This is a genomic window from Microvirga sp. jy35, from assembly GCF_056148915.1.
Genome location: NZ_JBWBEW010000035.1, coordinates 1 through 55624, shown reverse-complemented (window position 1 = coordinate 55624; position 55624 = coordinate 1). Strand labels below are relative to the sequence as shown.

Below are 55624 nucleotides of genomic sequence, written 5' to 3'. Positions count from 1 at the left end.
CCATCGGAGAACTGCTCGACAGCTTCCCGGCGGACGAATGCCAGAACTATCTCAGCAACTGCGGATACGAGTTCACCAAAATCGAATCCGCTCTAGCTGCTCTGGAGCCTGAGGATCTGGCGTACCTTGAGCCGCACCTTGAGGTCATGATCCTGTCAAAGGGTATGGTGCTCTACGAGGCCGGCGATCGGATCCGGTACACCTACTTCCCGCATGATGCCATTGTGTGCCTGATGAACGTGATGGAGGAGGGCCAGTTCGTCGAGGTAGCGTCCTTCGGGCGCGAGGGGCTGTTCGGCCTGATCAGCGCCATCGTCTCCCGTGAGGCCTTCGGGCGCTCCAAGGTGCAGGTTCCCGGCTCCGCCTCCCGCATTCCCCTCGACCGGATGCAGAAGGCGATGCAGGCCCGTCCCAAGCTGCGGCGGCTGGTTCTCGGCTACTCTGAGGCGCTGCTGGCCCAGACCTTCCAGACGGTCTCCTGCAATGCGGTCCACACGGTGGAGGCCCGCTGCTGCAACTGGCTCCTCAGCACACGGGACCGGATCGACCAGGATGTCCTGCCCCTGACCCATGCCGATCTGGCCGAGTTGCTGGGGGTGCAGCGCTCCACGGTCAGCACGACCCTGCGCACGTTTCAGACGCAGGGCCTGATCACCCAGCAGCGCGGGGGCATCATCATCGCCGACCGTGTAGGCCTCGAGGAGATCGCCTGCGAGTGCTACGGTAAGATCCGCCAGAGCTTCGCACGTTTGCTGCCCGTGCCGTCATCCTGCGCTTGATCAGTTAGGATGCCCGCGCCAATCTTGCCGTGAGCCTCAAGCCTCGATCATCTTGGAAATAGCGGCTGCTGCATAAGGCTTGCCATTGCCTGTGACGAAACCAGCTTTGGCCAATTCGCTGGCGATCTCCCGCAGGGTGCGCTTGCGGCCCTGCACCTTGTACCGCCGCAGCTTCTTGGCTCGGGCGACCATCTCCGGATTGATCTCGGCGTAGTTCTTGCGGCCTTCGACCTTTACACCCGTGGCTCGTTTTCGGTCCCGCGCCCCTTTCAGCTTGGAGACCACCATGGCCTTCTCGAACTCGCTCACGGCCCCGAGGACTTGCCGGATCAGTTTGGCGGTTGGGGTATCATCGAGGAAGGCGTCCGGCTTGTCGGCCGCGATCAGCTCGATGCCGCGCTCCTTGAGCATCGCATAACCGGTCTCTTGCACGATTAGGTCACGGGCAAAGCGGTTCGCCGTTTCGACAACGATGGTCCGGACGCCATTGGCAGCAATGCGCTCCATCATGGCCGCGAAGCCCGGACGTGCCGTGATGTGATCAGCCCCGCTCACCGCCTCGTCGTAGAAGCTGTCCGTGATCTCGTAGCCCGCTGTCCTGGCGAAGGCCTCAATGGCCGCCTGCTGGCGTTTGCCGCTGTCCTTGTCGGCTCCTGTGTTCGCTGCAGACGAGGTCCGCAGATAGGCTACAGCTTTGATCAACCCCTTACGTGCTATGGCTTTGTGCTCTGCCCTTGTTGCGATTTCTTGAGAAATAGTAACAAAGACGGCTGCTAATGCAATCAGTCCTCGTGTCCTGAGTTACCCAGTAAGTTAAAAGCATTCACAATACAATTTGGAGACTAAATCATGAATTTAGAACCAATAATCAATTTTTCTAAATTAACTACTGGCTGTATAATGTAATAATTGAAACCACTAGTGCAAATTTTAAGGATTTTCGTGAAAAGTACTTGAAAGTCATCCTTTGAACATCAAAATTGCAGTCGTTGCACGCAGAGAAAGCGGCAACACCTCTCGGGCAGTGGTGGTGAAAGGCGGCGGAAGCTGTGGTGGTCTTCCGCCGCCCGACCTTCAAAGGAGTTCTTATGAACGACCAAGTTCGACAAGAGGCCAAAAGCCTTGATGGAGTTGCTGCAGACCTGAAACGTCTTGCAACTCAGTTGACCAGCCTTGACGACCCGAAATGCAAACTTCTGGCGCTCGTCCTCTCCGACCAGGCGCAGCGGGTATCGGTGGCCGCGAACAACCTCATGAAGGCTTCCTAGCGTTTCAATGGAGAACACCATGAAGCATTCCCGTACCCAGAGCGCTCGGAGTAATACTCTGAGACGAGCGGATCAGGTCATCGAGGATCTCCGCGTCTATCTCCGGAATGGAGGGATCAAGGCTTTCCTTGATGGGACGGATACACAGATAGCTGATGCGCAGCGTGAAATTATCGATCTGCGATACTCACCCAAGCATTACGGTTCAGGATTGACTGACCGAGAAAGGGAAAAATACTCCACTACGATCTTAAATGAGATCGATCTAGCCTTTACCCAGTTCCGCCGACTAACGTTTCGACCTGCAGCAACCCTCGCAACTTCTGTCGAAGCAGCAGACCGCAGAACTCGTCTTCGACTGTAAGTCTAAGTCAGGCTGAGAGGCTGGTGGCACGTGTGGTGTGTGCCGCCGGCCACTTCAGCTCTCAGGTCCGAGAACTCTGATCACGCTAGGGAGATCGGGTGGGAAATGTCAGGTCATAGGGATGGTAGGGGCTTCGGAGAATCCGAACGATCCGGTTAAGTGGCTTGGGCTTGCAAGGCGGCTCCTGATTGTCGGCAGGCTTCCGTTTAATCTTGAGGATCATCTCTTTGATGTGCTTGGCAACCTGATCGTCCATGTGCGTCATCGGGCACCCTCCCAAGGACACATCAGGCTCTGAGCCAACCGCGGCAACAATGCGCCCTGCTCAAGGCCATTTTGGTTCGGTCAGATCCTGCAGTCTCCTGCGGATGCAGAAAACTGAGTGATGCCGTAAACAACATGACTTTCAGTGAACCGGTTCAGGGGACTTCTGCTCCTCGACCTGCTCTTCAAGGACTCGCACGCCATAGATAAAGGCGTCCACAAACCGTCTCGCCATGTTGACAACATGACTATCGATAACGCCGTCTCTATACGAAATATAGTACGTTCCAAAAAGTCTTCGATCCTCTGCCTCTTCGACATAGAATGACGCTATGATAACTGCCTCGTTTAGATGGTTGCTATCGCGCTCCGTATACGCTGGCTTTCCCCCGTCGCTGGGATCTCTACTAGTCCAAGTCATGAACTTGATCATACGACGTTCAGCATCAACATTCACCCATATAGGGAAATCTACCCCATCTCTAACATAGATATCTCCATCCGCCTCAATTTCAGTTTTGAAGAACGCCTGATCAAAAAGACTCTTGATTTTCTCGGCAGAGACTTCTTCTTCAGCAATCAATTTTGCCATCATTCACATCCCGTAGATTGAAGCTCTATTTTGAATTGTTTTACGGCACGGGAAAATTAGCAAAGTGGGGTAATCAATTGCGCAGGCTGACTGCTCCACAGCAACTCTGGGCTACCCGATCTTATGCTTATCGGGCATTTCAAGATTAACCCTCTAACTCAAGCCACTTTCTCGGCGAACTGCGCCAGAGCCTTGATCCACTCCGACAGCTCTTGCCTTTGGGCGATAGCCTCGCACGTGAACTGACCATGGCGATAGTTGCCGTTGCGTGACCCCTTCGGAGCACCGCCGCCAGCTCCATGACATCGGCACACCGTCCAGCCCGTTACTGCCGGCCCTTTGCAGGGCTCGCCAGTGCGCTTCGGCTTGGCGGAGCATCGAGGGCTCAAATGCATGGCCGGTGTCATCGGATGCCGCCCTTACCCTTGCATCCAATGAGCTTCCATGCGTCTCCAGGTAAAAGATCAGCATACTCCTCCCGATCTCGGAAGCCTTCAGAATAGTATAGGCCTACAGCAATCTCGGGGATCACCAAGTATGGAGCCTCACCCTTTCCCTGATGAGGAGAGAAATTTGAGCTCATGTGCACGACTACACTGGATGCCGTACTTTTATTGCCTTGCGCTTGTTGAATTGTCGGCCCAATCCCGATGTGCACCCGTGAAAAACCGTTCGAGATCCATTGGGCTACCTTGAACGTAAGCTTTGTCTGCCCTGCCTTCAGCGTGATTGAGCCGCTATCCCGGTTATCGAACGCAATCTCATGTTGAGGGTTCAGGACATTCTTGTAGATCCCCGTCCCAAAGGGGCACTGGGTTTCGGCCATAACAGGGCTTGGGAGCATAGTGATGCCTATGGTCACGAGCAGGCCGTTTAGCTTCCTCTGCATTAATTGACTGTTCATAAGATCGATTCCGAGATTCTTCGAAGGCCTCCCCCTCCGGGAGCACCTGATACATTGCCGAGCACCCCTCACTTAGGGATAGGCTTCATCTCCATCTCATCGTTGTTGTCCCATTGAGCAGCCCCGGTCTTCAGGTCGATTTCTATGGTGAAGCGACGCGGGGCGGTTTCCGGAGCGCCGCCACACTTGGCACCGTGCTTTTCCCGAACAGTGACCGTTGCCACCGTCTTTGTGGCTTCATCTAGCACCAGGCTTGAACATGCCAGCTCTGCCCGCGAAAGAAGGCGGTGCTGAGTGATGATGCGGAAGGCCTTCTGCACGATGGCGTCTTCTTCTGCTGCGTAAGCCGAGAGAGGGATGAGGCAAGCGAGGGCAGAGACGAACGCTTTCATTCAGGCGGTCCCAGCCAATGGCGACATGCATACACTCCGCCCAGGATAAACCGGAACGGGGTTCTGTTGTGAGCTTGATACTTTGTATATCAGCCGAAGAGCTGATGGCTGATTAGGGCCACAATCCCAAAAGACGCCAGCGATAACGTCAGCCATACGGGGCAATGATGTGTGCAATCCTCTGCGTCAAGGCGCGGATCGATCCATAGTTTCTCTTGCTTGCTCATGTCTGCTTTCTGTGCTGGCCGAGAGAAAGAGCGGTTAACGCACCTTAATCATTTCCGACCCCGGACATGATGTCAAAGCTGAGAAACTAAGACTTAGGGCTAGAGTGTCGTGATCCTCTAGACAAGGAGGAAACGAGACCTCGACTTCCTTCCGAGTACTGTCTAGCTTGGCGCTAATCTGGGGGGCTGAAATGGCAAGGTTTAAGGCTGGGGGCGCATTCTCTATTAGATTCGACAACATTGGCGCCGGATCGTCCCTGGAAGGGCGGGTGGTCACTCAAACTAGCACCACCCTTCAGGTTGAAATGCCAAATACCGCCTATGTCACCTTGTCTGGATATAATTTCAGCTATGGCCCGCCCGGACCCGTCCTGAGTGGCACCATCACTGGGCTGTCGGCGGGCATCCACGGTTATAAACGGGTATACACTTACCGGGTTGAAGGTTAGCGGCTCCCTTGCTGCTGGCAGGCTTGTTGCAAACGACAGCGAGGGCTTCTTCGCGCTCCTTCTCTCCAAGAACGATACAATCACAGGCTCAAGGTACAAGGATTACCTCAAGGGCTATGCGGGTAAGGACATTCTTAAGGCGGGAGGCGGCAACGATACCCTAGTTGGAGGCGATGGCAGCGATACTCTTTATGGCGGAGCCGGAGAGGACACCTTCATCTTCAAGGTAAAGGATGCAGGATCCGATCGTATCGCTGACTTTTCGGCTAGGGCTGACAAGATCCACATTGATTGGGCTGGCGGCAGGTCCAGTGTAGGACTTGGTAACTTCGTCTATGGGTCCCAGGCCTTGGACTCCGATGACAGGATTATCTACGAACAATCCAGCGGCAGGGTCTACTTCGACCCTGACGGAACGGGCTATAAACCCCAGATCCTTCTTGCAAAGGTCAAACCAAGTCTTGGGCTGACTGACGACAATTTCCTCCTCATTTGACCCTTCCTCTGACTACCTGCGGACGTGGCGAAACTGGTAGACGCAAGGGACTTAAAATCCCTCGGGCTTGCCCGTACGGGTTCAATTCCCGTCGTCCGCACCATCACACCCTGCCAGTGGCAACTGGCTTCAGCGCATTTACGTTGTCCGTGATGTGTGACGGCTGGAGGGTTTGATGACCCGCAAGGATCGAGTTGCGCTCTATGGCAGGATCGGGCTTGTCCTGGCCGCCTTCGCCATCATCGGCGGGGTTGTTGCCGAGCCTCTACTCCGACCGCTGTGGTCCCCGCGGCTGACTGTTGCCCAGCGGTAAAGACAATTCCACAAAGACCGCCTCACCACACTCCGCCTTCTGTTGGCGCGGATGAGAGGACAAGGATCCAACTTGGCCTTTGACTCTTATCTTAGCATGAGTTCTGCACCTACAGTTCTGCTTGTTGAACCCGATAGTGCTGTACGAGATACGCTTTGTGCCGTGTTGGAAGGAGCTGGATACGCGGTTGTTGCATATGGCGGCGGCGAGGAGGCTCTGGCTGACCTGAAAAATACATGTGCCGTCAATCTTCTTGTGACTGAGGTTCGCCTTCCGAACCTCAATGGCTGGCAGCTAGCGAGGAACGCCCGCAGCCTGTGCCCAAGATTACCCGTTGTCTTCATACCCGCCCACGACTGGAGCCGATCAAAGCGGGGGAGGCGAAGCTTCGTACTCCCGAAGCCGTTTGGCGTACGAGCCTTTCTCATTGCGGTTCAGCTCATGGCTTCCCCTCTTGTGACCTACCATTGATGAATGCGCCACTCACCCTCTCCGCTGACGCCGGCGGGGGTGAGGCTACGCTCTTCCATGACATTCAAGTTGAACAGGAGATCCGCCTATGCACGTATTCGGAGCCTTTGAACTGGACATCAGGCCGGGAACGCCAGACACCCCGGCATCCGTCAGGATTGCCCTCCTGCGCTATACGAGGGGCGAAGACGGGCGCCTGCTCATCACTCCGGAGTGCGCCTCCTTCAAAGAGGTAGAAGGACAGATCAATTCCTTGCAGGACGAGCTGGACGAGATCCGGGAACGAGCCCGTCGAGCCTTCCAGGTCGCCTGAAACTGCTGTGTGTTTGAACACATCGTTCCTATCAGATAGGTGGATAGTCTTGGCCATGCCTTCGGGGAGGCCAAGTCATGAAACCCGTCCTGTCTTACTGCACGGCAAGAGTGTTCTCGATGGGCTTGCTGCCCATGGTTGCCATAAGCCCGCCCAAAGTCGTTGCTGAGAACGACAACGACAAGCCGCTTCCGTTCCCGTTCCCAGGCGTGTGGGGCTAGAAGCCAAGAGCGCATTAGGAGGCCACAGGCGGCTGCTCCCGCCCCGGAGCATCATTTCTCATCCCGCATGGGCAATGCCTGCCAGCGGCCACTGCAGCAGGCTTCTAAAACGATGAATCATTTGCACTTGGCTTTGTAACGAGTGCGTAGATGTTTGAATCGAATATTGAGGGTGCCCTGAGCGCCTTCCCCGCACTCCGGGCAAACGATCCAAAGCCACGTGCACTCGTTACTCAAACCCGTAGTAATGGGGGGAGAAGGCTCGGGTTGCCTGTACCTCGTCAGATGTGCTGCTAACGCGAACCGGAGGTGTTAAACTTGGTGGCAGACCCACGGAGGAGCCGCCAGCATGGAACGCTTTGTGGTGACACACACAAAAGATGATCTCTGGTCGGTATCCCACCAGGAGCACACTCTTTCCATCTACCCGACTGAGGAACAGGCGCTCTCAGCCACGTTCAAACTGGCATCGCAATTCAGCCAGCTGGGACACAGGGCGGTGGTATCGATTACTCGCGCAGGCACTGGATCTGAGGTACGGCGGTCAACACGGATCCACAGATGATATTCCACACAGTTCCGGGGTAAGGAGCCATTAAGCTGGCAGGCCTAAACCAGCCTCCTTCTCAAAGGGATCTGTCTGCCATGAAGCGCCTCAAGCTGGACGCCGAAGTCCGTGTTGCTGCCGCCATCTACGCCGGGCAGGTCGTCATCTTCGCACTCGGGGCGTGGCATTTCGCTCTCTGAGCCAGAGATGGAAAGAGGCCGAACTGAATGACCGAGGGAAGGGGTCCACAGTGCTGTGAACCCCTAGCCGATGGCCTCAGAGTTTCAGGATCTTTTTGGCTTGGTCGAGGGCCTTCTCGGACTCAGGATGGTTGCCGGCCTTGTGCAACTCCTCGCCCTGCTTGCGCAGATCCATGACCTTCTGTTTGTCTGAAGCCGAGAGTTGAGCCGTCTGCATGGCCTTGTCGATGGCGGCCATGTCCTGAGGGCAGCGGCGGGCAAAGGCCGGCCCGGCGACAGCAAGGGTCAGGACTGTGGCTATGCTGATGCTTCGAAGCATGATTGTTCCTCCCAAGGGAAGCCGCCGATAGAGCGGCACGGATTAGATAGATCCTGGGCCGATAGGTTCCCAACATCCTTCACCTTCGCCTGTACGACTCCCGCATCAACCTGACACTTCCTTGGATGGGGGCCTATTGCTATTCGGAGCAGGTGCCTCGGGCTCTCCATCAGCCCGAGGCTTGCCACGAGAGGCGAGTGCTTTTCAGGTCTGAAGGATGCCCTCCGCGACTGCACGCATCTCGGCAATCAGGGCGCGGATCGCCCGGCGCTGTTCGATGGCCTCGCAGGTGAACATGCCATGCTCATAGCGGCCATTCTTCTTGCCCTTCGGGGCCCCACTGCCCTTGGCGCCGCCATGCATCCTACAGCGCCCCTTCCCTTTCACCCGGGGCGACTGGCACGGCCTCCCGCTTCGGGTCTTGGCACAGCACCGGGGAACCAGCCGCAAGGACAAGGGCTCCTGCGTCTCCCGTTGCATGGGGTTGATTTTGATTTCCGAGAGCGACCCCACCCCCTCCGGGATGGCTGACGGCTCCGACGATGGCTTGGCCTCCGTTGTGGACATGGACATGTTCAACTCTCACTGTCTGTTCGCCGCCTCGGCGTAACTTGCTCAAGGCTTCCATCTGCATCGTGAAGGTGCGGGATAGCTTGATCGCCAGATTGCCCGCTACTTGGTACTCAGGCTGATACTCAGCCCAGTGGGCCCGCATCATTGCCTGCATGGTGAGGGCGTGTGTCATCGCCATCTGGCTGGCCAGCATCGCCTCCACCTCATTTTCCGGCTGAATTCCGTCCACGACGGCCAGGGCTGCATTGAGCACTTCGATACCAGCCGGAGCATTGTTGCTTGTGCCGAGTCCCTTTGATAGGCGTCTGGCCTCCGTTTCTGCGAAGTCGATGGACGAGGTGCCAAAGGCATCCAAGAGGCGCTTGCCGTAGCCCTCTAGATCCGAATGCTGTGGCCCGAGGGACAGCTTGCCTTCCTTGCGTTCCTCATGGAGAGCAAAGCGGTTCTTACGTGCTTTGACCCTTGTGCGGGCATGCTCGATGGCAGCCGCCTCCTGCGAACCAGGAGCAGGCAGCGGCTTAGGAGCAGAGACTTTCTTGCCCTGCCTCGACTGTGAAGAGCTCCCTTGTTTCTCCTCTGCTGTTTCTGAAGCGGATGCTGAGCCCATGACGGGATGTTCCTTGCCTGGCTTGCTCATCATACACCCCTTCTTTTTTCTTTCCTGCCAAGCCAAAGGCGGTCACGGAAAGCACCGCTAGCGGCCATGTCTCTCCTACTCGTTGCCAAGATGTTCGACACCTGTCCGGCCTCTGATCCTTCCGCGGCACAGGGAGAGATAAGATCGATAAGAAAGTAAGAAGCGCTAGGCATTGGTCTCACCCTCTGCCTCGTCTTCCTGGTGATTTCTTATCTTCTTATCGTTCTTACCGGGAGTAGAGGTGTAGCCCTCGATAAGATCAGCCCTAGCGGGATGAACGTACTGACCCCGCTTTGCCTTCATCACTTCGCCAGTCTTTGCCATCTTGTAGAGAAGCTGATCGACGTTGTTCCGGGGTGCCCCGGTAGCAAGGGAGATCTCTCGTGGCCCCATAGGATCATCGGCATCGCGGAGAGTTTCGAGGATGACTGACCGCTCGTCCGTCCGGCGCACCTCCTCGGCTCTGCCCATCACCACCCAGCGGCAGTCGCCCTTATTGAACTCAACCGCGCTCTCGATCTCCTCGATGTCGCGCCCTCGCCCATAGAGCGTGGCTCCGTTGCTATCCCGGTCGAGAACAATGGTTGTATCTGCAGCACCCGAAAGACCCAGAGTGCCGCTCACCTTCTCAAAAGGATCGACATCGCTGCCGCCCTTCCTGGTGTGATGAACCACCACGATAGCCACACCAAACTCAGAGGCGAGTCCCTGCAAACCTTTGATGGCGTGGTAATCGGTCTCGTACATGTTGTCTTTCCCGCCACTTGCAGGGCGGAACATGGCCAACACGTCCACGATGATCAGACGCGGATTGGGAACTGACACGATCCACTCACGGATCTCGTCCAGACCCCCTTCATTGGCCCGAGGCCATTCTGTTGTGTACTGAAAGCCCTGGGGCCACTCGTGCAGAGGGCCAAGCACCTTATCGATGCGCTTCTGCAAGCGGCGCTCGTTGTCCTCAAGAGCGAGGTAGAGAACATATCCCTGCTCGCACAGGATTCCACCAAGGCAAGATTCGCCCATGGCCACAGCTAGGCCCATCTCAAGCACAAGCCAGCTCTTCCCGAGCTTGGGTCTGCCCGCCAGCAAGGTGCAGCCTTCAGCGATATAGCCGGGAACTACGTAGCCGATTGGAGCAAACTCCCTTCGGCGCAGCTCATGAGCTGACCGGACGATTGGTTTCTTACTCCCATTTTTACTGTTCTTATCGGGGTTGATGGGAGACGGACTGATCAACGGCTGCAGGTGTTCAATGGTGTATAGGTTCGACTTGGGATTAAGCATGGCGCAGCCCCGCAAAGAAGAGGTCATTCAGATCCGCACGGGGCGCGGATGGGGTGATCAGGAAGGCTTCGGCGCCAGCGGTGCGCCAGCGCTGTGCGGTGGACCGGGCAACTCGAAGGCCCGTCTCGTCATGGTCGACCGCAAGCCACAGGCTCTCGACGCCAGGCAGGATCGGGAAGCTCGCGATGCCGCCGGCTGAAATGAGAGACCAGACCGGCGAAGGGCCAAACTCCGCCATGTTGCGCAGGCTCAGTGCGCTCTCGATGCCCTCGCCGATGCCCAAGCAGGTGGTCACGTCCTCGTCAGGCGTGAGCTTGATGGCTCCGCCACCAATCGGGCCGAGGGCCAGCCTGTCCTTGCCGTCGATCTTCGCCTTGTGCCCGTCTTGGGTCAGAGCCGTGCGGTGGATGGCCTTAGGCTCGTTCGTCACCACGTCCCGCACAAGGCAGACCATGGAGGGAGTCCTCTGGCCCGCGAAAGGGCACTCGGAGTGGTAGCGGATTGCCTCGCTGGCAGCCTCCTTGGGCAGATCGAGCCCACGATGACGGAGATAGGCCTGTACGGGCGTTCCACGAGGGTCACCGGCCTCACGCCAGATCGAAAGAGCGTGTGCCCTGCGCTCAGCTTCAGCTGAATCTGGGGAGGGGACAACTAGAGGAGGACTGATATAGGTCTCCCTACAAGGGATCAGTCCGAGCCGCTCCTTCACGTAATCACGGATAGGCAAGGGATCGTCACCCGCGAAGGAGTGGACGACGAACCCGCTGGGAGCTTTAGGATCGAATCGGAGTGAAGCCGAGCGATCCTGCCTAGAGTGGCCGGGAGGCGCGAACAGGATCTGCTGCCCAACGACATCACCACCAAGAAGATTGGCGTAGGATCGAAGGCACGTCATCGCGCACCTCCGATATGGAGCTCGAGAGCGATGGCTGTGGCAGCCGAGAGCTTGATCCAGTTCGAGCCGATGTCAGGCTTGATCCAACTGCCAAGAACGCGATATGTGTTTTGAGTAGAGGATTTACCTACACCAATTTCGCCGCCGTTCCGGGGTCCAGCCGGTGCGGCGGTTTCTGTTTGAGTATCCCTAGACCGACTATCGGCAGGGTTTGACAAAGACGCGCTAAGTCTTTGTTTTCCTGTCGTCAGGTTGACAGGTTCCAAAGGGCTAAGTTCTTGATCTTGGCTCCCTAACCGCTGCTTCCTAAACCGAAGGTCGGAAGTTCGAGTCTTCCCGGGATCGCCAGTTTTTCCGCGACAACCAGCTCACCGCCCCACCCGGGCGACCGCCGCCTTGGCGTCGTCGAGATCAGGCGCGTCGATGTGGCGGTAGCGGGCCTGGATGAGGCCGAAGAGGCCGAAGGCGAAGAGGCCGAGGGCCGTCAGCGCGAGAAGCACCCGGCCGTAGGGCTGCCCCTGCAGAGCGTCCAGCGCTCCACCGAGGCCGTGCACCTGCGAGGAGGAGGCGTGCCAAGCGGCGAGGCCTAGGAAACCGCCGATGATCAGGAACACGACGCCGCGGGCGGCAAAGCCCATGCGGCCGAGGGTGACGAACCAATCCCGCTTGTCGGACGGCAGGGACAGGCGGTCCGCCACCCGGCCGCGCCACGCCTTTGCGATGAAGGCGAGGCCCGTTCCGGCAACCACGAGGCCGACAAGGCCCACAAGCCACTGGCCGAAGGGCTGGCTCATGAGCCAGGCCGTCCAGTCCTGGGCGGCCTGATCCTCGCCGCCTCCAGAACTGCGCCCAAGGGCAAGGTTCAGGGCGGAGAGGGCAAGACCCGCATAGATGATGCCGCTGACCAGATGCGCGCCCCGGATCCCTAAGCCCTTCATGTCGGAGCCGCGACGGTCCGCATCGGTGAGCGCCTCGAGGATCCGCCAGGCGCAGAAGCCGAACAGGCCGAGCGCGATCAGGACGAGCCAGACCTTGCCGAAGGGCTGGGAGACGAGCGTCTGGAGGGCGGAGCGGCTGCCCCCGGTCTGACCGCCGGAGCCGATGGCGGCAAGCAGCGCCAGGACGCCGACGAGGCCGTAGACCACGCCCCTTGCGCCATAGCCGAACCGGGCCAGGGTCTCGACGGGGTTGCGGCTGAGATCGGGCATGGGTGACGACTCCACTCTGTCAGGAGTGAACCGCCAAGCCTTTGTAGATGTTCCGTTCGATGAGGGAGTGTCCAGGGCAAACGTTACGGCGTCGAAAGGCTGCCCGAAAGCCATGTTCGGGCAGCCTTGCGGTTCCGGCTACTGGGCGACGCTGGTCGAGGCGGAGGCCCGGCGCTCCATGGGCGGGATGCGGAAGGTCTTGACGATCTCGGCTCCGCCGACCGGCTCGGCAAGCGACGAGCCGCCGACGAACGCCTCGATGGCGCCGGCCTCGACCAGATAGGTGCCGTCGTCGAGATGGAAGCCGAGCGACTCCACGGGCACCCGCAGGGTCACGCGCTTCGTCTCGCCGGGCTTGAGGGCAATCTTCTCGAAGGCCTTCAGCTCGCGCAAGGGGCGGCTGCGGCTCGCCACCGGATCGCGGGTGTAGAGCTGCACGACCTCCTGGCCTTCCCGCGCGCCGGTGTTCTTCACGCTCACCGAGACTTCGAGCATCTGGCCCTGGTCGAGCTGCTTTCGCGCCATCGCGGCATCGGAATAGGAAAACTGCGTGTAGCTCAGGCCCCAGCCGAACGGGTAGAGGGGCGCGACGGCCTCGTCGATGTATTGCAGGGTGAAGCGGTTGTCCGGCTTCGTCGGGCGGCCGGTGGGCAGCCGGTTGTAGTAGAGCGGCAGCTGTCCGGTGGCGCGGGGCCAGGTCACAGGGAGCTTGCCGCTCGGGCTCACGTCGCCGAACAGCACGTCGGCCACGGCGGGACCCGCCTCCGTGCCCGGATACCAGGCCATCAGGATCGCGGGAATGCGCTCGGCCACCGGTCCCAGCACCTGCGGGCGTCCCCCTAGGAGGACGAGGGCGACCGGCTTGCCGGTCTTGGCGAGCTCTTCCAGCACCGCGATCTGCCGGCCGTTGAGTTCGAGGTGGGCCCGGGAGGCGGCCTCGCCGGAGAGCTCCTGCGGCTCGCCGAAGACGGCGATCACGAAATCGGATTGTTTCGCGGTATCGAGGGCAACCTGGAGCCCGCTGGTGTCGCGGCAGAAGAGATCGCAGGCCGGGGCATGGCGCACCGTAATGCCGGCGCCCTGCGCCCGGCGGCGGATGCCTTCCAGGATCGTGACGCTGTCCTCCTTGTGACCGCGGGCGGCATGCGGCCCCATCTGGTCGTGAGGCGCATCGGCGAGCGGGCCGACCACCGCGATGGAGCGGGCGCTGGCCGGCACCGGCAGAACATCGCCGCGGTTCTGCAGCAGCACGAAGGTCTCGCGCGCCACCTCGCGGGCTACTTGGCGCGATTCCGGCGACGGGAAGGCCGAGTCGGAGCGTGATGGGTCCATGTCCGGCTTATCGAAGAGCCCCATGCGGAACTTGGTGCGCAGCACCCGGCGCACCGACTCGTCGATCACGCTCTCCGGCACCCGGCCGGCGCGCACCTCGTCGGGCAGGTGCTTGATGTAGAGCAGGCCCATCATGTCCATGTCGACGCCGGCGAGGATCGCCTTGCGGGCGGCCTCCGCGCCGTCCGCCGCGATGCCGTGGTTGATCAATTCGCCGATGCCGACCCAGTCGGAGGTGACGAAGCCGTCGAAGCCCCACTGCTTGCGCAGCACGTCCGTCAGCAGCCAGGGATTGGCCGTCGAGGGCTCGCCGTTGAGCGCATTGAAGGCGGCCATGAAGCTGGCCGAACCCGCCTCCACGGCGGCCCGGAACGGCGGAAGATAGGTGTCGTACATCTCCGCGCGCGGGATGTAGGTGGTATCGTAGTCGCGCCCGCCCTGCGGTGCGCCGTAACCCGCAAAATGCTTGGTCGCGGCGGCAAGGCCCCCGTTGCGGAAGCCCTCCACGCGGGCCGCCGTCAGCACGGAGCCGAGATGCGGATCCTCGCCGAACCCTTCGACGATGCGGCCCCAGCGGCTGTCTCGGGAAAGGTCGGCCATGGGGGCGAAGGTCCAGTTCACGCCGATATAAGCCGCTTCCTTCGCGGCCCACTCGGAAGCCGCACGCGAGACACGGGGGCTGAAAGCCGCGGCCTCGCCCAAGGGCAGCGGAAACTGGGTGCGAAAGCCATGCAGCACGTCGAGGCCGAAGAGCGGCGGGATCCTGAGGCGGCTCTGGCGCGCGAGCGCCTGGGCGCGGGCGACGTCCTGGGCGCTGTTGAAGTTGAGCAGGGCTCCGGCCTTGCCTTCCGAGATGTCCTCCCAGCGCAGGGGCGGTCCATGGGAGACGAGATTCAGCTGGCCGACCTTCTCCTCCAGGGTCATCTGTCCGAGAAGTTCATTGACGCGGCGCTCAATGGTCTGCCCGGCGGTCTCCTGCGCTTCGGCCTGCAGGGAGAACGGGGTCGCCAGAACCAGCGCAAGCGCCAGCCGTGCCAAGCCATGGACATCAGAAAGCCGCACAATCATCTCCTTTGTCGGGCAGTAACACTTTATCGCGGGGGAGCCTCGCTTGCCCCGCTACGTGCTACACAAGATAGTCGTTGCAAGTGGCGTCTGAGGGGCGCCGGGTCAATTCATATTTTCGGGAAGCTTAAGTGCCCTTGCTGCCTGCCCAGTTGAAGCTGTCTCTGCTGGCCCTGTCCGGCGCCCTGATCCTGTCGGGGTTCGCGCTGGCCGGCGCTGCCTTCTTCAGGGATTCCGCCCTGATCGCAGCATCGGCGGGACTCTTCCTGCTGCTGGCCATCGGGGCTCCGCTGCTGATCGGCCGGCAGATCGGGCAGGCTGTCCATGAGGACGCGGCCGGCGGATCCGACGAAGTTGCCGTGTTCGAGGACGTCACGGCCGGTCAGATCGAACAGGCCGCTGCCCCGTTCACCTTCCTTGAGGACGCTTTTCCGGAGGTATCCTCCGCGTCGGACGAGGACGAAGCCCTGCGCCGCCTCCAGAAGGCCCAGGCCGTCGACCGGCTGCGGGACGGCATCACCCACGACCTCAACAACCGGCTGATGGTGATCAGCGCCAATATCGATGCTGCGGCACGCCAGCTGAAGGAGCAGCCGATCCTGCAGCGCAAGCTGCTCTCGGCCCTGGTGGCCGCCGATCAGGCCGCCAAGCTCATCGCCCGCTCGACGGCGTTCTCCCGTCAGGGCGAGGCGAGGGTCCAGTACGTCGACATCGCAGACCAGGTCAGTTCGGTTGCCGACCTGATGAGCCGTTCGCTGCTGCGCGATACGGTTGAAATGCAGCTGTCCCTTGCGGAGGATCTCTGGTCCGTGGAGGCTGATCCGGACGATATTCAGACGGCCATCGTGACCCTGAGCGGGCATGTCCGGGATGCGCTGCCTCAGGGAGGCACCATTGCGCTCGAGGCCCGTAACGTGCGGGTCGAGAAGGGGTCGCTGCCCGACCTGACACGCGAGGGCGATTTCGTGCAGCTGACGATCCGCAGCTCAGGGCCCGGCGATGCGCGCCAAGCGCCGGAAGCCGATCCCGAACAGGCTTTCGCCCTGCGGGATCTCGACCTCTCGTCCTGGTTCTCTCTCAGGCAGAGCCTGCATTTCCTGGACGGCCTCGGTGGGACCTCCGAGGTGCGCCGGGACGGAACGGGCACCTCGATCATCCTCTATCTGCCGCGGGCCGATGCGGCGACCCTGCTGCTGCCAAGCCAGCCGAGCGAGGACTATGCGCCCGATGAGCGCGCGCCGAACCATACGGAAATCCTGGTGGTGGACGACGAGCTCGAGGTGGCGCTGGCGCTTCAGTCCAGCCTGGAGGAGTTCGGCTACGTGACCAGCATCGCCACCGATGCCGCGCAGGCGATCAGATCCCTGAATGCCCGCAGGCCCACGCTCGTGCTGGCGGATATCGCAATGCCGGGCACCATGAACGGCGTCATGCTGGCCCGTGAGGTGCGGCAGATCGCGCCCGCCATCCCCGTGCTGCTGATCACGGGCAATCCCGTTGCGGCCGATGAGACCAGCGAGTTCCCGCTGCTGCAGAAGCCGATTGTCAGCCGGGACCTGCATGCGGCGATCCAGCGGCATGTGAGTCCGCCGAGAGACGGCAAGGTCATTCCGCTCTTCCCGCGCACGTCCAGGCGCGCTCTCTGATCCAGCGATCGTGCGGGCCCGGTTGTCCGCTCACGCCGAAGCTCCCATCCATGATGGAGCATCGTGCGGAAAAGTGGACCCGGTTTTCCGCGCCGAACGATGCGCCAGCCAAGAGAAGGAGCATCGGATGAATCCCAAAAGTGCATTCCACTTTTGGGTCCGATGCTCTAGAGCGCCAGTGCCGCGGCCGAGAGCGGCACCACCGCCTCGCGGGCGGCTTCAGTGAGCGCCGCGAACAGCCGCTGCTGCGGATTTTTCCAGACCAGCAGCTCCGGATGCCATTGGACCCCCAGCAGGAAGGGCGCGCTCCGGCTCTCGATCGCCTGCACGATGCCGCTCTCGTCGAGGGCCGCAATGGCGAGACCCTGTCCGAGGCGGTCCACGGACTGATGATGCAGGGCGTTTACCGAGCACGGATTGCAGCGCAGGATGCGGTCGAGCCGCGATCCGTGCTCGATGGATACGGTCTTGCGCGGCAGCACGGTGCGCATCTTGGGAGCCTGCACATAGACCTCGTAGATGTCCGTATGCAGGGTGCCGCCCAGCGCCACGTTGATCATCTGCGATCCGCGGCAGATGCCGAGCACCGGCAAACCCGCCGGAAGAGCTGCCTTGAGCAGGCCGAGTTCCAGCTTGTCGCGCTCGGGATCGATGCGCACGTCGGGCAGAACCTTCCCACCGTAGATCTCCGCCCCGATATCGTCGCCGCCACCGATGATGAGGCCGTGGAGCGGCTCCGTGGGTAGAGGGTTTCCCGGCCCGAGGCGGATGGAGCGCGCCCCCGCGCGATAGAGTGCCAGCCGGTGCATGAGGTAGCTGCGCCATCCGCCGCGGCGAGACGTGGTGACGCCGATCAGAGGCCTGGTCATGAGCGTACGACCTGCTCCACCACATTGGCCCAGCTCTTGTCCTCCCCGCGGAAGGCGAGGAAGGCTGAGCCGACAGCAGCGAGCTTCTCGCGGTCGGCGGCCAGGCGCTCGACGCAGACCCAGCGGTTCCAGTCCGGCGCGATACTCCAGCCGGGGTCGCTCACCCGCGCATCGGGCAAGCGGTAGTGAAAGGTGGGGCGTCCGTTGATCTTCTCGTTCGGCAGCACGGCCCTCACGCGCTTGGCATCGAAGTGGTGCAGGAGCGGCAGGAGGTCGAGGTCCCGATTCCGCGTCGGGTTGTAGCGAAGATAGTCATCGATGAAGGTCGCGATGTCCGGGTTGTAATCCGGTGATGCGATTTTCCGCACGTACTCGGCCGGGAAGGGATCCGCGAAGCCGAGGAGGTTGCGGGTCGCGTCCGGCGAAGCCTCGCGCCGGAGCCACGGGTTGAGCAGCGCGAAGCTTTTCATGAAGGCCGTAGCGGTTGCCGCATCCTGTCGCGGGATCTCCGGATTGAAGTGCAGGCCGAAGGCATAGAAAGGCGCGTCCTGCGTGCCCTTGGCGCCGAGCCTGCGCAGGATTGTCAGGATTCGGTTGAGCTCTTCCAGGCGGTCGATGGGTGTCGGTGCCGTGACGAGTTCACAGGGCACGAGGTAGCTTGCCGCAAAGCCGAAGAGCGCGGCGATCTTGGGCAGCACGCCGCGCTGGGAGCCCGCCTGCTTGCCCGGGTGCAGGATCCGGCTGTCGAGCTCCACCGTCAGGTCGCCGATGGCCGATTCCTTCAGCGCGAAGGCATGGGGGTCCTCCTCGATCAGTCGGCCTCCGAGCGCCTCCTGCAGGGCCTGCACGGTCTTTTCGGCCGAGGGGCCGACGAATTCGATCTCGACCCCGACCGTACGCACCTCGCCCCGCTCGTTGTGCAGGACCGGCGGCAGGGCGAAGTCGATGGCAGTGGAGAGCGCCGGCTGCGCCATGGAGAACTCCGGGAAACCAACACGAGAACGTGAGCAAGGAGGTGAACGGACGCGGTTGAGCTCAGGTTCCTTGCCGCGGCGGGAGTTCCGGCAGTGGCTTTCCGGCGGCAGGTTGGCTACAAGCCCGGCATCATGATTCATCGCACCGCACTGACCGAGCGCGCCGCCTGGCTGGCGGAACTCCGCGCCACCCTGGCTCTCGGCTGGCCTCTCGTTCTCGCCACCCTGGCGCAGAACGCCCTGATGACGACCGACGTCATTCTGATGGGCTGGATGGGCTCGGAATCCCTCGCGGCGGGTGCGCTCGGCACCAACCTCTATTTCGCCTTCCTCATCTTCGGCATCGGTCTCGTGAACGCCACCTCGCCGATCATCGCCGAGGAGCTTGGCCGCAAGCGCCATTCCGTTCGCGAGGTGCGGCGCACGGTTCGCCAGGGCCTGTGGGCCTCCGTGACGGTGGCGATCCCGATCTGGATCGTGGCCTGGAACGGAGAGGCGATCCTCCTCGCCATCGGCCAGGAGCCGAGGCTGGCCCACAATGCCGGCGAGTACATGCGCGCGCTCCAATGGAGCCTGCTGCCGTTCCTGTTCTTTCTGGTGCTGCGTTCCTTCCTGGCAGCGCTGGAGCGGCCCGGATGGGCCCTGTTCATCGGCCTGCTGGCCATTCCGGTGAATTTCGGCGCGGCCTATGCCCTCATGGTCGGCTCGTTCGGCCTGCCGGCCCTGGGGCTGGTGGGCGTGGGTCTGGGTACGGTGCTGTCGAGCACGTTCATGTTCTTCGGGCTTGCCTTGGTGATCGTCCTCGACCCGAAGCTGAGGCGCTATCACGTCTTCGGACGCTTCTGGCGATCCGACTGGCCGCGCTATCGCACCCTGTGGCGGCTCGGCGTCCCCATCGGCCTGACCCTGATGTTCGAGGTGACGATCTTCAATGCGGCCGCCATGCTGATGGGCCGGATCGGCGAGAGCGAACTGGCCGCCCATGCGGTGGCCCTCCAGATCGCCTCCTTCTGCTTCTCCGTTCCCCTCGGCATCGGGCAGGCGGTCACGGTGCGCGTGGGCCGGGCCTACGGGGCGCAGGATGCGCCAGGGGTCGCCCGCGCCGGCTGGACGTCGTTTGCGCTGGGCACCGGCTTCATGGTCATCACGGCCTCGCTGATGATGTTCGCGCCGCACCTGCTGCTGGGCGCCTTCCTCGACCTGAGTGACCCCAAGAATGCGCTCGTGGTCGATCTGGCGCGCTCGTTCCTGGTGGTGGCGGCCATCTTCCAGCTGGTGGACGGCGCGCAGGCGGTGGGCGCCGGCATGCTGCGCGGCCTCCAGGACACGCGGGTGCCGATGGTCTATGCGGCCCTGGGCTATTGGGGCGTCGGCTTGCCGCTCGGCATCATCCTGGCCTTCAACACGCCGCTGCGCGGCATCGGCATCTGGATCGGGCTTGCCAGCGGGCTCGCCGTGGTGGCCGGGCTGATGCTGTGGCGATGGCTGCGCCGCGACCGGCTCGGGCTGGTCACGGCCACTCCCCGGGACGTTCAGGAAGCATTCGCCAGCTGAGAGACCAGGCGTGAGAGATCGACGGGCGCGAACTGCGCATCCTCACGGGTGACGCTGACCTCCTCCACCGTGAGACGCCGCCACTGCGCAAGCCGCGCCAGAGCCTCCTGCACCAGGTCCTCGGGCGCGGAGGCTCCGGCCGTGAGGCCGATCACGGCGGCCCCGTCGATGAAGGAGAGCGTCAGATCCTTCGGATCCTGCAGGAGAAGCGCCTGGCGGCCCTCGTTGACGGCCACCTCGCACAGGCGGTTGGTGTTGGACGAGTTGCGCGCGCCGCACACGATGATCCGCTCCGCCCGCCGGGCGATGACGCGCACGGCCATCTGCCGGTTCTGCGTCGCGTAGCAGATCGTCTTGACGTCGGGCCCCTGGATCGCCGGAAAGCGTGATTTCAGGACGGCGATGATCTCGCGCGTGTCGTCCACGGAGAGCGTAGTCTGGGTGATATAGGCGATGCGCTCCGGGTTCAGGACGGGAGCGGTGAGCGCCTCCTCGATGCTTTCGATCACGTGCACGGTGCCGTCGATCTGCCCCGTCGTACCCTCGATCTCCACATGGCTCCGGTGGCCGATGACGATGACCTCGCGGCCCGCCTTGGCATGGCGCTGCCCTTCGAGATGAACGCGGCGCACGAGCGGGCAGGTGGCGTCGAGCACGGAAAGCCCGCGGCCTGCCGCCTCGCGCTCCACCGCGCGCGACACCCCATGGGCGCTGAAGATCGCCACCGCTCCGTCGGGGATCTGCGCAATGTCGTCGACGAAGATTGCCCCCTTGCGCTTGAGCTCGTCCACCACGCGGTTGTTGTGCACGATCTCGTGGCGCACATAGACTGGCTTTCCCGTTCGCTCCAGGGCGTCCTCGACGGCCCGGATGGCGCGCTCGACGCCGGCACAGAAGCCCCGCGGCGCGGCGAGCAGAACGGTGAGCGGCGGATGGTCCTGGATCATGCCGCGTTCTCCGTCTTCAGGGCTCGGTCTCTGGAGAGCGTAGCCCGGGTGCCGCGGGCATGGTGCAGAATGGAGGCCGCGTGTTCGCCGGCCATCACGGCGCTCTCGATGGTGGCGGGAAGGGACCCGATCCAGTCGCCGGCCAGAGCGAGATTTGCGAGCGGCCGCAGGGGCGGCTGGGGCAGCGTCTCGGCAGCCTGGCGGATCGTGGCGCGCTTTTCCTTCACGACGCGCGTTTCGGGCTGACGGTCAGGATGCGCATCGAGGCCGAGGGAGCGCAGAGCGGGCACGATCTCACACCAGATCCGTGCCGCCACGTCGGATGCGTTCTGATCGACCACCGCGTCGGCGGCTGAAACCGTGACGCTCACATGGCTCGTTCGGATCAGCGCCCATTGCGCCAGAATGCCGGTGAAGCCGATGAAGCGCGGATGGGCCAGGCCCTTCATGCGGTAATGCACGTTGAGGATCGGCTCGAACTGTGTCGGCACGGGAAGGTCAGGCAGAAGCCGCTCGATTTCGTAGGGCGGGAGCGCCAGGATCACGCGGTCGTCGGGGCCGAGCATGATGGTGCGATCGGTCAGCGACAGCCCGATGACGCGCCCATTGGCCGTAAGGAGGGTGCGCAGGCGCTGTCCTGTGAAAACGGGCACGCCCCTGGCCTGCAGCGTCGCGACGGCGGGCTCGATGAGGTCCTGGCTCAGGCCGTTCTTCGCCACCAGGAGACGACCCGCGCCAGGGCGGATGAGCTGGCGCAGGGCACCGGCAAGGCGCTGCGCGGAGGCCTGCTCGGGCGGCGTGTTGAGGACTGCGACCGTCAGCGGCTCGATCAGGCTGTCCATGATCGGGCGCTTCCCGATGATCGAGGCGACGGGGCATTCCTTGGAGGCGAAGACCAGGCGCAGGATGCGCAAGAGATCGGGCAGGGTCAGCCCATGCGGGCGGCGCGACGGCAGCAGCCAGGACCAGGGCGAGAGCCCGACCCGGCGCATCTCGCCGGTGCGGCCGTCATAGAGGGGAATGCCCTCGGGTTCGGGCTCGCACCAGCGCTCGCGCGCGCCTACGGTCCTCAGGAGATCGAGCGCACGCCCGTTGGCCGTGAACAGCACATGGGTGCCGTTGTCATGGGTGAAGCCATCGGCGGGGTGCAGCGTGCGGCAGCGCCCGCCCGGATGGGGGGCTGCTTCGTAGAGCACGGCCTGGCCGCCGTCGACTGTCACGGCCAGCGCCGCGCTCAGGCCCGCGATCCCTGCTCCGACGATATGGGTGCGCCGTGCGGTCATGCGGGCCTCATGGCGCGGGTGATCAGGTGCAGGCGGTCGGCGGTGCTCAGGCGCAGCCGGCCCTGTCGGGTGCCCCAGCCGCGCGCCTGCAGCCGGACAAGCACGCGGCGGTAGTTCTCCATCATCAGGATCGCAGGCTTCAAGGCCGCGCGGTCGAGGCGCGTCAGGGCAGCATCCGCAACGGCAAATCCCGTCCGTGCCTCCTCGGCCAGGCCCTCGCAGACGCGGGCGAAGCGCGGATCGGCCACGAGGGTGAGGGCTGGCGCATCCTGCAATCCGAGCTGCGCCAGCCGCGAGAGGGGAACATAGACGCGCTCGCAGGCCGCATCCTCGTCCACGTCGCGCAGGATGTTCACAAGCTGCAGGGTGCGTCCGAGATTGAGCGCGAAATCGTGGGCTGACGGAACGCCGAAGATGCGGATCGACAGGGCTCCGACCGAACCCGCTACGCGGCGTCCGTAAAGACTGAGCTCGTAATCGTTCGAAATCCGCACCCGTTCCGCGCTGTCCATCTCCATGCCGTCGAGGAGCGCGTGGCATTCTTCCACCGGCAGCTTGAAGAGCGTCGACGCGCGGGCGAGCTCCCGTCCGATGGGCGTTTCCGGGGCGCGGTGCAGCCGGTCGAGCTCGCGCCGCCACTCGCGCAGGAAAGCGCGCTTCTCGGAGGGGGGCGCGGCCCCGTCGGCGATGTCGTCGACGGCCCGGCAGAAGGCATAGACCGCATGCATGGCGCGCCGGCGCTCGCTCTGCAGGCTCTGCATGCCGAGGCGGAAGGACGATCCGGAACGCCGCACCATGGCGGCCGTGATGCGATGGTCGCTATTCGTCGGCCGGCGCAGCGTGCCGCTTAAGCCCCGCAGGAAGGCCATGGAGGCATCGGCCTTGCTCACCTGCACCCGTTCCAGAACCGGATCGCTGCGGCGCAGGCGATCGCTCAAACGCCGGGCAAGAGCGATCGTGGCGATGCTCTGGGCGCGCAGGCGCCTGTTCCGCAGATGCTCCGGCAGGGATTGCGCCTGATCGATCAGCGCATCGACCCGGTCGAGCATGGCATCGACCACGCGGCGGCGCAGAGCGGTCTGGGATGGGTCGAAGAAGGCCTTCTCGGAGCCTGCTCCCATCATCCAGCGCAAGGGAATGTAGATGCGGCCGAGATCCCGATGATCCCTGCCGCAATCCTGCAGGTGGTTGAGGATCTGCAGCGCCGTGCACAGAGCATCCGCCGGAGCCTGGGCGGCGGCGCGCTCCTTGTGCAGCGCCAGGAGAAAGCGGCCGACTGGATTGGCCGAGAAGCGGCAGTACTCGATGAGCTCCGCCCACTCGTTGTAGCGGGCCTTCACCACGTCCTGCCGAAACGCGCGCAGGAGATCGCGGGCCTGGACGATCCCGCTCCCGTGCCGCTTGTCGGCCGCGTGCAGGCGCGCGGCCTCAGGGATCGCGGAATCTCCCACGATGAGCGCCTGCTCGAGCTCGTCGAGCCGCTGCAGCTTCTCGGCCGCTTTGAGTTCAGGTGCATCGGCGATGTCGTCGGCCATGCGGGCGAAGGCATAGAAGGCGAGAGCCGCATCCCGGTGCTCGGGCGAGAGCACCAGCGAGGCCACCGGAAAGTTCTCGTCCCGCGGACGCTTCGTGGCCTGGGTCATGCTTGGGCTCATGGCTTCACCCCCACGGGATAGAGCCTTCCCTTCCACCCAGTACGGCGGGTCGTGCCGATCCGCAGGAGCACGCTCCACTGGATCGCGAGCCCCACCAGCATCGTGAAGGGATGCAGGGGGATCGACCAGGGATTCTCCCGCGTCGCCACCGTCACGAGCGTCCGAGTCGCCAGGGACAGGAGCGCCGCAGCCACGATGGGGAGATTCGGTGCGACAGGGAGCAATGCGAAGGGCAGCACGTGCCCGCCGAGAAGAAGCGCCGTCCAGATCGGCAGCGCGACCGGCGTCGCCATCCCCTCATGGGCGTTCTTGGCAAAGCCGTTCCAGGCATCATTGAAGCGCGCATACATCCGGCAGGAGGCAAGACGGTCGCCCGGCACGAGATCGGTCATGAAGCCCTTGCGGCGGAAGAGCCGTGCCAGCTGAATGCCGTCATGGATGCGCGTGCGGATGGCGGCATGACCCCCGCTGGCGCCATAGGCCTCCCGCTCGACGAGCATGAGCTGACCGCAGGCCGCGCCGAGGCCCGGATCGCGCGACAGGCGCATGAAGCCCATGGGCAGATAGCCCAACAGCAGCAGGTTGATCGTCGGCACGGTGAGCAGTTCGCCGAGCGAGCGCATGATCTGGCGCGGCACGGCGCTCACCAGGCCGGCGTTGATTTCCTGCGCATGGCCTGCCAGACGAGCGGCCGCATGCGGCGTCACGCGCACATCGGCATCCACGAACAGGAAGTGCGTGCCCCTGGCGGCCACGGCGAGATGATGGCAGGCATGGACCTTGCCGGTCCACCCCTCCGCGAGCGGAGGAGCTGTGAGAAGGCGCACGCGCCCATCGCGCGCAGCGTAGGTTCCGACGATCTCCGGCGTGGCATCCGTGGAGCCGTCGTCCATGACCAGGATCTCGACCGGCACGCCGACGCTGGCAAGAGCGGCATCGAGGGCGGGGCCGATGTTCTTCGCCTCATTACGCGCAGGGATCAGAATCGAGACGAGCATGTCCCCCTTCGGCCCATGGGGCGGGGTCGCGCGCAGGATGCTCAGGTTCACGAGAGCCAGGGCAAAGGGAAGCACCGCAAAGCCCAGGAGGATGAGGCCGAGGACGATCATGAGGCGCGTCCCTCATGCGACGGATCGAAGGCGCGGCCCCGCAGCGCTGCGGTCATCCGGCGCCATCCGTCATAGATGCCGCCCACGCCGGCGCGGCCTTCCAGCATGGCGCGGAAGCGCGCCGGGTCGCGGCTCTGCACGTCGGCGCTCAACCGGTCGAGGGTGGTGGCGAGCTCCGTCTCGAGATGCTCCAGGCGAGCGCGGCGTGTGAGATCCAGGAGATCCCTGCCATGCATGGGTTTGCCGAAGGCGATGAACGCTTCGGCCCCGCGCTCGAGCCAGAAGCCGTATTCCATGGCGAGCGGGATCACCGTGCAGTCGGGTGCGAGCTCCGGAAGCCGCGCCACACCGGGCTTAAGCCCGAGAGGACGCTCGCGCACGTCTCCGAAGCGACCCTGAGCGGTGACCCAGAGGGAGCGGTTCGGCGATGACAGGATCTCGGCGCTGGTTCTCAGGAAATCCGCCGCGCCGCGTGGGCTCTCGAGATCGACTCCGAAAGCACCGATGCGGCCGAAGACGCCGTATTGCTTGAGCATCGCGGCGTCGATGGGCGCGTAGCTTTCATAAGTGGGGAGGAAGTGGTCCGCGGCGAGGATATAGACCGCCGCGTCCCACCAGGCCGGATGGTTCGAGTAGACGATCACGGGACCGTTCACAGGGGCCGCCGGCATGCCCCAGGACGCGACCCGCAGAGCATTCATGTGGCGCGTGAAGTAGCGGCGGAACGTCGAGACCATGAAGCGGTGGAGCAGGGGAGAGCGGCGCGCGACGGGCGACGGCTCCGCGCCATGGGGCGGGGAGCGTTCTCTGGCGGCTTTGCTCGTTTCCTGCCTCAAGACACGTTCCGTAGATTGGCGGCCTTGCTGTCCGCATCGAGGGCGTCGGCGGCGATCCAGCCCGACATCATCACCATCGGCATGCCGGGGCCGGGATGGGCCGCGCCGCCGGCGAGATAGAGGCCGCGCACCTGCCGGCTGCGATTGCCCGGCTTGAACGCGCCCATGAACTTGCCGTGGCTCGCCAGTCCGTAGATGGCGCCGTTGAGCACCTTGTAGCGCTCATGGATGTCCTGCGGCGTGAGATGGCGCTCGACGACGATGCGCTCCTCGATGTCGCTCATGCCGGCCGTGCGCTTCAGCTTGTCGAGGATCACTTGGCGATAGGCTGGGAACATCTGCGACCAGTCGTGATGCGGGCGGAGATACGGCGTATGGACGAGCACGTAGAGCGCCTCGCCGCCCTCGGGCGCGACGCTCGGATCCGTGGCAGCCGGTGCCGCGAGATAGCAGGTCGGATCGGGAGCGGGTTCGCCCCGGCGATAGATGTAGTCGAACTCCTCCTCCGGATCGCGCGAGAACACGAAGTCGTGGTGGAGCACGTGATCGTAGCGCTTGTTGAGGCCGAGATAGAGCACGACGCCGGAGCAGGCCGGTTCGAAATCCTTCCTCGCGTAATGCTCGCCCACCTCGCCGCCGACGAGCTCGCGATAGGTGCGGATCGAATCCATGTTGGAGATCACGCTGTCGTAGGCCAATGCTTCGCCATCGGCGAGGACGACCCCTTCTACAGCGCCGTTCACGATGTTGAGGGACGCCACGTCGCTGTCGGTCTTGATGGTTGCGCCGAGTTCCGTTGCGAGCTTTGCCAGCGCTTCTGCCACGGCGCGGGTGCCGCCCATCGGATACCACACGCCGTCCGCCGCCTGCATATGGGCGATGGCGCAGAGCACGGCGGGAGAACCATAAGGGGAAGAGCCGACATACTGCGTGAAGTGATCGAGCATCTGCGCCAGGCGCTCGTCCTTGACTTTGGACCGGATGGTACCGGCCACCGACGAACCCATGCGCAGGGACAGCACGTCCCTCAAGGTTCCCGGATTCATGTTGGCCCGGATGTTGATGGTATCGAACAGATCCTCCACCGGCTTCCAGAAGAAGAACTTGTTCGAGATATCGTGAAGATGGGCGGAGATTTCCTGGAAGCGCTTGTAGCCTTCGCCGGTGTTCTTGCCCGGAGCAAAACGGTCCATGGCCTGAGCCATGGCCTCGATGTTCTCCTGCAGGTCGATCCGCGTGCCGTCGTCGAAGAAGCAGCGCCATTGTGGATCGAGCCGCACGAGGTCGAGATAGTCGGACATGTTGCGTCCGGCTTCAGTGAAGATGCGCTCGAGAACCCGCGGCACGGTGAGGATCGTCGGGCCCATGTCGAACCGGAAGCCGTCCTCGTGCAGCACCGCGGCCTTGCCGCCGATCCAGGCGTTCTTGTCGTAAAGCGTGACCTTATGGCCGCGGGCGGCCGTGACGCAGGCAGCAGCCAATCCGCCCAGTCCTCCGCCGATGACTGCAACCGAAGTTCCTTGAGCGCTCACGATGTCCTCCCGCAGGGCACAAGCCTATTCGTTCCAAGGCCGGTGTCCAGTTGTGTTGGTTCTAGGTATGGCATGACCCACTTCAAGGCAGATCACGCAGGTTTGGGCGACGGGCGCAGATCATGCGCAGCGACTGCCGGCCGGGCGCCCGGATCACCGGATCGAAGCCAGCCGCTTCCAGAAGCGGCTTGATATGGGCCACGTCACGGGCGCTGCCGCCCCAGAGCAGGTTCTTCAGCCGGTTGACCGCGGAGGTCGTGTCGGGACCCTCCTGGGAGAGCACGGCGACCAGAAGCCAGCCGCCCGGCTTCAGAGCGTGGAAGATGCGGTACAGGGCCTCCTCGATGACCGCGTCGGGCAGGAACATCTGGGGCAGGAAGGCGAGGTCGAAGGCTCTGTCGTCCTGCAGTTCCTCCACCCGCTGGCGGCGGATCGCGACACGGCTCGCCAGACCCGCCTGCCGCACACGGCTCTCGCCAAGCTCCGCCGGATGCGGCGCCGGCTCGAGGGCCACGGCGCTTAGGAGAGGGAACTGCCGGCAGAGGGCGATGGAGAGCCCCGCAGCTCCCGCCCCTACATCGAGAAGCGATGCTCCGGGTGCCTCAAGCCGCACAACGAGCCCGGGCAGGAATCTCAGCTTCGGCAGCGCCCGCGTGGTCCAATGCCGGGTCAGGGTGCCCTGCGCCTCGATGATGGCGTCATCGGTATGGGACCAGCCGTCGAGGCTCAAGGTTCCCGTCTTCAGCCTGCGCCGGAAATCTTCGGTCTGCAGCAGGGGTGCCCGTAGGGCCGCCCTGAAGGTCTCCGTTCCTTCGGAGGACGTGAACGGCATCAGGGCAGGCGAGGCCCGCACCCTGTCGCCGTCCCACGTGACGAAGCCGAAGGCCGCGAGGGCATCGAGCAGGCCTTTCACGAGAGCCGGCGGAAGCGACAGGGCCGATGCCAGCTCGCCGATGCTGGCCGGCTGCCCGAGCCGCGTGAGCAGGCCGCTCTCGGCGCAGGCGGACAAGGCGCTCGCGGACCAGATGGCGGTATCGGCCTCCTCGAGCACCTTCAGGACATCGTCGGCTTTTCGGGAGGCCGGCGGATGAGCGGGAATGCGCCACGAGCCGAGGCCGACCGAGCCGAGGCCGAAGCGGTCTCCTCCGTGGGACAGAAGGGCATAGGCGCGCCACAGCATGGAAATCTAGAGCGTTGCCGGTGGAGCCGTCATCGAGGTTTCCTCGACGAAGGACTCGGCCGATTGGATGGTTTTGGCGCAGACGAGGGAGCGAGAAACAGAAATGCGAGCAGTCCGATCCGGCTCATGACATGGTCCCTCACAAAGCGGCCTCGCCCACCGGTGCGACGGCAGGCTCCAACGCGCTGTTCCCGACCTTGCGACGCTCCCGGTCTTCCAGCAGAAGTCGCGCCGTGATCCGTGCACCTTCGTAGATGACGGGCAGACCGCTGCCGGGATGCGTGCCGCCGCCCACCAGATAGACGTTGCGGCCGAAGCGGTTGTGCGGCCGGAAATAGAGCATCTGGGTGAGATTGTGCGCGAGATTGAAGGTGGCGCCCTCAAAAACCGCAAACTCGTCCTCCCAGCCGCGCGGCGTCACCACGCGCTCATAGCGGATCCGGCTTTCGATGTCGGCAAGGCCGAGCAGCTTCAGCCGTTCCAGCGCGATCCTGCGGTAGCGCGGTGCCTCTCGCGCCCAGTCGATGCCGCAACGCAGGTTCGGCACGGGCACCAGCACGTAGAGGCTCGCATGCCCCTTCGGGGCCAGGGACGGGTCGGTCACGCCCGCATGATGGATGTAGATCGACGGCTCCTCCGGCAGGATGCCGTTGGTGATCTCATGGATGTTGCGCTCGTATTCCTTGGACAGCAGGATCGTGTGATGGGCGAGATTCCCTAAGTCTCCTTCGATGCCGAGATAGAGCATGAAGGTGGAGCAGGAGATCTTGGCGCGATCGAGCTTCTTATCTTTCCAGCGCGGGCGCATGGCCTCCGGCACGAGGCGGCGCATGGCGTGGCCGAAATCCCCGTTCACCACAACGGAGCCTGTGGCAAACCGCTCACCGCCCGCCTCGATGCCGACGGCCTCTCCGTTCTCGTAAAGGATGCGGTCCACGGGAGTGTTCAGGCGAATGTCGACGCCCATCTTGCGGGCGACATTCGCCATGGCCTCGGACACCGCGCCGCAGCCGCCCATGGGATGGAACACGCCGTGCTCGTATTCGAGGAACGAGAGAATCGTGAACAGGCTCGGGCACTGGAACGGCGACATGCCGAGATACTTCGTCTGGAACGAAAAGGCGAGGCGCACGCGCGGGTCGGCGAAATAGCGCTTCAGATCGCTGTCGACGCTCGAGAACGGCCTGAGCTTCGGCAAGGCCGCCAGCATGGCGGGCGAGAAGAGGTCCGCCGGGCTCGAAAAGGCCTGTTCCAGCACCGGCCGGAAGGCCTCGAGCTTCTCGCGGTTGTCGTCGAGAAAGCGCCGCACGTTGCGCGCATCCGCGGGAGCAAGCCGGGCGATCTCCTGCTCCAGGCGTTCAAGGTCATAGGTCGCGCGAATGGAGCCGCCGCCTTCGAAGACGAGGTGGTACTGCGGGTCGAGGCGCTTGAGTTCGACGTGGTCTTCCAGACGCTCGCCGCAGGCCTCGAAGATGTCCTTCAGGATGCGCGGATACAGGAAGAAGGTGGGGCCGATGTCGAATTTGTAGCCGCCCGGAGCATGGATCGTGCGGGTGCGGCCACCGACGGCCGGCTCGCGCTCGAAGATCGTGACCGGAACTCCCTCGCGGGCCAGCAGCATGGCCGACGCCAGGCCGCCCGGGCCGGCCCCGACGATGGCAACATGCGGGGATGGAGAGGTTTTCAGCATCGAACGGGTGCCCTCGGCTGTCTTGGGGACAGTGGAGACTTACCTATGGCGGCTCGGGTACCCGGCCAGAGTCACGATCCGGCGATCACGCAACGGTGAATTCTGTTCGAGGGACAAAAAGAAACGTTGTTCCACATATAGTGCGATATCAGAAAAAATCTTCAGGCTAGTTTTGCCAATAATTCCATATCTCTGAAGTATGAGAGGAGCCTGAAAAAAATTAGGCGCCTTATTCTTGCCTTTTTAAAGATCAGCTTCACTTCCAATCACAACGGAAGGGGAGACTGTCCTTGAAGAATATCCTCACCCGAGCATCTGCAATGGTGCCACTTCTTTTCATGGCGGCCTGCAATACAACCGCCTCCAACGACCCTTCGGTCACGGGATCCATCTCAACCGCCAATATCGAGACAAGCAGAGCTTTTCAGCGCGGCACCGCCTCCTGGTACGGACCGGGCTTCCACGGCCGCAAGACTGCCAGCGGCGAGCGCTTCAATTCCTACGACATGACGGCCGCCCACCGGTCCCTGCCGTTCGGCACGCGCCTCAAGGTCGTCAACGAGACCAACGGCCGCTCCGTGGTCGTGCGGGTGAACGACCGCGGTCCTTTCGCCCACCGGCGCATCATCGACCTGGCCAAGGGCCCCGCACAGGCTCTGGGGCTGACCTCGTCCGGGGTCGGATACGTGTCCCTTCATCGTCTCGATTAGGCGCTTCTTAATCCCTTGCGGCGATTCTTGGCCCGATTCGGGACCAAGGGTTGCTTACATGGAATCGAGATCGTCTCAGCCGACGAACGTCATCCGTTTTCCGGGCGCGCGCTCGTCGGCCAATCCCCGCCGTGACCAGAAAAGCCTCATGGATGCCGTGTATTCCGCGGGTTCGCTGACGATCGGGGCTGATGACCGCGTGACGAAGGTCATGGCGACGCGACTCACCATCTTCGGCTTCGTCGTCATCGATGAAGTCCAAGCCGACGGCATGGCCCGACGGCTTCGCCCCTCCGAGGCCTTCCATGCCTCCACGGCGTTGCCCTGGCGCGTTTCGAAGCCCTCGGGCCGCTACCGCATCGACGACGACCTCCCCGAAACCGACGAGGACCTGTTCGCGGCCCTGCAGGCCTGACAGCCTATGGGACTCGCCTTTCCTGCCCTGCGATCTATGTCCTGCTCCGGCCATAGCGTTCCAGGAGAGGGCGATGCACCTGATTCAAATTCTTCTGCCGCTCGCCGACAACGCGGGTCGCCGCTTCGACGGCGCAGCCTATGGGCGGGTGCGGTCGGAATTGTCCGACCGTTTCGGCGGCATCACGAGTTTCACGCGCGCGCCGGCCGAAGGTGTTTGGAAAGAGGGCGGCCACACGGCTCATGACGATATCGTCGTGTTCGAGGTCATGACACGCGAGATCGATCATTCCTGGTGGGAGCGCTACCGCGCCGAACTGGAGCGCCGCTTCGACCAGGAAGCCATGGTGATCCGGGCGATTCGCGTGGAAATGCTCTAGCGCATCGTGCGGACCCGAAGGGCCGCGTCAGCCAAAAGTGGCCCCGGTTTTCCGCCCGGACGATGCGCCAGCCTGGAGAGGGAGCATCGGACGGATCCCAAAAGTGCATTCCGCTTGAGTGTCCGATGCTCTGGCGACGGAACCGATACGGCACGGCTTCGCTTGTTGAGTAAAAAGCGGAGCACCTTCATGTCGAAGCCCCTGGTCGTTTCCATTCCCCATAATCTGGGCCAAGCCGAAGCCATTCGGCGGCTTCAGGGCGGCATGGCGGGCGTGAAATCGCAGTTCGGGGACAAGGTCGCGTCCATCGATGAAAAGTGGCGCGGCAACAGGATGGATTTCCGCGTCGGCGCCATGGGCCAGAACGTCAGCGGCCATCTTGAAGTCATGCAGGATCAGGTGCGCGTCGAAGTTCAGTTGCCGTGGATCCTTGCAATGGTTGCCGAGAAGGCAAAGACCTTCATTCAAAAGCAAGGAACGCTCCTGCTCGAGAAGAAGTGACGCCAGCTATTCCCATGAATAGTCGTTCACGAACATGAACGCAGATGGAACCAAACTGCTCCGTCTGCGTTGTTTAATCGATTGCGACCGCGACCCTTCGCTGGTGCGCTTCACTTAAGACATCACTTTATTCGCCCCGGGCCGTGTTCTTCTGTCCGACCGTGACAACACACCTTTATCTGAGGTTCGCGCTATGCATGAGCGTTTGATGACGCAGTCCTACGCCCTTCGTTCGCCTGTCAAAGCCGGTTCGGAAAAGCCTCTCCTTGTCTGTTTCTCGCACCTCCGCTGGGACTTCGTCTGGCAGCGCCCTCAGCATCTGCTCAGCCGTGCCGCCAAGCACTACGACGTGCTGATCATCGAGGAGCCCATCTTCAAAGCCGGCGCGACCCCGCATATGGACCTGAGCGACCGTCCGCAGGGCGTCACAGTGGCGGTGCCGATGCTCCCCGAGGGATTGTCCCACGAGGACATCATTTCCGAGCAGCACGACCTGATCGAGGATCTGATCGGTCGTGAGGCGGCAAGCCCGCGAGTGTTCTGGTACTACACGCCCATGGCGATGGCCTTCACCAGCGATTTCGAGTGCGACCTGTGCGTCTACGACAACATGGATGAGCTCTCGCTCTTCCGCGGCGCCTCGCAGGAGCTCCTCGACATGGAGAATGCGCTCTTCTCGCGGTGCGATCTCGTGTTCACCGGCGGCATGAGCCTCTACGAGGCCAAGAAGCATCGCCATCGCAGCGTCCACGGCTTCCCGTCGTCCATCGACTTCAACCATTTCTCGCAGGCTCGCTCCATCCGTCAGGATCCCGAGGATCAGGCGAAGATTCCGCATATCCGTCTTGGCTTCTTCGGCGTCGTCGACGAGCGCATGGATATCGATCTCCTGGCCGAGGTCGCCGAACTGCGGCCCGACTGGAGCTTCGTGATGATCGGCCCCGTGGTGAAGATCGATCCGGCGAGCCTGCCGCAGCGGTCCAACATCCATTGGCTCGGCGGCAAGTCCTACAACGAGCTGCCGCATTACCTGGCCGGCTGGGACGTGGGCTTCATGAACTTCGCCCTCAACGAGGCGACGAAATTCATCAGCCCCACCAAGACGCCCGAGTTCCTGGCGGCCGGCGTGCCCGTCGTCTCGACCGCCATCACCGATGTGGTGCGCCCCTACGGGGAGAAGGGTCTGGTCGAGATCGCAAAGAACGCCAAGGAGGTGGTCGCCAAGGTCGAGACCATCCTCGCCCGACCGAAGGATTCCTGGCTCGCCAAGGTGGATCGCCACCTGGCCGCCGGTTCCTGGGACAAGACCTGGGGCGCCATGCACAAGCTGATGCTGGACTCCATGGGCGACGCCGCTACGGATCGCCCCGCCTCGTCCCTTCCCGTTTATGCCACCACGCCTGCGGAGTGATCTGGAATGTATGACTGGCTGATTGTCGGCGCCGGCTTTGCGGGCAGCGTTCTGGCCGAACGACTTGCGAACGAGCGCAACGAGCGCGTCCTCCTCATCGACCGTCGTCCCCATATCGGCGGCAACGCCTATGATCGCTACGACGATGACGGGCTGTTGATCCACCAGTATGGACCGCACATCTTCCACACCAATTCCAAGCAGATCTTCGATCATCTCTCCCGCTTCACCGAATGGCGCTTCTACGAGCACCGGGTGCTGGCCGAGGTGGACGGCATGCAGGTGCCGATCCCGATCAACCTCGACACGGTGAACAAGCTCTATGGCCTGAACCTCACCTCCGAGCAGCTGCAGGACTGGTTCGCGGAGCGGGCCGAAAAGACCGGCGAGATCAAGACATCCGAGGACGTGGTGGTCTCCGTCGTCGGGCGAGAGCTCTACGAGAAGTTCTTCCGCGGCTACACCCGCAAGCAATGGGGCCTCGACCCGTCCGAGCTCGACAAGTCCGTGACCTCGCGCGTGCCGACCCGCACGAACCGGGACGACCGCTACTTTACGGACGAGTTCCAGTTCATGCCGAAGCACGGCTATACCCGGATGTTCGAGAAGATGGTGAGCCATCCGAATATCGACATCATGACGCAGACCGAGTATGACGACGTCAAGAATGTCATCCCGCATCGTCGCGTCATTTATTGCGGACCGATCGACGAGTACTTCAATTTCCAGTTCGGCAAGCTGCCCTACCGCTCGCTGCGCTTCGAGCACGTGACGCTCGACAAGCCCTGGCACCAGTCGGTCGGCGTGGTGAACTTCCCGCAGACCAACGATTACACCCGCGTGACGGAATACAAGCACCTGACCGGCCAGGAGCATTCCAAGACGGCGCTCACCTACGAGTACCCGTCGGCCGAAGGCGACCCGTACTATCCGATCCCGAAGGCGGAGAACCAGGAGCTCTTCAAGAAGTACGAGCGGCTGGCGCTCGCCACCCCGGACGTCTGGTTCGTGGGTCGTCTCGCCACCTACCGCTACTACAACATGGACCAGATCGTCGGCCAGGCGCTCGCCACCTTCCGGCGCATCAACGAGTCCTTGCCCGTCGGCGCGGACACCTCGGCCGTCAAGGTCGTGTCGGCCTCGGCAGGTCTGGTTTCGTGATGAGAAAAGACATCGAACAATCCGCGCTAAGAATTGTTGTAGAACGCTTAGTGAAATAGCTCGGAGTTGTAAGATGAAGGGACCACTAGAGCTTTGGGGCGGTTTGGAATGTACTGTCGCAAGAGTAGGCGACGATTACCGCGACCAAAGCCTGGAGACCGGTCATCACGATCGCATCGAGGATCTCGATCGCATCGCCGAGCTCGGGATCCGCACGCTCCGTCACCCGGTGCTCTGGGAGAAGATCTCCCCCGAGAGCCCGGACCGGACGGACTTCTCCTGGCACGATACGCGCCTTCAACGGCTTCAAGAGCTGAGCATCCGCCCCATCGCGGGTCTATGCCATCACGGCAGCGGCCCCCGCTACACCCACATGCTCGATCCCGCATGGCCCGAGCTTCTGGCGCGCCATGCCGCCAACGTGGCTGAGCGCTATCCGCATCTGGATCTCTACACGCCGGTCAACGAGCCGCTCACCACAGCCCGCTTCTGCGGCCTTTACGGGCATTGGCATCCGCACGGCACAAGCTACGAGTCTTTCCTCAAGATCCTGGTCAACGAGTGCAAGGCGACCGTTCTGTCCATGCGGGCCATCCGCAAGGTGCGCTTCGATGCGCAGCTCGTGCAGACGGATGACATGGGCAAGTCCTTTTCGACGCCGACACTTGCCTATCAGGCCGAGCATGAGAACCAGCGCCGCTTCCTGAGTTTCGACCTCCTGTGCGGCATGGTCGACCGAAGCCATCCCTGGTGGGACATCTTCCTCAAGTGCGGTGTCGCGCAAGCCGATCTGGAGCTCTTTCTTGAGGCGGATGCGGCACCCGACATCATCGGGATCAATCACTACCTCACCAGCGAGCGGTATCTCGACGAGCGCAAGAACCGCTACCCGGAACACCACTGGGGCGGGAACGGCCGGCATGAATATGCAGATGCGGAAGCCGTGCGCATGCCGCTGCCGATCCATGGTCTTGGCCCGGCTGCCCGTTTGCGGGAGGTGTGGGAGCGCTACCGGCGGCCCATCGCCGTGACGGAGGCTCACCACGGGAGCACCCGTGACGAGCAGCTGCGTTGGCTCATGCAGGTCTGGAACGACGTCAATACGCTGCGCGATGAAGGAGCCGACATCCGGGCCGTGACCGTCTGGTCGCTGTTCGGCACTGTGGATTGGAACAGCCTTCTCACCCAGCGCAACGGCTTCTATGAGCCGGGGCCCTTCGACGTGAGGTCGCCCGAGCCCCGCAGGACGGTGCTTGCTCATGCCGCGGAGGCGCTTGCTAAGACCGGAACGTTCGACCATCCGGTGCTCGATCGGGCCGGCTGGTGGCGGCGAGACATCCGCTTCTACAAGCGTCCGTCACGGCAGTCGAAATCCTGCTGGCTGGCCGACGAGCCGCGCCAGCTGCTGATCACGGGCGCTACCGGAACCCTGGGTCGCGCCTATTCGCGCCTGTGCGACTTTCGCGGGCTCAACCATGTGCTGCTCTCGCGGCAGCACATGGATATCGCCGATGCCAAGAGCGTAGCGGAGTCTCTCGGCTGCCACCGGCCCTGGGCGGTGATCAACACCGCCGGCTATGTGCGCGTCGCAGAGGCCGAGAACGACCGGAAGGCCTGCTTCCGTGAAAACACCAGGGGCGCCGAGGTGCTCGCGAAGGTGTGCGCCGATCTCGGCATACCGCTCGTGACCTTCTCGTCCGATCTCGTCTTCGACGGCTCGCTCGACAGGCCATATGTGGAGAGCGATCCGGTCAATCCGACCACGGTTTATGGCGAGAGCAAAGCCGAGGCGGAGCGTCGGGTTCTGGAAGCCCATGACAAGGCGCTCATCCTGCGCACGAGCGCCTTCTTCGGACCCTGGGACCGCTACAACTTCGTCTGGTCCATTCTCAATACCCTAAGCAAGGGAGAAGGGGTGGAGGCCAGCCTCGACGTGGTGTCGCCCACTTACGTGCCCGATCTCGTGAATACCTCCCTGGATCTTCTGCTCGATGGCGGCGCGGGCATCTGGCACATGGCCAATATCGGCGAGACCTCCTGGCGGGATCTCGCAGCCAGCGTGGCCGAGCGTGTAGGCTTCGATCCCGGCCTCGTCACCGATGAGGGCGATCTGCCGGCACTCAACACGGCGCTTGCCACCGAACGCGGCATTCTCATGCCGCGCCTCGACAGTGCTCTCGACCGATTCTTTGCCGACAATGAGGTCGAGTGGTCGGACGGCGTCATGAGGGTGGCAGCCGAGTAATCCCTCGGCTCAAGAAACGACAGGAATGGCCGGACACGTGCCGGCCATTCCTTTTTGGTCTAAAAAACGCAAAGGGGGGTGCAGGGATGTCTGCACCGCCCTTTGTCGCACATTATCGAGGCGCCTTATGCAGCCGCTTCCGCGGCCCGGACCGCCTCCTCGAGACGGGCTGCCCGCGACTCGACCGCGAGCTCCACCAGGGCATCCGTGAGCATCGTCGCCGTCGGGTCAGCAAGCGGCGCATCCCGCATCAGGCGCAGGGTCGAGGCGACGAGGCGGCCGCGTCCATAGGAGCGCTCGACGCCGAGCGCCACCGGCTTGTGGATCCAGCCGACCACGAGACCGGCGAAGACCCGCGCCTGGAAGTCGAGCAGGTTGCAGCCTGAGATGACGTAATCCGGCAGCACCCGGTCCATGGTCTCGTCGAGCAGCGGCCCGGACGGGAAGCGCGCGAAATGACCGGCACGCCGCAGCCACCCGAAGGACGACGCCCAGTCGCCCGACCACAACGTCCCGTGACGGGCCTGCACCTTCACCGCCTGCCAATGCGGGAAGAACGGGTAGAGGCTCATGTCGCTTTCCGGCAGCAGCAGGAGCTTGGCGCCGGCGCGCACATGGTCGGCAATCGCCTTGTTGTGCGTGCGGGCGACGACGAGGGTCGATTCCTCGAAGGCTCGGGCGAGGGTGTAGCCCAGGGCCCGGAAATGCTCGCGGATATCATCGTCCGGCGACCACACCAGCTCGCGTGCATGGGCGGGCCGGCTGCGCTTGGGATGGATGGCGATGTCATGGTGATTGTGCGCGATCGCGCGCCCGTTGGGGGCGCGCAGATCGAAATTGATCCGCCGCAGGGACGGCTCGTCCATCTGAGGCAGCTGGATCTCGACACGCCCCAGGTCGAAGACGTCCGGCGCCTCGATGCGGGGCAGGGGGAGCGACTGGGTTTCGCCGCCGAGCGAGATCTCCAGCGTGCAATCCTCGAGCACGGGCCCGGCGCCATGGGCGATGGCCAGACCAAGGGATGCCTTCTCGCCGGACCAGTAGGAGGCGCGCTCCCATTTGGGGGCGATCACCGTGTCCGAGTTGACGATGGGAAACAGCTCGTGGAACACGCGGGTATTGCGGCGCATGTCGAGCAGGCCGTTCGACTCCCAATGGCAGTCGTGCAGCTCGGTGATGACGTAGCCCGCAAGGCTCGGCTTGCGCCGCATCGCTTCGATTTCATACTTCAGCGCGCGGAACTGCTGCCACTGGGCCGCGATCACGAACCGGCGCAGGTCCCCGAACACCCGGTCCAGGCTCCAGTCCGAGAAGCGGTTCTCGACCCCGTGGGCGTACATCACGCCCTCGCCCCAGTCGTGGCCGGTTTCGAACCACCAGGGCTCCTCGCCCTTCTCGTCGCGCAGGTCCTTCGGGTAAGGCAGGCCCCAGTTGCCGAATTCGGAGCACATGAGCGGCTCGCGGCCGGTGATCACCGCATCGCCATGGGGCGAGTAGAGCCAGGAGGCGCGGCCCGACAGCTCGTCCACGAACTGGTCCCACTGCTCCCGGTGATCGGGATAGGCAGCGTAGAAGTGATAATCCGCAATGTCGGATTCCACGTGGAAGCTCGGCGCGAGCGGCGAGTTGTCGACCACGAGGCGCGTGGGGTCGTAGGCCTTCAGCCAGGCAAAGGTGCGCTTGAGCCAGTCGCGATGGTCCGCATCGTTGACGAGGTCGACGCCCCAGTTCTCGTTGATGATCGTCCAGATGACGATCGACGGATGGTTGCAGTCGCGGTCGACGATGCCCTTCAGGAGCTTTTCCTTGCGGCCGCGCGAGCGGTCGGTGGCCATGCCGCCGTTGGGCAGTTCGGTCCAGATGAGCAGGCCCATCCGGTCCGCCACCTCGTAGTAGCGCGGATCCGCCGCCTTGATGTGGCAGCGCAGGCAGTTGAGCCCCATCTCCTTCGCCTTGCGGAACTGATCCTCCAGGAACTCCACCGACGGCACGGTGCAGATCGTGTCCGGATAGTAATCCTGATCAAGCGCGGAACGGATGTAGAGCGGCTCGCCGTTGAGGTAGAACTTGCCGTTTCGGGTCTCGATGGAGCGGAATCCGAAATTGTCGCCGATCTCGTCCCTCACCTCGCCGCCGCGCATCAGCTCCAGGGTGATCCGATAGAGGTTCGGATGATCGGGCGACCAGGCTCTCACATCGTCGAGGGTGAACTCGAACGGCATCGAGGTGACGCCCACCTGCGTCTCGTGCATCTCGTCGAGCACCACGTCGCCCGACGGATCGGTCACCCGGATGCGGATCTGCGTCGCGTCGGTGAGCGGACGCGCGAAGAACACGCCGGAGGTCACGCGGCCCGTGGTGAGGTTGGGCACGAGGCGCACGCGGCTCATGTGATCGGGAATGCGGCGCTCGAGATAGACCGACTGCCAGATGCCGGACAGGGGGCCGTACCAGCTCTGCTTGCCGAAAGGAATTTCGGCAAACGGCGAGTCCGGGAACTCGGCCGGGTTGTCGGTCGGGCTGTCGACCCGGACCTTGATCTCGTTTGCGCCCGGCTTCAGGTGGGGGGTCACGTCGAAGGAGAACGGCAGGAAGCCGCCCTCGTTGTGGCCCACAGCCTCGCCGTTCACGAAAACCTTCGTATTGTGGAACACGGCGCCGAAGCGGATCCAGACGCTGTCGTGGAGCCAATCCTCCTCGACTTGGATTGTCCGACGATAGATGCCGATGCCGGCGCGCATGCGCAGGTCCGCGAACTGGGCCTGCCAAGGACTGGGCACCGTGATCTGGCGAACCTCCGCCGGGCCAGCGAGACGGTCGTCGGCCACATGCAAAAATTCCCAAGTCCCGTCCAGACTGATGCGATTGTCCAGCATGATCTCTCCTTGAATCAGAGATTACCCAAGGGTCTCGAAAACGGCGAAAACATGGCTGAGAGCAGCCCGGCGGAGGCAGTTGCCTGCCCTGCGACACCTCGTGCACGCGCGCTTGCTCGACCCATCGGCCCCTCGTCTCTGACCGTGATTGGCGGCCCGTGTCGGACAACGGGAAAGAGCTTCATTGGATCCAGACGGCAGAGACATACGGAACGCCGAATGGCCAGGATCGGATTCGGCAGGAACCGCCTCTGCCATCTGGCGTTGCCCTGATAATGCCGAGCCTTGCCGCTCGCCCGACAGACAACCCTTTTGAAAGAGACTGGAAATGGCTCAAATGATCCCCGACGATCGTACCCGCCAGGGAGGTTCAGGCCGCCCGGTTCTGGGCGTTCTGATCGGCTCGCTCCTGCTCCTCGCCGTTGCCGTTGGCGGGTACATGATCTGGGTTGGATCGACCTCGCCCGACGATCCGGGCACGGATGCTGCCCGCTCAGCCACGACAGGCTCAACGACCGGCTCGTCCAATGCCAACCCCACCAACCGGATTTCGCCCTCGAATCCGGCCTATCCGGCGCCCAATGCACAGCCTTCGGCCAACGAGGCTCCGAAGCAGTAACAAGGCTTCCCTGACGGCAGCCGGGCGAGGCATCACGGCCTCCCCGGCTTTTTTGTTGCGCTTGGTCTGCCCTGCGGCGAGTTTTCGCCGTAATGATTCGCAAAGAACCGGCCCGCTCGAGCTTCGTGCGAAGAGCGGAACCGGCAGCGTCGGAGCATCGGAACGGCTCCATGCTCCAGGGAATGCGATAGGGTAGACCGAATGACGAGTATTGGCCTCAAGCGGCTCTTCCGGGCTGCCGTGATCGTGCTGGCCCTCGCGGCCGGCGGCACGTCCGACGCGCAGCAGGCGCAGACTGCTCCCAATCCTCAGACGCAAGCTCCGGCGCAACCCCAGCCCTCGGCGGCGCCTGCGCCCGCGCCGGCGACGATCTCCGCGGAGACCAAGGCCGCCCGCGCCAAGCTCGACGGCTACAAGGCCGATCTCGAGCAGAAGGAGGCGGCGATCCAGGGCCGGACCATGTCGGACGGGGATCTGCAGGCCATCCGGCAGCAGATCGAGCCGATCATCGCCGATATCCGCACCATCGTCGACGAGCAGACACCAAGGCTCGAGGCCAGCAAGCAGCGCCTGAGCCAGCTTGGGCCGAAGCCCGAGAAGGGGCAGCCCGAGGAGAGCGCCGACGTCGCCCGGGACCGCGCGGAGCGCGAAGCGGCGGTGGCGGAACTCGACGAGACCCAGCGCCTCGGCCGCGCCCTGCTGGTGCAGGCGGAGCAGCTGAGCACCCAGATCGGGGACCTGCGCCGGACGGGCTTCACCCGCGCCCTGTTCGAGCAGAGCGACGGCCTGTTCAGCCCGGGCCTCTGGATGAATGTGGTGCAGGCCGTACCGCGGGAGCTCCGGGCGCTGGGCCTCATCGCCGAGGATGCCCTGGATCAGCTCCGGCGCAGCACGTCCCTCGGGGTCCTGCTCCTTCTCGGGCTGGCCATCGGCGCGGCGATCGCTCTTTATGCCGGCCGGCGTTACATTGCCCCGCGGCTCGTGCGGCGCGACCGGGCCATCAACGATCCGTCCCGCCGCAGCCGCCTGCTCGCGGCGCTCGGCGTCCTTGTTCTTGGAGCAGGCCCGGCCATTGCGGGAAGCTGGATCGTCTGGGTCGCCTTCGACTCCGCCGATATTGCGCCGCCCCGGCTGGAGCAGGTGGGCAAGGCGCTGTTGAGCGGGCTGGCCTTCATCGCCTTCGTGCGCGCCCTGATCGACGCCATCCTGGCGCCGGATCACACCTCGTGGCGGCTGATCCCGGTGCGGGATGCCTCCGCCACCCGGATCATGAGCTTCTCCGTCACCCTCGCGACCGTCATGGTCGTCGGCAAGGTGATCGAGGCCTTCAACAAGGCCATTGCCGCCGCCCTTCCCATCACGGTGATCACCCGGGCGGTCTTTGCCCTCGCGGCGGCTCTCGTCTTCGCCGAGCTCCTGCGCCGGTTCGCGGCCCGGGAGACTCAGGACGAGGCCTGCCTCGGGCCGTACGTTCCGCAGGAGGTCGACATCGGCGGCCCCCTGCGCAGCCTCGGCTGGTTCATCGTGGCCCTGATCATCGGCAGCGTGGTGGGCGGCTACATCGCCCTGGCCTCCTTCCTGGTCGACCAGGCGGTCGGGATTTCCATCATCATCGCCCTTCTGGTTCTCGGCATCGCGTTCGCCGACGAGTTCATCGGCGGTTCCCTGCGGGGCCAGAGCCGGATCGCCACGACGCTGCAGGCCAATACGGGCCTGCGCCGCCGCTCCCTGGAGCAGATCGGCATCCTGGTGAGCGGCGTTGCGCGCCTCGCGCTCATCATTGTCGCCATCCTGCTCGTGCTCCTGCCCTGGGGCATCGAATCGGCCGACGTGACGGGGTCGCTCAGGGCCCTGTTCTTCGGATTCAACGTTGGCGACGTCACCATCTCCCTGTCGTCGATTCTGATCGCGGCCCTGCTCTTTGCCGGCGGGTTCACGATCACGCGCATCATCCAGCGCTGGCTCGACAACACCTTCCTGCCGGCCACCGATCTCGATGCGGGCCTGCGCAACTCCATCCGCACGGCGGCGGGCTATGTAGGCATCATCACCGCGGGCGTCGTGGCCTTCACCTATCTGGGCCTGAGCCTGGAGCGGCTCACCATCGTGGCCGGCGCGCTGTCGGTGGGTATCGGTTTCGGCCTGCAATCCATCGTCAACAACTTCATTTCCGGCCTGATCCTGCTGTGGGAGCGCCCGATCCGCGTGGGCGACCTCGTGGTGGTGGGCGACGGCGAGGGCTATGTGCGCCGGATCAACGTGCGCTCCACCGAGATCCAGGCCTTCGACCGCTCAATGCTCATCGTGCCGAACTCGAACCTGATCTCCGGCATCGTGCGCAACCGCGTGCGCAACGATCGCGTGGGTCGCGTGCTCGTGTCGGTTCCGGTTCCCCGCTCCTCCGATCCGGATCAGGTGGCGGAGATCATGCGCAAGGCGGCCTTGGCGCACCGGGAGGTGATGAGCGAGCCCAATCCGCGCGTGCTGTTCAAGAAGGTGACGGAAAACACCATCGATTTCGACCTGGTCTGCTTCGTCGACGACATCGATGCGGCCGGCCGCGTGTCGAGCGAGCTCTACTTCGAGATCTTCCGCGGCCTGCGCCGGGCCGGCATCGGGGCTCCGGCGCCTGCACCGGCTCCGGAGCCTGAGGAAGAGCCGAAAACTCCGAAACCGGACGAGAAGGAGGACGAAACCTTAACCCTTCTCAAGGATAAGACGCCCGCATGAAGCGTCTCATTCTCATCAGCCTGTCCGCCCTCGCCGTGGCCGCCTGCCAGAGCGAGAAGCCCGTCACGCGGGGCCAGACCCCGAGCTTCTACGTCTCCATGGCCAAGGCCGGGGCTGAGGTGGATGCCGCCATGGCGCGCGACATGATCAGCGCCTATCGCGGCAACAACGGCCTGCGCCCCCTAGCTCTCGATCCGGATCTCCAGGCTGCCGCGCAGGCCGAAGCCGACGCCATGGCGAGGGCCGACAAGCCGAGCTCCGCCGAGAGCTTCAAGGCGCGGCTTGCCTCCACGGGTTTTGCCCAGCCGGCCGCAAACCTCTCCGCCGGCTATCACACCCTGGCCGAGGCCTTTTCCGGCTGGCGCGAGAGCCCGCCGCACAACCGGGTGCTCCTCGACGCCAGGGCGACCCGGATCGGCATCGCCACGGCGTATGCGCCGAATTCCAAGTACAAGGTCTATTGGGCTCTGGCCGTCGCGTCCGACAAGCGCTGATCGCCTGCGGCAATCCGAGACGGCAGGTTCCGGAACTTAACACATGTTAGCGGGCTTTAGCTTGAGGAACTCTCAAGCTTTACGAGTGCGCGTTTTGTAACATGCCGGACTTCGACCCGAAATTGGGCAGGCAAGTGCCCCCGCCGCCGGTGACTGGACGTGAACAGGAAGTCGGTCCCGGTCAGGACAACACGCTGGCCAAGGAAGCAAGGAAAGCTGCGGCGCACGAGCCCGATCCCCAGCACGCTGATGATGCAACCTCCGAGGCGAAACCCAGCATCGGTCGGGAGCTCTATGCGCTGTTTCGCGACATGCTCCGGGGCCGGAAGGGCTGGCCCATGCTGCGGCTTTCCGTGGCCATCCTCGTTGTCCTCATCGGCAACATGTTCGGCCAGGTGCGGCTCAACCAATGGAACGGCGCCTTCTTCGACGCGGTGGAGAAGCGCGCCACCTCGGCGTTCTTCGATCAGCTCCTGGTCTTCCTGGTGATTGTCGCCGTTCTGCTCGCTCTGGTGGTGGCGCAGACCTGGCTGCAGGAGCGCCTCAAGATCCGCCTTCGGCAGCGCCTCACCCAGGTGCTGCTCGACCTCTGGCTCAAGCCTAACCACGCCTACCAGCTCGGCTTCATGGGCAAGAGCGGGTCGCAGCCGGATCAGCGCATGCAGGAGGATTGCCGCCTCTTCTCCGAGCTCTCGACGGAGCTCGGGGTCGGCATGCTGCAGGCGCTTCTGCTGCTCGTCAGCTTCATCGGCGTGCTCTGGGGCCTGTCGAGCCCCGTCACCTTCACCATTGCCGGCAACGCCATCACGATCCCCGGCTACATGGTGTGGGTCGCAGTGGGTTATGCGGGCATCGGCTCGGGTCTCACCTGGCTCGTCGGCCGTCCGCTGATCCGGCTCAACACCGAGCGCTATGCCCGCGAGGCCGATCTGCGCTTCGCGCTCGTGCGCGTGAACGAGAGCGCCGAGAGTGTCGCGCTGTATAACGGCGAGCCCGACGAGCGCCGCAGCCTGGACGAGTTCGTCGAAGCCGTGTTGAAGTCCTCCCGGCGCTTGTCCAGCGGCCTCGCCCGGCTCACCTGGATCACCTCGGGCTATGGCTGGCTCGCCATCGTGGTGCCGATCCTCGCAGCCGCGCCGGATTACTTCGCGGGACGCCTCTCCTTCGGCGAGATGATGATGGTGGTGGGTGCCTTCAATCAGGTGCAGTCGGCCCTGCGCTACTTCGTCGACAACTTCCCGAAGATCGCCGACTGGCGTTCGGCGGTGCTGCGCGTCGCCACGTTCCGGCAGGCGGCCCTGGATCTCGATGAGGTCGCGGCCGAGAACCGCCGGATCGACATTGCCCCGCATCCCAAAGGCTGGCTCAGCTTCGAGGGCGTGTCGATCGCGCTCAACGACGGCAGCATCCTGATCGAGGACGCGACGGCCGAGATCAAGCCCGGCGAGCGGGTGCTGATCATGGGTGAATCGGGGGCCGGCAAGAGCACGCTTTTCCGTGCCATTTCCGGTCTCTGGCCCTGGGGCTCCGGCAAGGTTCGCGTTCCCAGGCCCGAGCAGATGATGTTCCTGCCGCAGCGCCCCTACCTGCCCTTGGGAACCCTGCGGGCCGCCATCAGCTATCCGGCCTCGCCCGACACGTTCGACGACAACGACGTTCGGGCGGCGCTCGAGCGCTGCGGCCTCGGCGAGTTCCTCGACATGCTCGACCGGCACGAGCGCTGGGACCGCAGCCTGTCGCTCGGTCAGCAGCAGCGGGTGGCCTTTGCCCGGGTGATCCTGCACAAGCCGCAATGGGTGTTCATGGACGAGGCCACGTCCGCCCTCGACGAGGAGAACCAAGCGTCCATGCTGGCTCTGTTCGAGAATGAGCTGAAGGGTGCAAGCGTGCTGTCCATCGGGCACCGGCCCGGACTGGAGGCGTTCCACACCCGCACCCTGCATATCCGCAAGACCAGCGAAGGCGCCATTCTTCTGGCCCGTCCGATGCGTCCTTCGCAGCCGAAGCTGGGGCCGCGATGGATCGGCCGCTTCCGGCGGAAGCTGCGGCCGGCTCATGCCCATGAGGGCTGATGCATGAAGGCGGAGCGCGCCGGCGTGAGCCCTCTCGAGACGCAACTCTCTATCGCGAGAGGAGTTTCCACCTTAAGGTCCCTTCCCTTGGCAGAGTCATCCCCATGCGGCTGATCAGGCTCTATATCCGTGTTCTCGGCGAGCTCGGGTCCGATCTCCGGGTCGGCGCGGTGCTTGCATTGGCCAATGTGGCGCTGGCGATCTCTGCCTTCGCTGAGCCCATCCTGTTCGGCCGCATCATCGACGTGCTCACCCGTGGTCAGCTGCCGGGCACGCCGCCCGTGACCTTCGGGGTCCTGACGCCGCTCATCCTCGCCTGGGTGGCCTTCGGGTTGTTTTCCATCGCGGCGGGCGCTCTCGTGGCGCTGCATGCGGACCGGCTCGCCCACCGCCGGCGCCTCGCCGTGGTGGCGAACTACTTCGAGCACGTGCTCGAACTGCCGCTCGCCTTTCACACCTCCACTCATTCGGGCCGCGTCCTGAAGGTGATGCTGGAAGGGTCGGGCAGCATGTCGTGGCTGTGGCTCGGCTTCTTCCGCGAGCACATGTCCGCCCTGATTGCGCTCGTCGTGCTGCTGCCGCTCACCGTGTTCCTGAACTGGCGCCTCGGACTTCTGCTCGTTGCGCTCGTCACCGTGTTTGCCGTGCTGACGGCGATCGTCCTGCGCAAGACCGAGACCCTGCAGGGCTCCGTCGAGCGGTATCACTCAAATCTTGCGGAGCATGCCTCCGACGCGCTCGGCAATGTGCCGGTGATCCAGTCCTTCACCCGCGTCGAGGCTGAGACGAGGTCGCTCAGAACCATCATTCACCAGTTGCTCCAGGCACAGAATCCGGTTCTGTCCTGGTGGGCGCTGGCCGCAGTCGCGTCGCGGGCGTCCGCCACCATCACGGTCACGGCGATCTTCCTGCTCGGCACATGGCTGCATCTGAACGGGCTCGCCACGATCGGCGAGATCGTCATGTTCATGAGCATGGCGACCATGCTGATCGGTCGGCTGGAGCAGGCAGTGAGCTTCATCAACCAGCTCTTCATGCAGGCGCCGAAACTGCAGGAATTCTTCGAGATCCTCGACACGGCGCCGGTCGTGCACGACCGCCCTAATGCCAAGGACGTGGAGCGCTATACGGGCGACGTGGTCTTCGACAATGTGAGCTTCTCCTATGACGGAAAGCGCTCCGCCGTGCAGGACGTCTCCTTTACCGTCCACGAGGGAGAGAATGTGGCGCTGGTGGGTGCGACCGGCTCCGGCAAGTCGACCACCCTGGGTCTTCTGCATCGCGCCTTCGATCCGCAATCGGGCTGCATTCGGATCGACGGGCTCGACATCCGTGACGTCACCCTGTCGTCCCTGCGACGGAACATCGGCGTGGTGTTCCAGGAGCCCATGCTGTTTGCCCGTACCATCCGCGAGAACCTGCAGGTCGGACGGCCCGATGCAACGGATGGGGAGATGGTCGAGGCGCTGGAGCGGGCGCAGGCCATCGAGTTCATCGCGCGGCAGACGGACGGCCTCGACACGGTGATCGGCGAGCGCGGACGCTCCCTGTCGGGGGGCGAGCGCCAGCGCCTGTCGATCGCCCGCGCGCTGCTCAAGAACCCGCCGATCCTGATCCTCGACGAGGCCACGAGCGCGCTCGACGCCGCCACCGAGCGCAAGCTGCAGATGGCCCTCGACGAGGTCATGAAGGGACGCACCACCTTCGTCATCGCCCACCGCCTCGCCACCATCCGCAACGCCAACCGCATCCTCGTGTTCGATCAGGGGCGGGTGATCGAGAGCGGCACCTTCGATGAGCTTGTCGCCAGGGGCGGGCGCTTTGCGGAATTGGCCAGGGCGCAGTTCATGGCTACCGAGGAGCCGCCGAAGCGCCCCGTGAAGGTATCGGCGCACGCATGACGCAGACCTTCGATCCCAGCACGCCCGGCAATCGCTACCGCACCAACGGCATCACGCTGCACGGCATCGAGGCGGGTCCTGAGGACGGTCCTCTTGTTATCCTCCTCCACGGCTTTCCGGAATTCTGGTGGGGGTGGCGCTACCAGATCGGGCCGCTGGCCGACGCGGGCTTCCGCGTGCTCGTGCCGGATCAGCGAGGCTACCATCTCAGCGACAAGCCGGAAGGCCGGCGGGCTTACGATCTCGATATCCTGGCCAAGGACGTCATCGGCCTGGCCGACGCCCTGGGCCGTCAGAGTTTTTCCGTGGTCGGTCACGACTGGGGCGGGCTCGTGGCCTGGTGGACGGCCTCGCGCCATCCGGATCGCGTGTCGAAGCTCGCCATCCTCAACGCGCCTCATCCGAACGTTGCCGGCGCCTACATGCGCTCGCATCCGAGCCAGATGGTGCGAAGCCTCTATGTAGGCTTCTTCCAGATCCCGCTCCTGCCCGAAGCCATGCTCTCGGCCGACGGCCACCGCAGCCTTAAACGTGCGCTCCGGCGCACGAGCCGTCCGGGGACGTTCTCGGATGACGATATCGGGATCTACGACAGAACCTGGTCGCAGCCCGGCGCGCTCACGGCGATGCTGAACTGGTACCGCGCCCTGCCGTTCAAACCCGACATGAAGGATGCGACTGTGCGCGCACCCACCCTCGTGATCTGGGGCAGCAAGGACCGTTTCCTGGAGAAGGGGCTGGCGGAGGCGAGCCTTTCCTTAAGCGAGACAGGCAGCATCCGCTGGATCGAGAACGCCACCCACTGGGTTCAGCACGAGGAGCCGGAGGCGGTCAACGCGGCGCTGGTGGAGTTCCTGAAGGCCTGAGAAGCCAGTTTCTAATTCACTTCTAGTTCGCTTTGGGAATGCATGCGCCTTTTCCCTCCCCCTTGTGGGGAGGGATCAAGGGTGGGGGTGTGAGCGTCACGCTGGTCCAGTTCAGCGCTCACACCCCCACCTCCAACTCCTCCCCACAAGGGGGAGGAGGGCTGTCGGCGCTTTATGAACGAGGTTCGAACTTACTCAGCCCTTGTGCGCACCAGCGACAGGGGCGTGATCCGGACTGCCATGATCCGGTTGCGGGACTTGCGCAGCACCTGGAAGCGGAAGCCGTGGAAGGTGAAGATCTGGCCCGTGTCCGGAATGGCCCGCGCCTCATGGATGACGAGGCCCGCGATGGTGGTGGCCTCCTCGTCCGGCAGGTTCCAGTCCATGGCGCGGTTGAGGTCGCGGATCGGCACGCCCCCGTCCGCGTTTACCGAGCCGTTGGGCTGCGGCCGCACGCCCTGCACGGAGAGGTCGTGCTCGTCCTTGATGTCGCCCACGATCTCCTCGAGGATGTCTTCGAGGGTGATCAGCCCCATCACCTCGCCGTACTCGTCGACCACGAGGGCGAAGTGCGTCTTCTTCGCGAGAAAGGCCTTGAGCTGATCGCGCAGGGAGGTGGTGTCGGGCACGAACCAGGTCTCCAGCGCAATCGCCTCCACCTTCAGCTTGCTCGCGTCGCCGCCGACCGCATCCAGCGCCCGCAGCAGGTCCTTGGCGTGGAGCACGCCGACGATGTTCTCCTGGCTCTCGCGCCAGAGGGGCAGGCGCGTATAGGGCGAGGACAGCACCTCGCGCACGATCTCTTCGGACGACAGATCGGCGTTGATCGTCCGCATCTTGGTGCGGTGGACCATGACCTCCGAGACGGAGAGGTCCTTGAGGTCGAGCAGGCCGCCCAGCATGTCGCGATCGGCCTTCGCAACGCCGCCCTCCTTGTGAAGCAGGGCCACCTGGCCGCGGATCTCCTCGCTGGCTGAGAGGATCGGCGTGTTCTCGCCGATCCGGATGCCGAAGGGCCGCAGCATGAGGCGCACCATGCGCTCGATGGCAATGGCAAGCGGTCCCAGGAACGCCACCACCCAGGACATGGGTCGCGAGAGGAACAGGGACGCCTGGTCCGAGGAGGAAATGGCGATGGTTTTCGGCAGCACCTCGGCGAACACGATCACCAGGATCGACATGATCACCGTGGCGTAGATGGCGCCCTCGTCGCCGAAGATCGCCACCAGCACGCTCGTGGCGAAGGCCGAGACGCCGATATTGACGATGTTGTTGCCGATCAGCACGGTGCCGATGAAGCGCTCGCGCATCTCGAGCAGGCGGTTCACCAGCTTGGCGCGCTTGTCGCCACCCTTTTCCAGCACCAGCATGCGGGAGCGGGAGGCCGCCGTGAAGGCCGTCTCGCTTGCCGAGAAGAAGGCCGAGAGCAGGAGGCAGAAAACGACCACCGCTCCTGCGAGCCAGAGATTGCCGGATGATTCCTCGACCATGACCGTTATGCGTTGATCTCGCTTGCCAGGAACCTGCGAACCTCGTGGGCCCCGATACCCGGCGCAATGAAGCTCCGGCCGATGCCGCGAGCCAGGATGAAGGTCAGGGCGCCGCCCTTCACCTTCTTGTCCTGAGCCATGGCATCGAGCAGCTCGTCGACCGTGCCGCAGCCTCCCGGAACCTGGGACAGGCGCGTGGGAAGCCCGGCGGCTTTCAGATGGGCCTCGACGCGATCCGCATCAGCCACCGGGCAGAGGCCAAGGGATGCGGAGAAGCGGAAGGCGAGGGCCAAGCCGATGGCGACACCTTCGCCATGGACGAGGCGCGCGGAGTCGTAGGCCGTGATCTTTTCGAGCGCATGGCCGAAGGTGTGGCCGAGATTGAGGAGCGCCCGGTCGCCGTTCTCATGCTCGTCGCGCACCACCACGGCGGCCTTGGCGCGGCAGCTCTGCGCCACGGCTTCGTCGCGTTCAGGGCCGCCGGCGAAGACGCCCTTCCAGTTGGCCTCGCACCAGGAAAAGAAGCGCGCGTCGTCGATGAGGCCGTACTTCACCACCTCGGCGTAGCCGGCGCGCATTTCGCGCAACGGGAGCGTGTCGAGCAGCGCCGTGTCGGCGATGACGAGGCTCGGCTGGTGGAAGGCGCCGACGAGGTTCTTGCCGTGCCGCGAATTGATCCCGGTCTTGCCGCCGACGGAAGAATCGACCTGGGAGAGCAGGGTGGTGGGCACCTGGACGAAGCGAACGCCCCGGCGCACCACCGCGGCCGCAAAGCCCGCGAGATCCCCGATCACGCCGCCGCCGAGCGCCACCACGAGGTCGCCGCGCTCGATCTTCGCGGCCAGCACCGCATCGCAGACCCGCTCCAGGCTCGCATAGGATTTGGTGGCCTCGCCGGGAGGCAGGGTGATCACCGAGGTGCGCAGGCCCTGCGCTTCGAGCGAAGCCCCCAGCGCGGAGGCATAGAGAGGCCCCACATGCTCGTCCGTCACGATGGCGGCAGCGCGGGCGCTCAAGCCTGCGATGCGCGCGCCGGCGGTCTCGATCGCGCCGCGCCCGACCAGGATGTCGTAAGCCCGTTCGCCGAGCGGTACCGGCACCGTGATCAGGGACGGGCTTTCCATCCGGGCAGAGGCAGAGGTCATGTCCGGGCGCTCTCCTGCTTTTGGTGCTCGAACCAATCCCTCAGGACCTTGATCAGTTCGGTCACCACCTTGTCGTGCGGAGCCTCGTGGGAGTCGATCGTGATGTCGGCCGTGGCATAGACCGGATGGCGCAGCTCCATGAGGCGGCGCATGGTACCCTCCGGGTCCGGGTTCTGCAGCAGGGGACGGGTCGAGCGCTTGCGCACCCGGCGCATGAGAACGTCGAGATCGGCCTTGAGCCAGATCGAGATGCCCCGCTCGGCGATCCGCCGGCGGGTTTCCTCGTTCATGAAGGCGCCGCCGCCCGTGGCCAGCACGATCGGACCCTCCTGCAGGAGGCGGGCGATCACGCGACGTTCGCCGTCACGGAAATGCTCCTCGCCGTGAACGGCGAAGATTTCGCGAATCGTCATGCCGGCCGCGGCCTCGATCTCGTGATCGGCGTCACGGAAAGGCAGCTTGAGCGACTGCGCGAGCCTGCGGCCCACGGTGCTCTTCCCGGCGCCCATGAGGCCGACGAGCACGAGCGATCGCGTGCCGAGCAGGCGGCTGATGGGATGGCCGCGCTGGCTTGCCTGGTCTTGCCCGCCTGCTTCATCGAGCGAATTGAAGCGGCTGATTTTGTTCATGGCTCCATGTCCTAGCACGGGCGCGGCGGCCTGTCACAAGGGCGTTACCTTCCGAGCCTTCGAAACTTAACCATCGAGAGGGGCTTGCCTTCCAGGCCCCGGCATGGTTCTAGCGGGTCAATTGTTCAAGAGGCTCAGGTGCCCACGCTCTTTCGGTTTCTCCTCGTCGTCGCCATTCTCGCAGGCCTTGGCTTTGCCGCCATGTTCGCCCTGGCGACCCTTGTCGATCCCGCCCCTCGGGAGATCAGCGTCCCGGTTCCGACCAGCCGCTCGCCTTCGTCTTCATGAGCGGCGCCCGCCACGCCAGCCTTTTCCTCGATATGCTCGCCGCCGAGCGCGGCGCCTCCAAGAACACGCTCGATGCCTACCGGCGCGACCTCGACGATTACCTGAGCTTCCTCGCTGAGGCGGGCGCCCAGCCCGACAGCGCAACCTCCACCACCATCCGGGGCTTCATGGCAAGCCTCGAGGAGCGGGGACTGAAAGCCTCCTCCGCCGCCCGCCGGCTCTCGGCCGTGCGCCAGTTCCACAAGTTCCTCTACGTGGAGGGCTATGCCCCCGCCGACCCGACCGCCGCCGTCTCGGCCCCGAAGCGGGGAAGATCGCTGCCGAAGGTGCTCTCCGTCGCAGAGGTGGATCGCCTGCTGCAGGTGGCCTCCGAGGGGATTGCTCATCCGCAAGCCACGCAACCTGAGCGCCTGCGCGCCGCTCGCATGACCTGCCTGCTCGAGCTGCTCTATGCCACGGGCCTGCGCGTCTCGGAACTCGTGGCGCTCCCGCGCAGCGCCGCCAAGACCCGCGACCGCTTCCTCGTGGTGCGCGGCAAGGGCGCCAAGGAGCGCCTCGTGCCCCTCACCGATGCGGCCAAGGAGGCAGCCACCACCTACCTCGCCCTGCTGGAGGAGCAGAAGAAGGCCTCCGGCCCCTGGCTGTTCCCGGCCGACAGCGAAAGCGGCCACCTCACCCGCCAGGCCTTCGCCCGCGACCTGAAGGCGGTGGCAGGCGCCGCGGGGCTGCGCGCCGACAAGGTCAGCCCCCACGTGCTCCGCCACGCCTTTGCGAGCCATCTGCTCCAGAACGGGGCGGATTTGCGCATAGTGCAGGAACTGCTGGGCCATTCCGACATTTCGACCACGCAGATCTACACCCACGTGCTCGACGAGCGCCTGAAGAGCATGGTGCGGGATCTGCACCCGCTGGCGGAGGGCGGGGAGTAGCACTCTCTTCTTCCCTCCCCCTTGCGGGGAGGGATGGCCGCGGCAGCGGACGGGTGGGGGTCGCAAAGTCGGACGCTGTGTTCGGTAATCTCGTCAATGCTGGTCTTACTTCGTCATCACCGGCCTTGTGCCGGTGATCCCGATCATGGAGAGCGAAGCGCTTTTCCTGATCGGGAGGGCCGGGACGAGCCCGGCCATGACGAAACGGTCTCACCCGGTCGGACCACCCCCCACCCCTGCCTCTCCCCGCAAGAGAGAGGGGAAACCTCACCGCCGCTTCAGCAAAAACACCGCCTGGTCCCCGAGCAGGTTCCATACCCACCAGGGCAGGGTCACGCGCATGGGCTGGCCGCCGGCATTGAGCGCCACGGCCTTCTCCATCTGGGCGCCGACCTCCCGGCACAGCTCCACGAAGTCGCGGATGGTGCAGAAATGGATGTTGGGGGTGTCGTACCAGGAATAGGGCAGGTTCTCGGTCATGGGCATTCGGCCCCGGACGCCGAGCTCGAAGCGCACCCGCCAATGGCCGAAATTCGGGAAGGACACGATGGCCCGGCGGCCGATGCGCAAAAGATGCTCCAGCACCACCCTGGGCTGGCGCGTGGCCTGGATCGTCTGCGACAGGATCACGTAGTCGAAGGCATCGTCCGGGTAATCGGCCAGATCCGTGTCCGCATCGCCCTGGATCACCGGCAATCCCTTGGCGAGGCACGCGTTGACGCCCTCGCGCGAAATCTCGATGCCGCGGCCGTCGACCCCCCTGCGGTCGCGCAGGAGCGAGAGCAGAGCCCCGTCGCCGCAGCCCACGTCGAGCACGCGGGAGCCGGGCTCCACCATGTCGGTGACCAGCAGAAAATCGAGGCGGTGGCCGCTCTCCATGTCGGTCAGGGGCACGGTGGCGGGCAGGCTCATGCGATCCCCCGGGCCCGCGCGGCCGCATCGATGAAGCCGCGGGCGGCTGCGAACATCTCGGGCTCCTCGAGCAGGAAGGCGTCGTGCCCCTTGTCGCTCTCCACCTCCACGAAGGCGACGGACGCGGCCGCGGCGTTGAGCGCATGGACGATGGCCCGCGAGTCGGAGGTGGGAAAGAGCCAGTCGGAGGTGAACGAGATCACGCAGAAGCGCGTGGGCGTGCCCTTGAAGGCCCTGGCCAGCGAACCGCCATGCTCGGCCGCGATGTCGAAGTAGTCCATCGCCCGGGTGACGTAGAGATAGGAATTGGCGTCGAACCGCTCGACGAAGGAGATGCCCTGGTAGCGCAGGTAGCTCTCGATCTGGAAATCGGCATCGAAGGAGAAGGTGGGGGCGGCCCGGTCCTGGAAGTTGCGCCCGAACTTCCGGTGCAGGGCGACTTCGGACAGGTAGGTGATGTGCGCGCCCATGCGGGCGACGGCGAGACCCTTGGAGGGGCGTGTGCCCTCGTTCAGGTAGCGCCCGCCGCGCCATTCGGGATCGGCCATTACGGCCTGGCGGCCGACCTCGTGGAAGGCGATGTTCTGGGCCGAATGGCGGGCGGCCGTGGCGATGGGCAGGGCCGAGAAGACCCGGTCCGGGTAGCTCACGGCCCATTGCAGCACCTGCATGCCGCCCATGGAGCCGCCGACCACGCAGAACAGCTTCTCGATGCCGAGCCGGTCGATGAGCGCCGCCTGGGCCCGCACCATGTCGGGAACGGTCACGACCGGAAAATCGACCGCGTAGGGCTGGTCTGTTGCCGGGTTGATGGAAGCCGGGCCCGTGGTGCCCATGCAGCCGCCGATCACGTTGGCGCAGATCACGAAGAAGCGGTTCGTGTCCACCGGCCTGCCGGGCCCGACCATGGTCAGCCACCAGCCGGGCTTGCCCGTAACGGGGTTGTCGTTCGCCACGTGCTGGTCGCCGGTGAGCGCATGGCAGATCAGGACCGCGTTGGACCTGTCCGCATTGAGGGTGCCGTAGGTCTGGTAGGCGATCTGCCAGGGACTCAGCGCCACGCCCGCGTCCATCATCAGAGGCTCGTCCGCGCCAAAGCGCATGACCAGGCTCGACGGGTCGTCGACCTGGTTTCGCGGTTCGGAGACAAGGGGGGCGAAGGACATGCTTTCAGCGGAAATGTTCGTTCTTTCGAACAATCGGTACTGCCCGGCGGCAGTCGCGTCAACGCGCATGAACGCTCCAACAGGACGAGCATGCTGGTGTCATCCCCGGCGCACGAAGTGCGGGAAGGAAATCCACCTGCACGTTCAGCACTATGGATTCCCTGCCCCTCCGCTTTTGTGTCCTTCCGGGAATGACACTCTCTTTGTCATGGCCGGCCCTGTGCCGGCCATCCCGATGATGTAAGGCGCCGCGGTCTTCTCAATCGAGATCACCGGCACAAGGCCGGTGATGAC

50 protein-coding genes and 1 tRNA gene are annotated in these 55624 nt (G+C 64.0%); 24 read left to right on the top strand and 27 right to left on the bottom strand.

All coding sequences use genetic code 11. The features are described from left to right. The first annotated feature begins 2 nt into the window (after window positions 1–2). Complete coding sequence (locus AC0QTX_RS20925; RefSeq protein WP_474605747.1) at window positions 3–779, top strand: Crp/Fnr family transcriptional regulator; 777 nt, start codon at window positions 3–5, stop codon at window positions 777–779. A 36-nt stretch (window positions 780–815) separates the two neighbouring features. On the opposite strand, the gene AC0QTX_RS20920 is transcribed toward AC0QTX_RS20925, so the two are convergent. After that, on the bottom strand, window positions 816–1481 hold the full coding sequence (locus AC0QTX_RS20920) for a recombinase family protein (protein WP_474605746.1): 666 nt from the start codon (window positions 1479–1481) through the stop codon (window positions 816–818). 386 nt (window positions 1482–1867) lie between these two features. Between AC0QTX_RS20920 and AC0QTX_RS20915 the strand changes: the two genes are divergently transcribed. Continuing rightward, entirely contained in the window at window positions 1868–2047 is a 180-nt protein-coding gene (locus AC0QTX_RS20915) for a hypothetical protein (protein WP_474605745.1), read from the top strand. 770 nt (window positions 2048–2817) lie between these two features. Here AC0QTX_RS20915 and AC0QTX_RS20910 read toward each other — a convergent pair. From AC0QTX_RS20910 to AC0QTX_RS20900, 3 genes are all read right to left on the bottom strand, one after another. Then, window positions 2818–3270 carry a hypothetical protein gene (locus tag AC0QTX_RS20910; protein WP_474605744.1) on the bottom strand — a complete coding sequence of 151 codons (453 nt, stop codon included), beginning with the start codon at window positions 3268–3270 and terminating at the stop codon, window positions 2818–2820. A gap of 400 nt (window positions 3271–3670) precedes the next feature. Further along, window positions 3671–4171 carry a hypothetical protein gene (locus AC0QTX_RS20905; protein ID WP_474605743.1) on the bottom strand — a complete coding sequence of 167 codons (501 nt, stop codon included), beginning with the start codon at window positions 4169–4171 and terminating at the stop codon, window positions 3671–3673. A 68-nt stretch (window positions 4172–4239) separates the two neighbouring features. Continuing rightward, window positions 4240–4563 carry a hypothetical protein gene (locus AC0QTX_RS20900; protein ID WP_474605742.1) on the bottom strand — a complete coding sequence of 108 codons (324 nt, stop codon included), beginning with the start codon at window positions 4561–4563 and terminating at the stop codon, window positions 4240–4242. A 602-nt stretch (window positions 4564–5165) separates the two neighbouring features. On the opposite strand from AC0QTX_RS20900, the gene AC0QTX_RS20895 reads away from it, so the two are divergent. The 5 genes from AC0QTX_RS20895 (at window position 5166) to AC0QTX_RS20875 (ending at window position 6832) form a co-directional block, all read left to right on the top strand. Further along, on the top strand, window positions 5166–5735 hold the full coding sequence (locus tag AC0QTX_RS20895) for a calcium-binding protein (protein WP_474605741.1): 570 nt from the start codon (window positions 5166–5168) through the stop codon (window positions 5733–5735). Between the two features lie 18 nt (window positions 5736–5753). Next, window positions 5754–5838, top strand: a tRNA-Leu gene (locus tag AC0QTX_RS20890). A 72-nt stretch (window positions 5839–5910) separates the two neighbouring features. Further along, window positions 5911–6048, top strand: coding sequence for a hypothetical protein (locus tag AC0QTX_RS20885; protein WP_474605740.1), 138 nt, complete (start codon window positions 5911–5913; stop codon window positions 6046–6048). A 51-nt stretch (window positions 6049–6099) separates the two neighbouring features. Next, the gene (locus AC0QTX_RS20880; RefSeq protein WP_474605739.1) at window positions 6100–6519 is read left to right on the top strand and encodes a response regulator; all 420 of its coding nucleotides are present in this window, start codon (window positions 6100–6102) and stop codon (window positions 6517–6519) included. Between the two features lie 88 nt (window positions 6520–6607). Further along, a complete protein-coding gene (locus tag AC0QTX_RS20875; RefSeq protein WP_474605738.1) occupies window positions 6608–6832 on the top strand; it encodes a hypothetical protein in 225 nt (74 codons plus the stop codon). Between the two features lie 1044 nt (window positions 6833–7876). On the opposite strand, the gene AC0QTX_RS20870 is transcribed toward AC0QTX_RS20875, so the two are convergent. The 7 genes from AC0QTX_RS20870 to AC0QTX_RS20840 form a co-directional block, all read right to left on the bottom strand. Next, window positions 7877–8119: a hypothetical protein gene (locus tag AC0QTX_RS20870; RefSeq protein WP_190847863.1), complete on the bottom strand. Its 243-nt coding sequence runs from the start codon at window positions 8117–8119 to the stop codon at window positions 7877–7879. Between the two features lie 204 nt (window positions 8120–8323). Next, on the bottom strand, window positions 8324–8599 hold the full coding sequence (locus tag AC0QTX_RS20865; RefSeq protein ID WP_474605752.1) for an HGGxSTG domain-containing protein: 276 nt from the start codon (window positions 8597–8599) through the stop codon (window positions 8324–8326). Continuing rightward, complete coding sequence (locus AC0QTX_RS20860) at window positions 8484–9365, bottom strand: hypothetical protein (protein ID WP_474605753.1); 882 nt, start codon at window positions 9363–9365, stop codon at window positions 8484–8486. Before AC0QTX_RS20860 ends, AC0QTX_RS20865 begins: the two co-directional genes overlap by 116 nt. Before the next feature lie 129 nt (window positions 9366–9494). Further along, the gene (locus AC0QTX_RS20855) at window positions 9495–10616 is read right to left on the bottom strand and encodes an AAA family ATPase (RefSeq protein ID WP_474605737.1); all 1122 of its coding nucleotides are present in this window, start codon (window positions 10614–10616) and stop codon (window positions 9495–9497) included. Then, window positions 10609–11511: a DUF7146 domain-containing protein gene (locus AC0QTX_RS20850; RefSeq protein WP_474605736.1), complete on the bottom strand. Its 903-nt coding sequence runs from the start codon at window positions 11509–11511 to the stop codon at window positions 10609–10611. Before AC0QTX_RS20850 ends, AC0QTX_RS20855 begins: the two co-directional genes overlap by 8 nt. Window positions 11512–11879: 368 nt before the next feature. Further along, window positions 11880–12719: a DUF1206 domain-containing protein gene (locus AC0QTX_RS20845; RefSeq protein ID WP_474605735.1), complete on the bottom strand. Its 840-nt coding sequence runs from the start codon at window positions 12717–12719 to the stop codon at window positions 11880–11882. A gap of 138 nt (window positions 12720–12857) precedes the next feature. Beyond that, on the bottom strand, window positions 12858–15119 hold the full coding sequence (locus tag AC0QTX_RS20840) for a glycoside hydrolase family 3 N-terminal domain-containing protein (RefSeq protein WP_474605734.1): 2262 nt from the start codon (window positions 15117–15119) through the stop codon (window positions 12858–12860). A gap of 128 nt (window positions 15120–15247) precedes the next feature. Here AC0QTX_RS20840 and AC0QTX_RS20835 point away from each other — a divergent pair, with 128 nt between their 5' ends. Continuing rightward, window positions 15248–16762: a response regulator gene (locus AC0QTX_RS20835; RefSeq protein ID WP_474605733.1), complete on the top strand. Its 1515-nt coding sequence runs from the start codon at window positions 15248–15250 to the stop codon at window positions 16760–16762. Between the two features lie 167 nt (window positions 16763–16929). Here the strand turns inward: AC0QTX_RS20835 and AC0QTX_RS20830 are convergent, their stop codons facing one another. Continuing rightward, entirely contained in the window at window positions 16930–17631 is a 702-nt protein-coding gene (locus tag AC0QTX_RS20830) for a gamma-glutamyl-gamma-aminobutyrate hydrolase family protein (protein WP_474605732.1), read from the bottom strand. Then, window positions 17628–18605: an amidoligase family protein gene (locus AC0QTX_RS20825; protein ID WP_474605731.1), complete on the bottom strand. Its 978-nt coding sequence runs from the start codon at window positions 18603–18605 to the stop codon at window positions 17628–17630. Before AC0QTX_RS20825 ends, AC0QTX_RS20830 begins: the two co-directional genes overlap by 4 nt. Before the next feature lie 132 nt (window positions 18606–18737). Between AC0QTX_RS20825 and AC0QTX_RS20820 the strand changes: the two genes are divergently transcribed. Beyond that, window positions 18738–20159: an MATE family efflux transporter gene (locus AC0QTX_RS20820; protein ID WP_474605751.1), complete on the top strand. Its 1422-nt coding sequence runs from the start codon at window positions 18738–18740 to the stop codon at window positions 20157–20159. Here AC0QTX_RS20820 and ispH read toward each other — a convergent pair. The 8 genes from ispH to crtI form a co-directional block, all read right to left on the bottom strand. Continuing rightward, the gene (gene ispH / locus AC0QTX_RS20815; RefSeq protein WP_474605730.1) at window positions 20138–21106 is read right to left on the bottom strand and encodes a 4-hydroxy-3-methylbut-2-enyl diphosphate reductase; all 969 of its coding nucleotides are present in this window, start codon (window positions 21104–21106) and stop codon (window positions 20138–20140) included. The genes AC0QTX_RS20820 and ispH overlap by 22 nt on opposite strands. Beyond that, window positions 21103–22389 (bottom strand): hydroxysqualene dehydroxylase, encoded by a 1287-nt coding sequence (locus tag AC0QTX_RS20810; RefSeq protein ID WP_474605729.1) that lies wholly within the window; start codon window positions 22387–22389, stop codon window positions 21103–21105. The genes ispH and AC0QTX_RS20810 overlap by 4 nt, the downstream gene beginning before the upstream one ends. Next, on the bottom strand, window positions 22386–24032 hold the full coding sequence (locus tag AC0QTX_RS20805) for a squalene/phytoene synthase family protein (RefSeq protein ID WP_474605728.1): 1647 nt from the start codon (window positions 24030–24032) through the stop codon (window positions 22386–22388). Before AC0QTX_RS20805 ends, AC0QTX_RS20810 begins: the two co-directional genes overlap by 4 nt. Before the next feature lie 8 nt (window positions 24033–24040). Beyond that, window positions 24041–25153 carry a glycosyltransferase family 2 protein gene (locus AC0QTX_RS20800; protein ID WP_474605727.1) on the bottom strand — a complete coding sequence of 371 codons (1113 nt, stop codon included), beginning with the start codon at window positions 25151–25153 and terminating at the stop codon, window positions 24041–24043. Further along, window positions 25150–25890: a lysophospholipid acyltransferase family protein gene (locus AC0QTX_RS20795; protein WP_474605750.1), complete on the bottom strand. Its 741-nt coding sequence runs from the start codon at window positions 25888–25890 to the stop codon at window positions 25150–25152. The genes AC0QTX_RS20800 and AC0QTX_RS20795 overlap by 4 nt, the downstream gene beginning before the upstream one ends. A gap of 95 nt (window positions 25891–25985) precedes the next feature. Beyond that, a complete protein-coding gene (locus tag AC0QTX_RS20790) occupies window positions 25986–27521 on the bottom strand; it encodes a phytoene desaturase family protein (protein ID WP_474605726.1) in 1536 nt (511 codons plus the stop codon). A gap of 82 nt (window positions 27522–27603) precedes the next feature. Beyond that, window positions 27604–28701 carry a methyltransferase domain-containing protein gene (locus AC0QTX_RS20785; protein ID WP_474605725.1) on the bottom strand — a complete coding sequence of 366 codons (1098 nt, stop codon included), beginning with the start codon at window positions 28699–28701 and terminating at the stop codon, window positions 27604–27606. Between the two features lie 139 nt (window positions 28702–28840). Then, a complete protein-coding gene (gene crtI / locus AC0QTX_RS20780; RefSeq protein ID WP_474605724.1) occupies window positions 28841–30391 on the bottom strand; it encodes a phytoene desaturase family protein in 1551 nt (516 codons plus the stop codon). A gap of 320 nt (window positions 30392–30711) precedes the next feature. Here crtI and AC0QTX_RS20775 point away from each other — a divergent pair, with 320 nt between their 5' ends. The 7 genes from AC0QTX_RS20775 to AC0QTX_RS20745 all read left to right on the top strand — a co-directional run bounded on the left by AC0QTX_RS20775 (window position 30712) and on the right by AC0QTX_RS20745 (window position 37213). Continuing rightward, complete coding sequence (locus AC0QTX_RS20775; RefSeq protein WP_474605723.1) at window positions 30712–31101, top strand: septal ring lytic transglycosylase RlpA family protein; 390 nt, start codon at window positions 30712–30714, stop codon at window positions 31099–31101. Between the two features lie 58 nt (window positions 31102–31159). Next, a complete protein-coding gene (locus AC0QTX_RS20770; protein ID WP_474605722.1) occupies window positions 31160–31516 on the top strand; it encodes a hypothetical protein in 357 nt (118 codons plus the stop codon). 73 nt (window positions 31517–31589) lie between these two features. Then, entirely contained in the window at window positions 31590–31895 is a 306-nt protein-coding gene (locus tag AC0QTX_RS20765; protein WP_474605721.1) for a hypothetical protein, read from the top strand. Between the two features lie 189 nt (window positions 31896–32084). Next, window positions 32085–32396, top strand: coding sequence for a polyhydroxyalkanoic acid system family protein (locus AC0QTX_RS20760; protein ID WP_474605720.1), 312 nt, complete (start codon window positions 32085–32087; stop codon window positions 32394–32396). 208 nt (window positions 32397–32604) lie between these two features. Then, a complete protein-coding gene (locus AC0QTX_RS20755) occupies window positions 32605–33807 on the top strand; it encodes a glycosyltransferase (RefSeq protein WP_474605719.1) in 1203 nt (400 codons plus the stop codon). 6 nt (window positions 33808–33813) lie between these two features. Beyond that, window positions 33814–34968, top strand: coding sequence for a UDP-galactopyranose mutase (gene glf, locus AC0QTX_RS20750; protein ID WP_474605718.1), 1155 nt, complete (start codon window positions 33814–33816; stop codon window positions 34966–34968). Window positions 34969–35041: 73 nt separating this feature from the next. Beyond that, the gene (locus tag AC0QTX_RS20745) at window positions 35042–37213 is read left to right on the top strand and encodes a family 1 glycosylhydrolase (protein WP_474605717.1); all 2172 of its coding nucleotides are present in this window, start codon (window positions 35042–35044) and stop codon (window positions 37211–37213) included. 125 nt (window positions 37214–37338) lie between these two features. Here AC0QTX_RS20745 and AC0QTX_RS20740 read toward each other — a convergent pair whose 3' ends face one another. Further along, the gene (locus AC0QTX_RS20740) at window positions 37339–40089 is read right to left on the bottom strand and encodes a glycoside hydrolase family 2 protein (protein ID WP_474605716.1); all 2751 of its coding nucleotides are present in this window, start codon (window positions 40087–40089) and stop codon (window positions 37339–37341) included. Window positions 40090–40417: 328 nt separating this feature from the next. Here AC0QTX_RS20740 and AC0QTX_RS20735 point away from each other — a divergent pair, with 328 nt between their 5' ends. The 6 genes from AC0QTX_RS20735 to AC0QTX_RS20710 all read left to right on the top strand — a co-directional run bounded on the left by AC0QTX_RS20735 (window position 40418) and on the right by AC0QTX_RS20710 (window position 48771). Beyond that, complete coding sequence (locus AC0QTX_RS20735) at window positions 40418–40708, top strand: hypothetical protein (RefSeq protein WP_474605715.1); 291 nt, start codon at window positions 40418–40420, stop codon at window positions 40706–40708. Window positions 40709–40909: 201 nt separating this feature from the next. Beyond that, window positions 40910–43438, top strand: coding sequence for a DUF3772 domain-containing protein (locus AC0QTX_RS20730; RefSeq protein ID WP_474605714.1), 2529 nt, complete (start codon window positions 40910–40912; stop codon window positions 43436–43438). Beyond that, the gene (locus AC0QTX_RS20725; RefSeq protein ID WP_474605713.1) at window positions 43435–43932 is read left to right on the top strand and encodes a CAP domain-containing protein; all 498 of its coding nucleotides are present in this window, start codon (window positions 43435–43437) and stop codon (window positions 43930–43932) included. Before AC0QTX_RS20730 ends, AC0QTX_RS20725 begins: the two co-directional genes overlap by 4 nt. Window positions 43933–44033: 101 nt before the next feature. After that, window positions 44034–46004 carry an ABC transporter ATP-binding protein/permease gene (locus AC0QTX_RS20720; protein ID WP_474605712.1) on the top strand — a complete coding sequence of 657 codons (1971 nt, stop codon included), beginning with the start codon at window positions 44034–44036 and terminating at the stop codon, window positions 46002–46004. A 104-nt stretch (window positions 46005–46108) separates the two neighbouring features. After that, window positions 46109–47905, top strand: coding sequence for a glucan ABC transporter ATP-binding protein/ permease (locus AC0QTX_RS20715; RefSeq protein ID WP_474605711.1), 1797 nt, complete (start codon window positions 46109–46111; stop codon window positions 47903–47905). Further along, entirely contained in the window at window positions 47902–48771 is an 870-nt protein-coding gene (locus AC0QTX_RS20710) for an alpha/beta fold hydrolase (RefSeq protein WP_474605710.1), read from the top strand. Before AC0QTX_RS20715 ends, AC0QTX_RS20710 begins: the two co-directional genes overlap by 4 nt. A 191-nt stretch (window positions 48772–48962) precedes the next feature. Here AC0QTX_RS20710 and AC0QTX_RS20705 read toward each other — a convergent pair whose 3' ends face one another. The 3 genes from AC0QTX_RS20705 to AC0QTX_RS20695 are packed head-to-tail and all read right to left on the bottom strand — an operon-like array spanning window position 48963 to window position 52035. Beyond that, window positions 48963–50261 (bottom strand): HlyC/CorC family transporter, encoded by a 1299-nt coding sequence (locus tag AC0QTX_RS20705; RefSeq protein WP_474605709.1) that lies wholly within the window; start codon window positions 50259–50261, stop codon window positions 48963–48965. A gap of 5 nt (window positions 50262–50266) precedes the next feature. After that, window positions 50267–51406, bottom strand: a complete 1140-nt coding sequence (gene aroB / locus AC0QTX_RS20700) for a 3-dehydroquinate synthase (protein ID WP_474605708.1) — start codon at window positions 51404–51406, stop codon at window positions 50267–50269. After that, window positions 51403–52035 (bottom strand): shikimate kinase, encoded by a 633-nt coding sequence (locus AC0QTX_RS20695; RefSeq protein ID WP_474605707.1) that lies wholly within the window; start codon window positions 52033–52035, stop codon window positions 51403–51405. Before AC0QTX_RS20695 ends, aroB begins: the two co-directional genes overlap by 4 nt. Window positions 52036–52173: 138 nt before the next feature. Between AC0QTX_RS20695 and AC0QTX_RS20690 the strand changes: the two genes are divergently transcribed. Continuing rightward, window positions 52174–52323 carry a histidine kinase gene (locus tag AC0QTX_RS20690; RefSeq protein WP_474605706.1) on the top strand — a complete coding sequence of 50 codons (150 nt, stop codon included), beginning with the start codon at window positions 52174–52176 and terminating at the stop codon, window positions 52321–52323. Next, on the top strand, window positions 52320–53252 hold the full coding sequence (xerD, locus tag AC0QTX_RS20685; RefSeq protein WP_474605705.1) for a site-specific tyrosine recombinase XerD: 933 nt from the start codon (window positions 52320–52322) through the stop codon (window positions 53250–53252). The genes AC0QTX_RS20690 and xerD overlap by 4 nt, the downstream gene beginning before the upstream one ends. A 267-nt stretch (window positions 53253–53519) precedes the next feature. Here the strand turns inward: xerD and metW are convergent, their stop codons facing one another. Both metW and metX read right to left on the bottom strand, forming a co-directional pair. Beyond that, window positions 53520–54131 carry a methionine biosynthesis protein MetW gene (metW, locus tag AC0QTX_RS20680; protein ID WP_474605749.1) on the bottom strand — a complete coding sequence of 204 codons (612 nt, stop codon included), beginning with the start codon at window positions 54129–54131 and terminating at the stop codon, window positions 53520–53522. Window positions 54132–54160: 29 nt separating this feature from the next. Continuing rightward, window positions 54161–55330 (bottom strand): homoserine O-acetyltransferase MetX, encoded by a 1170-nt coding sequence (metX, locus tag AC0QTX_RS20675; RefSeq protein ID WP_474605748.1) that lies wholly within the window; start codon window positions 55328–55330, stop codon window positions 54161–54163. Window positions 55331–55624 lie beyond the last annotated feature (294 nt).

Excerpts from the sequence above, each read along its gene's own strand:
- AC0QTX_RS20885 (WP_474605740.1), top strand. The coding sequence starts at position 5,911 with ATGACCCGCAAGGATCGAGTTGCGCTCTATGGCAGGATCGGGCTTGTC.
- AC0QTX_RS20840 (WP_474605734.1), bottom strand. The coding sequence starts at position 15,119 with ATGATTGTGCGGCTTTCTGATGTCCATGGCTTGGCACGGCTGGCGCTT.
- AC0QTX_RS20775 (WP_474605723.1), top strand. The coding sequence starts at position 30,712 with ATGGTGCCACTTCTTTTCATGGCGGCCTGCAATACAACCGCCTCCAAC.
- AC0QTX_RS20825 (WP_474605731.1), bottom strand. The coding sequence starts at position 18,605 with ATGGCGCAGCCGGCGCTCTCCACTGCCATCGACTTCGCCCTGCCGCCG.
- AC0QTX_RS20795 (WP_474605750.1), bottom strand. The coding sequence starts at position 25,890 with ATGGTCTCGACGTTCCGCCGCTACTTCACGCGCCACATGAATGCTCTG.
- metX (WP_474605748.1), bottom strand. The coding sequence starts at position 55,330 with ATGTCCTTCGCCCCCCTTGTCTCCGAACCGCGAAACCAGGTCGACGAC.
- AC0QTX_RS20770 (WP_474605722.1), top strand. The coding sequence starts at position 31,160 with ATGGAATCGAGATCGTCTCAGCCGACGAACGTCATCCGTTTTCCGGGC.
- AC0QTX_RS20905 (WP_474605743.1), bottom strand. The coding sequence starts at position 4,171 with ATGAACAGTCAATTAATGCAGAGGAAGCTAAACGGCCTGCTCGTGACC.
- AC0QTX_RS20695 (WP_474605707.1), bottom strand. The coding sequence starts at position 52,035 with ATGAACAAAATCAGCCGCTTCAATTCGCTCGATGAAGCAGGCGGGCAA.
- AC0QTX_RS20765 (WP_474605721.1), top strand. The coding sequence starts at position 31,590 with ATGCACCTGATTCAAATTCTTCTGCCGCTCGCCGACAACGCGGGTCGC.
- AC0QTX_RS20715 (WP_474605711.1), top strand. The coding sequence starts at position 46,109 with ATGCGGCTGATCAGGCTCTATATCCGTGTTCTCGGCGAGCTCGGGTCC.
- AC0QTX_RS20830 (WP_474605732.1), bottom strand. The coding sequence starts at position 17,631 with ATGACCAGGCCTCTGATCGGCGTCACCACGTCTCGCCGCGGCGGATGG.
- AC0QTX_RS20875 (WP_474605738.1), top strand. The coding sequence starts at position 6,608 with ATGCACGTATTCGGAGCCTTTGAACTGGACATCAGGCCGGGAACGCCA.
- AC0QTX_RS20710 (WP_474605710.1), top strand. The coding sequence starts at position 47,902 with ATGACGCAGACCTTCGATCCCAGCACGCCCGGCAATCGCTACCGCACC.
- AC0QTX_RS20705 (WP_474605709.1), bottom strand. The coding sequence starts at position 50,261 with ATGGTCGAGGAATCATCCGGCAATCTCTGGCTCGCAGGAGCGGTGGTC.
- AC0QTX_RS20910 (WP_474605744.1), bottom strand. The coding sequence starts at position 3,270 with ATGATGGCAAAATTGATTGCTGAAGAAGAAGTCTCTGCCGAGAAAATC.
- AC0QTX_RS20855 (WP_474605737.1), bottom strand. The coding sequence starts at position 10,616 with ATGCTTAATCCCAAGTCGAACCTATACACCATTGAACACCTGCAGCCG.
- AC0QTX_RS20820 (WP_474605751.1), top strand. The coding sequence starts at position 18,738 with ATGATTCATCGCACCGCACTGACCGAGCGCGCCGCCTGGCTGGCGGAA.
- AC0QTX_RS20800 (WP_474605727.1), bottom strand. The coding sequence starts at position 25,153 with ATGATCGTCCTCGGCCTCATCCTCCTGGGCTTTGCGGTGCTTCCCTTT.
- AC0QTX_RS20720 (WP_474605712.1), top strand. The coding sequence starts at position 44,034 with ATGCCGGACTTCGACCCGAAATTGGGCAGGCAAGTGCCCCCGCCGCCG.
- AC0QTX_RS20805 (WP_474605728.1), bottom strand. The coding sequence starts at position 24,032 with ATGACCCAGGCCACGAAGCGTCCGCGGGACGAGAACTTTCCGGTGGCC.
- metW (WP_474605749.1), bottom strand. The coding sequence starts at position 54,131 with ATGGAGAGCGGCCACCGCCTCGATTTTCTGCTGGTCACCGACATGGTG.
- AC0QTX_RS20810 (WP_474605729.1), bottom strand. The coding sequence starts at position 22,389 with ATGACCGCACGGCGCACCCATATCGTCGGAGCAGGGATCGCGGGCCTG.
- ispH (WP_474605730.1), bottom strand. The coding sequence starts at position 21,106 with ATGATCCAGGACCATCCGCCGCTCACCGTTCTGCTCGCCGCGCCGCGG.
- AC0QTX_RS20870 (WP_190847863.1), bottom strand. The coding sequence starts at position 8,119 with ATGCTTCGAAGCATCAGCATAGCCACAGTCCTGACCCTTGCTGTCGCC.
- AC0QTX_RS20725 (WP_474605713.1), top strand. The coding sequence starts at position 43,435 with ATGAAGCGTCTCATTCTCATCAGCCTGTCCGCCCTCGCCGTGGCCGCC.
- AC0QTX_RS20755 (WP_474605719.1), top strand. The coding sequence starts at position 32,605 with ATGACGCAGTCCTACGCCCTTCGTTCGCCTGTCAAAGCCGGTTCGGAA.
- AC0QTX_RS20865 (WP_474605752.1), bottom strand. The coding sequence starts at position 8,599 with ATGCAACGGGAGACGCAGGAGCCCTTGTCCTTGCGGCTGGTTCCCCGG.
- AC0QTX_RS20915 (WP_474605745.1), top strand. The coding sequence starts at position 1,868 with ATGAACGACCAAGTTCGACAAGAGGCCAAAAGCCTTGATGGAGTTGCT.
- AC0QTX_RS20850 (WP_474605736.1), bottom strand. The coding sequence starts at position 11,511 with ATGACGTGCCTTCGATCCTACGCCAATCTTCTTGGTGGTGATGTCGTT.
- AC0QTX_RS20745 (WP_474605717.1), top strand. The coding sequence starts at position 35,042 with ATGAAGGGACCACTAGAGCTTTGGGGCGGTTTGGAATGTACTGTCGCA.
- AC0QTX_RS20785 (WP_474605725.1), bottom strand. The coding sequence starts at position 28,701 with ATGCTGTGGCGCGCCTATGCCCTTCTGTCCCACGGAGGAGACCGCTTC.
- AC0QTX_RS20735 (WP_474605715.1), top strand. The coding sequence starts at position 40,418 with ATGGCTCAAATGATCCCCGACGATCGTACCCGCCAGGGAGGTTCAGGC.
- crtI (WP_474605724.1), bottom strand. The coding sequence starts at position 30,391 with ATGCTGAAAACCTCTCCATCCCCGCATGTTGCCATCGTCGGGGCCGGC.
- AC0QTX_RS20760 (WP_474605720.1), top strand. The coding sequence starts at position 32,085 with ATGTCGAAGCCCCTGGTCGTTTCCATTCCCCATAATCTGGGCCAAGCC.
- AC0QTX_RS20900 (WP_474605742.1), bottom strand. The coding sequence starts at position 4,563 with ATGAAAGCGTTCGTCTCTGCCCTCGCTTGCCTCATCCCTCTCTCGGCT.
- AC0QTX_RS20880 (WP_474605739.1), top strand. The coding sequence starts at position 6,100 with ATGAGAGGACAAGGATCCAACTTGGCCTTTGACTCTTATCTTAGCATG.
- xerD (WP_474605705.1), top strand. The coding sequence starts at position 52,320 with ATGAGCGGCGCCCGCCACGCCAGCCTTTTCCTCGATATGCTCGCCGCC.
- aroB (WP_474605708.1), bottom strand. The coding sequence starts at position 51,406 with ATGACCTCTGCCTCTGCCCGGATGGAAAGCCCGTCCCTGATCACGGTG.
- glf (WP_474605718.1), top strand. The coding sequence starts at position 33,814 with ATGTATGACTGGCTGATTGTCGGCGCCGGCTTTGCGGGCAGCGTTCTG.
- AC0QTX_RS20845 (WP_474605735.1), bottom strand. The coding sequence starts at position 12,719 with ATGCCCGATCTCAGCCGCAACCCCGTCGAGACCCTGGCCCGGTTCGGC.
- AC0QTX_RS20740 (WP_474605716.1), bottom strand. The coding sequence starts at position 40,089 with ATGCTGGACAATCGCATCAGTCTGGACGGGACTTGGGAATTTTTGCAT.
- AC0QTX_RS20730 (WP_474605714.1), top strand. The coding sequence starts at position 40,910 with ATGACGAGTATTGGCCTCAAGCGGCTCTTCCGGGCTGCCGTGATCGTG.